This window comes from Corynebacterium jeikeium (assembly GCF_000738175.1).
Lineage (GTDB): Bacteria > Actinomycetota > Actinomycetes > Mycobacteriales > Mycobacteriaceae > Corynebacterium > Corynebacterium jeikeium_C.
In genome coordinates this window covers 1-57,671 of sequence record NZ_JFCH01000059.1, presented here as the reverse complement: position 1 = coordinate 57,671, position 57,671 = coordinate 1, and the positions used below count along the sequence as shown (strand labels likewise).

Sequence of the window (57,671 nt, the reverse complement as noted above, 5' to 3'; positions counted from 1 at the left end):
TCACACCGATTAGGCGCATCTGCCCCTCACCGGCCACCGCGCAGATTTCCTGCCCCCACGGGCCGTCCTCGACATGAACGTCCAGGCCGTCCTTCGTCATGCCCGCGACCGTTTCCTCGACAGACTCAGCCCACAAATCACCGTTTCGCGGTGCGGCGAAAGCTATCGGGGTGATGCGCCCACCGTCGATCTCCAGGTGAATCATCTGGGGGCCCTCCGGGCCCATATCCACCTTCACCTCACCGCAGTGCGGCACCGGAATAAGCATGGATCCCAGATCCAACGCCCCGGTGGCGAAATCCGAGAAGTCGAAGTCCTGGAAGTTCACCGTGTCGCCATCAAACGGGCCAAAATCGTTCTCCGACTGATCCTGCTGCGGCTGAGCCGCTTCCTCTGCCGGGTTCTTATCGTCTTTATTCTTACGCCCAAACATCCCAAAACTCCGTCTTCTGTTGGCTTCTTAAATTACTTCAAGTCCTGCTATGTGCTGCTTGCAACAGCCGTTTTAAACCCCGGTGGATCCGTAGCCGGACTCGCCTCGCGTGGTCTCGCCCAGATCTTCCACACTATCCACTTCTTCGACGTCGCAAAGGCTGACTTCCTGCACCAGCAGCTGTGCGATCCTCTCGCCGCGCGCCAATTCAATGGGCTGCTCCGGATCCAGGTTGACCAGGCATACCTTGATCTCCCCGCGGTAGTCGGCATCAATCGTCCCCGGGGCGTTGACGATGGAAAGCCCCTTCTTCAAAGCCAGGCCGCTGCGCGGGTGCACCAGCCCCACCGTTCCCACGGGCAGAGCGATAGCGATGCCTGTGCCGACCAGCTCCCGGTGCCCAGGGGCAATGGTCACGTCCTGGGACGTGTAGAGGTCGATGCCGGCATCCGTCGGGTGGGCGCGGCGCGGCAAGGGCAGCTCCTTGTCCAGGCGAACGATACGCAGCGGGGCGTCATTTCCACTTTGTCCATTTTGCTTAAGGGTCACGGTCACCAAGACTACAAGTACCCAACCGAAGTTACGATGTCCGAACCCCCACGGGCTAGAATTACTAGGCAGCACGCAAAGCGAACAGATTTATCAGGAGTTATTCAATTGGCATCGGACACTCAGCAGGAAAAGCTGCTGTATTCGGAGCACCAGCGCGTACCCCTAGTGTGGTGGCTGTTCGCCGCGGGCGTAGTCGCAATCATTGCGTGGCAGGCGCAGATGGGTCGTCCGATGTGGGCCTTTTACGTCGCCCTCGTGATCTCCGGTGCGCTGGCCGTATGGGCATTGATTTACTTCTCCCGCACAAAAGTGGAGGTCAGGGAAGATAGCTCTGGCGAACGGTGGCTGCATGTCGGGCCGGCAAAGCTGCCCGCAAGTGTGGTTAGCCGCAGCCTAGTTATTCCCCCTACCGCCAAGCGCGCCGCAATGGGCCGCCAATTGGATCCGGCCGCTTATGTCGTGCATAAAAACTGGATCCCGACGATGGCGATGCTCGTCCTGGACGATCCGGACGACCCAACCCCCTATTGGCTGATCTCCACCAAGGAACCTCAGGAGGTTCTGGAGAAGCTTGGTCGCCCGATCTACTAACGCAGGCTGCTAAGAAAGGCTGCCCAGCAGACTAAGCGCAGTCCTTGCAGATGTACTCGCCGTCGGCGACGGTTTCCGCGATGCAGCTGCGGTGCTGCACCAGGAAGCACACGCTGCAGGTGAACTCGTCGCTCTGGCGCGGGATCACGGAGCCGGACAGCTCCTCGCCGGAAAGATCCGCCATGGGTACGTCGAAGGGCTCGACGATCTCTCCATCATCCGTATCGGAAACGGACGGCTCGGCCTTCTCGGCGGCCTTCAGACCTTCCAGGGAGTCGGTCTCGATGTCGTCTTCGGAACGTCGGCGCGGCGCGTCGTAGTCGGTGGCCATAAGGGGTCCTTACTTACGTCGGTTGTGTCGATCAGATGGAGTGCAAAACAGCCAGCGGGACTGGCTGAAAAATGCCTTAATTCGTCTCACTGTTCGCGGATCCTAGAGCACATACACACCGCTTGTCACCTCCACGCGCGCTCTGGCGCCCGATTGGGGTAAAAGGCTCCCCCGCGGCTATTCCACCAGCAGTTCAGCTAGCTCCACAGCCACCCCCGGCTTCACTGCCAATACCAGCGCCTTCGCCTCCTTCGTGACGTCATAATCCGGGGCCACACTGATCGCTCCGGCACGCGCGGCAATGAGACACCCCGCCGCGTGATCCCACGGGCCCAACCCATGTTCAAAGTAGGCATCCACTTCCCCGCTGGCCACACGGCACAGATCCAAAGCCGCCGAGCCGATCCGTCGAATGTCGCGGACCTTCGGCAGTAGGCGGGTCAGCCGCTCCGCTTGGCGGCGGCGGTCCTCGGCCACGTACGAAAAGCCGGTCGCAACCAGCGCCTTGCCGAGCGCCTCACCGGGCGCCTTGCCGGTCTCAGCCCCCTGCTTCGCCGACTCCACGCGCAAGAGATCGCCACTATCGGCACTAACTGCCCCATCAGTCTTCAAGCGTCGTGCCGGCCCGCCCGCATGCGCCACAAAGGCAACCTGGGCAGTTACGTCCACCACCACGCCAGCTACTGGCTGCCCGTCTACCACTGCGGCGATGCTCACGGCGTAGGCCGGAACCCCATAGAGGAAGTTCACCGTTCCATCTATCGGATCGACGATCCATAGAATCTCCCCCGGGCCACCGGCTTCTCTGTTCAACCCGCCTTCCTCGCCGTGCACACGGGATCCCGGCACTCGAGCCAGCAACTGCTCTACGATGAGTTTCTCGCTGGCCTGATCCACCTCCGTCACGGGATCAACCTCGGAGGTCTTCGTCCCGACCACGCCGACGTGACCATGCTCGTCGGCCAGTTCGCCCCGGCGGCGTCGAATAAGAGTGGCCGCCTCAAGCCCCACGTCGAGGGCTACTGCCTCGAGGTCGGCAGGGCTGAGGGTTTTCTCTCTTGTGGACGCCCCAGCCTCGCCTGCCGTCGACACCTCGTCGAACACCCTCAGGGGTGCCTGTTCTGATTGTGCCCGCTGGAGAATCGTTGCTACGTCGCGCGACTTAGCGCTCAATTTTGCTGAACCCGTGGTTTCCATGGTCTCCACCTTGCCATTCTTGATCACTCTTCACAGCCAGCTTCCACGGGGCAGTCTGATAGACCCCGCTGCCAAGCGGAGCCCAATATTTTCAAGGTAGTGTTATGAACATGACTGAGGATAAGGCAGAACAGAACCTGAGTTTCGGCGTGGACATCGGTGGATCCGGTGTGAAAGGCGCCGTTGTAGACCTCAACACCGGCGAGCTGGTCACCGAACGTTTTAAGATCCTCACCCCGAAGCCCTCCACCCCAGACGCGGTGGCGGAGGTCGTGCGCAAGCTGATGGACATGGCCGAATGGGATGGCCCGGTGGGCGTAACGGTGCCCGCCGTGGTCAAGGATCAGAAGGCTCGCTCCGCGGCGAACATCGATAAGTCTTGGATTGATACTGATATGCAGGAGCTGTTCAAGCGCCACCTTGGCGAGCGAGAAATCACTGTTCTTAATGACGCCGACGCAGCCGGACTGGCCGAGGTCAAGTACGGCGAGGAAAGCGCGAAGGAAGGCGCAGTGCTGATGCTCACCTTCGGAACCGGCATCGGCTCGGCCATGCTGTGTGATGGCCACCTGTTCCCCAACTCCGAGCTCGGCCACCTGCCCCACGACGAGAACGGTGACGTTGAGTGGTATGCCAGCTCCGCGGCGAAGGACCGCGAGGAGTTGTCCTACAAGAAGTGGGCCGCGCGCGTGGACGAGGTTCTGCACGCCTACAGCGCTCTATTCAGTCCGAAGACCTTCATCGTCGGCGGCGGCATTTCTCGCAAGGCGGACAAGTGGGTGCCGCTGCTGACCGTCGAGGAGGAAGTCGTCCCGGCGAAGCTGCGCAACCAGGCCGGCATTATCGGTGCCGCTATGGCCGTGCAGGATGGCATCAAGCCCTAGTATCCACTAGAAAACAACCGCTGCGTACCGGGGATGGTTGCAACGCCGTGCTGATATTTGAGTTATAATGGGCGGTCGATTAGCACAGCAGGGGTTTCAACAACCCTCCTAGACCATCGGTTGCGGGTATGCCGCAACCTGGTGCACCCCAATTCCTCCTCGGAATGTGGCCTTAAAGGGCGGCCATTTCAGTGCACCATGCAATACGAGTGAAAGGGCTTCCGTGGCAGCGAACGACTCGACCACCACCGGCGAAGACAGCACCGAGGGTGTTGTGCGCAAGGTTGCAAAGAAGACGGCAGCGAAGAAAACTGCCCGAAAGGTGGCGAAGAAGTCGACAGTTGCCAAGAAGGCCACCGCGCGAAAGGCTACGGCGAAGGCTGCTGAACCTGCTTCCGAGTCGGAGGAGCAGGCGTCCACTCCCGTAAAGAAGGCGGCGAAGAAAACCGCGAAGAAGGCTGCCAAGAAGACCGCGCGCAAGGCCGCGAAAAAGACGGCTAAGAAGGCAACCAAGAAAACCGCGAAGAAGACCACGCGCAAGGTCGCTAAGAAGACGGCGAAGAATACTACCGCGAAGCGCGGCACCAAGGCGGCAAAGGCGGCTGAGGAGGTTCTCGAGGAGGACGTAGCTGCAACCGGCACCGCCGCAACCTCGGCGAAGCAGCCGGATGCTCCGGATACCGCGGAAGAGCGCGACGACTTCGACGAGGACCCGGACGCTCCGGAGGGCCTCGACGCACTCGAGGATATGGACGAGGACGATGACCTCGACGACCTGGATGACCTCGACGACCTCGAGGACGACGACGATGACCTCGACGATGATGACGAGGACGACGAAGACTCTGAGGATTCCGACGAAGAAGACGAGAAGAAGGACGGCAGCTTCGTCTGGGATGAGGACGAGTCCGCAGCGCTGCGACAGGCGCGAAAGGACGCCGAACTCACGGCCTCCGCGGACTCCGTACGCGCGTACCTGAAGCAGATCGGTAAGGTCGCCCTGCTCAACGCAGAACAAGAGGTCTCCCTGGCCAAGCGCATCGAGGCCGGCCTGTACGCCGCTTATCGCCTGCAGGAGATCAAGGAGTCGGGCGAGAAGCTCTCTCCGATGCACCGCCGCGACCTGCGCGAGATCGACCGCGACGGACGGCGCGCTAAGAACCACCTGCTGGAGGCCAACCTGCGCCTCGTGGTGTCGCTGGCTAAGCGCTACACCGGCCGCGGCATGGCATTCCTGGACCTGATCCAGGAGGGCAACCTGGGCCTGATCCGCGCAGTCGAGAAGTTCGACTACGTGAAGGGCTACAAGTTCTCCACCTACGCCACCTGGTGGATCCGTCAGGCGATCACCCGCGCCATGGCCGACCAGGCCCGCACCATCCGCATCCCGGTGCACATGGTCGAGGTCATCAACAAGCTGGGCCGCATTCAGCGCGAGCTGCTGCAGGACCTGGGTCGCGAGCCCACGCCAGAGGAGCTCGCGCGCGAGATGGACATCACCGTGGACAAGGTGCTGGAGATCCAGCAGTACGCTCGCGAGCCGATTTCCCTGGACCAGACCATCGGCGACGAGGGCGATTCCCAGCTGGGCGACTTCATCGAGGACTCGGAGGCCGTCGTGGCCGTCGACGCGGTCTCGTTCACCCTGCTGCAGGACCAGCTGCAGGATGTGCTGCACACGCTGTCGGAACGTGAAGCCGGCGTGGTGAAGCTGCGCTTCGGCCTGACCGACGGCATGCCGCGCACTTTAGACGAGATCGGCCAGGTCTACGGAGTCACCCGCGAGCGCATTCGCCAGATCGAGTCGAAGACGATGTCCAAGCTGCGCCACCCGTCGCGGTCCCAGGTGCTGCGCGACTACCTGGACTAGTCCTGAGCCAGCTCTAGACTAGCTCTGCTCTAGTCCTGGTTGTTCTTCACGCAGTCGGAGAACTCCGTGCCACGCAGATCCTCGCAACCCTCCATGCTCTTCATGGCCACCTGGGTGAAGAAGATCGCGATAGCCATGGCCAATACCCCCAGTACCAAGCCGATAATCGCGTAGCTGCGCTGCGTGCCCCGGCGGTTCGCGATGACCACCGATGCGATTCCCACCAGGATCGCCACCGCGGCCACCACGATGCCGATCAGGGGGAACATCGCCGCCGGGATCGATAGGATGCCCACGATCAGGGCGGCCAGGCTCAGGCCGCTGACCTTGCGCGGCGCGATCTTCTGGAGCTCAGCCTCCTGCGCGTTGGACTTATCCAGATCGATGTAGTCTTCTCGAGCCATCGTGCCGTTTCCTTCCCTCCGAGGTCGCTTGGCATAAAAGCTTCCGGCGATACACCGCCGATATACAACGCGGTGTATCTTACCTCACTTTCCCGGTCTCCCCCGTATCCGTTCTCACCAGTCTCTTAGGTATGCAATGCGGTCGCGCAGCTGCTGCGCGGTGCACAGCGCTGTGGACGGCCCGCCGCAGTTTCTCCGCGCATCGTTGTGGATCTGCCCATGTGGCTTGCCGGTGCGGGCGGACTTCATAGACACCAACGCATTCAATTCCTTGCGTAGAGCCGGAAGCTCCTCACTGGCCACGCGCTTATTGCGCAAGTCCGCGCCACTTCCCTCTTCGGCCGGCTTTTGCTGCTCCTGTTTGCGGCGCAGTTCCTCTTCCTTCGCCCGCGCGTCCAATTGTTCAGCTTGGCGCTGACGCAGCAGCGTGCGCATCTGTTCGGCGTCCAAAAGACCGGGTAGGCCAAGGTATGCCTGCTCCTCTTCCGATCCGCTTAGGGTCGCCGTCCCGTAGGTTGATCCGTCGTAGATGAGGCTATCGAGCTCGGCCTCGGCGCCGACGGACTCGTAGCCCTTGTCCTCCTCCGGCTCGTTCTGCTCCTGGTTGGCCTGTTGTAGGAGCTGGTCGTCCCAGCCCTCGTTTTGTCGGTGGGGCTTACCGAGCACGTGGTTGCGCTGCTGCTCCATCTTGGAGGCTAGCTCCAGGAGTACGGACACACTGGGAAGGAAGATTGACGCCGACTCCCCCGACCGCCTGGATCGCACGAAACGGCCGATGGCCTGGGCGAAGAACAGTGGTGTGGAAGAGGATGTGGCGTATACGCCCACGGCCAGGCGCGGCACGTCCACGCCCTCGGAGACCATGCGCACGGCCACCATCCACTCGTCGGTGCTGGCAGAGAACTCCTTGATGCGTTCGGAAGCCCCCGCCTCGTCGGAGAGCACCACCGTCACCGGGGTGTTGCTGATCTGCTCCAGAATCCGCGCGTAGGCGCGCGCCGTGGTCTTGTCGGTGGCGATCACCAGGCCACCCGCGTCGGGAATCGTCTCGCGCAGCTGCTGCAGGCGCGTCTGCGCGGCATTGAGCACGGCGGGGATCCAGTCGCCCTTCGGATCCAGCGCAGTACGCCATGCCCGGGCGGTCTGCTCTGCGTTCAGTGGTTCGCCCAGGCGTGCCTCGAACTCCTCCCCGGCGGAGTTGCGCCAGCGAGCCTGACCGGAATACGAAAGGAAAACCACGGGGCGGACAACGCCGTCCTTTAGCGCGTCCGCGTAGCCATAGGTGTAGTCGGCGGAGGACACAAGCGCGCCGTCCGCGCCCTCCACGGCCTCGTAGCGCACGAAGGGAATCTGGGAATCGTCAGAGCGGAAAGGCGTACCTGTCAGCGCCAGGCGGCGTTCCACGTGCTCGTAGGCCATGCGCACGCCGTCGCCCCAGCTCTTTGCGTCGCCGGCGTGGTGGATCTCGTCCAGGATCACCAGCGCCTTCTTCGCGGTGGCGACCTGGTAGTGCTTCGTAGGCTTCATACCTACCTGGGCATAGGTCACGCACACGCCGTCGTAGGCGCTGTTAAACGGCGAGGAGTTCGTGAACTCGGCGTCGAGCGCGATCCCCCGCTCCGCGGCGGACTGCGCCCACTGCACCTTCAGGTGTTCGGTGGGCACCACAATAACCAGTCGATCTACCACACGGGTATCCAGTAGCAACCGTGCAATCGTCAGGGCGAAGGTCGTTTTACCCGCGCCCGGGGTCGCCACGGCCAGGAAATCCTTCGGGCTGGCCTCGACGTACTTGTTCAGTGCCTCCTGCTGCCATAGGCGGAGGTGCTTCACTTCTTGCGCAGCCCCTTGTAGATCTGCTCGCAATCCGGGCAGACAGGCGATCCCGGCTTGGCCTGCTTGCGCACGGGGAATGTCTCGCCACACAGCGCCACGACCAGCTTGCCCATAACGGCGGATTCGACGATTTGGTCCTTCTTCACGTAGTGGAAGAACTTCGGTACATCGTCATCCGTCGTCGTATCCGTGTTGACTTCGGGGCGCTCAATCGTTGTCGTACTTGGGTTACTCACAGTTCACCATCATGCCCCTGAATCTGCTTGTTTTCCAGCTGCGTACTAGCGTTGGTTCTATGGCTGATGCACGAAAGAAGAAAACGGGAGGTGAATCCCGAGCCAAGCGAGCATCAAAGGTGGAAATTATCACGGATGCCAAGAGCTCGCGTTTGCAGGGATGGCACCACCGTCGCAGGCTTTACGCCGTGCTGCAGCTTCTGCGCATCCCTATCCTTGCCCTCGCAGCCTTGGTGATGTTGCTCACCCACAACGCTGCCCTCGCGGTATGCGTGGCTGCGGTGAGCCTGCCTCTGCCCTGGATCGCCGTACTTCTGGCCAACGAAACCGGCCAGGTGGACGAGACCACGAACAAGGTCTACAAGCCCGCCCTCGTGCGTGAGCAGCGTCGGGCCCAGCGGGCGGCCCTTGCCGGGGAGACTTCCCGCCCCATGCTGGAATCCAACTCCTCGCACCCGGAGATCATCGAGTACCACCCCGATCAATCCTCTTCTTAGCCCCGAACTAGCCCCTGATCTATCACTGAACCATCAAGGAACTTCCATGTCCGACAATCCACTGTGCACTCCCGGTAAAGCCACTGAGCATCTGGTTCGTGCCCTTGTCGACCAAGGCTACGGCTCCGAATTGATCCTCGAGGCGCTCGGCATGGAGGGCGTGGCCGCCGCCCAGTCGGGTTCACCCGCGGCCGCCAGGTGGCACCTGCTGCGGCGCGAATCTGCGGCCGCCCAGCTCGTCGCTGCTGTTTATTTACGACGCCCCCAGCACGCCGCCTTCTTCCGGGATCTCGTCGGGGCCGAGGCGACCTCCGGCTTGGTGGCGGAGCATGCGCTGATCCCCGTGGAGCAGCAATCCGCGCAAGACGCAGATGACAGTGCAGAATTGCTACGCCTGAACCTGGACATCCGGCCTGCCCATCACCCGGCCCACGGTGACACGGAGGTGCTGGTGCTGTCGGACCCGGACGCCTCCTTGGAAGACCGCGTCCCCGGCCCGGGCCACGTCCCCGGGGTCGGCAACGCTCCCCTGTCGCTGCTCAACTCCATACCCCAGCTACCTGCGAATGCGCGGGTGCTGGACCTCGGCACGGGCTCCGGCGTACTCGCGCTGATGCTGGCCGCAAACGCTGGGCCCAAGCCACCAAAAATTTTTGGCAGTGACATTCACGACCGTGCCCTCGACTTCGCCCGCGTGGCTGCGAAAGCGCAAGGACTGGAATCGCCACTGGTGAACTGGGTGCAGGGATCCTGGTTTGAACCCTTTAGTGCTGAAACCACCGCCTCTGAGTCCGCTAACACTGGCGCTTTCGACGTCATCGTCGCCAACCCTCCCTTCGTCATCGGCCCCTCCGTGAATCTGGACGCAGAAGAAGGACACGTGTACCGCGACTCCGGACTGCCACTCGACGCAGCCAGCAAGCTGGTTGTCGAACAATCCGTTCACCACCTGGCGCCGGGAGGCCACGCGCACCTGCTAATCGGCTGGGCGCTCGGCGAGGAAGGCAGCGATGCCGCCAGCTCCGCCGCTGAGCGGATCCTCGGCTGGCTGCCCGACGAGGGCGCCCGCGCCTGGGTTCTGCAGCGCGACGAGGTGGACGTTGCCACGTACGTCACCACCTGGCTGCGCGACGAAAGCATCGACCCCCGCAGCGCTGCCGGCCAGCGCCGCACCGCGGAATGGCTGGACTTCTTCGCCCGCCACCAGATCACCCGCATTGGCCTGGGCTGGATCCACATTGAAAAGTTCGAGGGCTCCAGCGAGCTGACCGTCGAGTCGCTCGACCACGCGCTGCCAGCCGGGGCATACCTCGGCCAGGAGGCCGCCCAGTGGTTCGCTCGCTGCCGATGGATCGACCAGCTGGAGATGCCCGGCCGCCCCGCCTCCACAGCAGTGGCGGAGATCCGCTACCGGTTGGGACGCGGCGTCATACTAGAAAAAACAGCGAGCGCCACCGACCAGGGGTTCGGCGAAGAGAGCGCGCGGCTAACCCGCACTGACGGCCCGGGCTGGTCGCACGAGATCGACGGGGTGCTGGCGACGATTCTGGCAGGGCTCAGCTGGGAGGGGCTGAACCTGCGCGACGTAGCCGAGTTTTATCACGCGGTGCACGGCGACGAACTGGACATCAACGCAGACGAGCTGGTGGATCAACTTGTGCCGATCGCGGTGGACCTGGTCCGGCACGGCATGATCGTGCCGGAAGACTTGCGTGAGCTGTACTAAAGCCAAACTCTAGAACCCGGCAACTGTAAACCCCAGCAAGGATTTTTGAAGGAAGGCGGAACAACGGTGAAAGCGGTAGTGAGCACAGTCAGCGGCGCAGAGGTGACCGTGGACGGCGAGGTCGTCGGATCGGTACAAGGCCCTGCTCTGCTGGCGCTCGTCGGCATCGGGGTGGGCGACATTGCCGACGAGAGCGTGACCGAGGCGGCAGTGGAGAAAATGGTGCGGAAGATCGCCGAACTGCGCTTACTGCCCGCTGCTGGCGAGCCGTGGGATAGCCCGCGCAATCACTCGGTTGAGGAAGTGGGTGGGCAGGTTCTGCTGGTCAGCCAGTTCACGCTCATGGGCGAGACCAAGAAGGGGCGGCGACCTTCCTGGGCGAACGCGGCACCGGGCGAGGCCGCGCAACCGGTGTTCGACCGCATCGCCGAACTACTGCGCCAGCGGGGAATAGTTGTAGAAACAGGCCGATTCGGAGCCATGATGAAGGTCTCCAGCGTAAACGAGGGGCCATTCACCGTGCTGGTGGAAACCTAGACCAGTCTTCCCCGGCGCCTATTACTCCAGGTGAAAACGTAGATCCGCCGCAGACTGTGCGACGACATATAGCGGTAAACCCTATTGCGGGGGTAAGCGCAGTTCCCTCCTAGGGGGTGGGTGGGGAACAATTCAACGAAGATGTCCGTTAACCCCTTAGAGCTTCGGCACAAAACGAGAAAATCTTGAAGAGCTTGAGCGCTATCGAGCCACGGGAGGCACACCAGCACTATGAAAAACTCCATGATTGATGACGAGTACAACGGCATCAACAGCGGTAGGGGCAACGGCGGTTCTGCCGACGATAGCGATAAGAAAGAAGATAAGGGTCGGCGGCGCGGAAACAACGAAAACCCGTCGGCGGACTTGGTTCGCGTTTACCTCAACGGCATCGGAAAGACCGCGCTGCTGACCGCCGAAGACGAAGTCGAACTATCGAAGCGGATCGAAGTTGGCCTGTACTCCGAGTACCTGTTGGCCAACGCCGAGAAGCTAACCCGCGCGAAAAAGCGCGACCTGAAGGTTCTCGCTCGCGAAGGCAAGGCAGCCCGCAGCCACCTGCTGGAGGCAAACCTGCGCCTGGTCGTCTCCCTGGCGAAGCGCTATACCGGCCGCGGGATGCCACTGCTGGACCTCATCCAGGAGGGCAACCTGGGTCTGATCCGCGCGATGGAAAAGTTCGACTACACCAAGGGCTTTAAGTTCTCCACCTACGCAACGTGGTGGATCCGCCAGGCCATCACCCGTGGCATGGCCGACCAGTCCCGCACCATCCGCCTCCCCGTCCACCTCGTCGAGCAGGTCAACAAGCTGTCTCGCATCAAGCGGGAGATGTACCAGCAGCTGGGGCGCGAGGCTACAAATGAGGAGCTGTCGGAGGAGTCCGGCATCGAGGAGTCCAAGATCGAGATGCTGCTGAAGCAGTCCCGCGATCCGGTGAGCCTGGACATGCCAGTCGGTAGCGACGAGGAAGCCCCGCTGGGCGACTTCATCGAGGACTCCGATGCGACCGATGCGGAGACCGCAGTGGTTGCTTCCCTGCGCCACTCCGATGTGCGCGCGGTTCTGGGCACCCTGGAGGAGCGCGAGCAGGATGTAATCAAGCTGCGCTACGGCCTGGATGACGGCATGCCCCGAACCCTGGACCAGATCGGCCGTCGCTTCGGGCTGTCCCGCGAGCGCGTGCGCCAGATCGAACGCGAGGTTATGGCGAAGCTACGCGAAGGCGACCGCGCAGACAAGCTGCGCGAGTACGCGGTCTAACCCCCGCAGTAGAACAAGTACCTGTACTTCTGCCCCGTTCCCTAAGTGGACGGGGCTATAATCGTGTGAAGTCAATAAGCAAAGAAAGGGCGTAGCGCACGTGAGGGATCTCGTCGATACCACTGAGATGTATCTCCGAACGATTTACGAGTTGGAAGAAGAGGGCATTCCACCGCTGCGCGCCCGCATTGCCGAGAGGCTCGAGCAGTCCGGACCGACAGTAAGTCAGACTGTCGCCCGCATGGAGCGCGACGAGCTTCTGACGATCGAGAAGGATCGTTCCCTGAAGCTCAGCGAACAGGGGCGCGCCCTGGCCACCGCCGTGATGCGAAAGCACCGTCTGGCAGAGCGCCTGCTCACCGACGTTATCGGCCTGCCGTGGGAGAAGGTGCACGACGAGGCCTGCCGTTGGGAGCACGTCATGGGCGACGAGGTTGAGGTGCAGCTGGTGAAGGTGCTCAGCGAGTACGCCACTTCTCCTTTCGGCAACCCGATCCCGGGCCTGGACGAGCTGATGGAAAGCATCCCGGAACCCGAGCGCGCGGAGATGCTGGAGAAAGTTAATACCCTGCAGGAAGGCGCCTCACAGCGCGCTTCCGACATCGAGCCGCCGGAGCCGATCCAGGTGAAGATCCTAAGCATCAACGAAATCATCCAGGTAGAGCACAAGCTGATGGCCAAGTTCCATGCGCTCGGCATGCGCCCGGGCAGCGTTGTGAACCTGGTGGCCACCGAGGACGGCTTGGAGTTCAGCAATGACAACGGAGCCATGGTGGTTCCGGAAGAACTCGGCCACGCCGTGAGGGTAGAGAAGGTCAGCTAATCAGTGCGGTAGCGTGGAGGATGTGAGTAGCATCGATCTTTCCTCTTCCGCCCTATCCCCCTCCTCCCACATTGTCGTCACCGGCGGTGCCGGATACGTCGGCAGCGTGTGCGCCAGCGTCCTGCTGGAGCACGGCTTCCGGGTGACGGTCGTCGACGACCTATCCACAGGCAACGGCTACGCCGTGCCGGAAAGAGCGACCTTCGTTGAGGGCGACATCCGTGACGTCATTTCCGACGTCTTCGCAGCCGGTGACGTTGCCGCCGTGATGCACTTCGCCGCCCGCTCCTTGGTTGGCGAGTCGGTGGAGAAACCGGACATCTACTGGCATCACAACGTGGGAACCAGCTTGTACCTGCTGGACCAAATGCGCGAACACGGGGTGAAGAACCTCGTATTCTCTTCCACTGCCGCTACCTACGGGGAGCCCGAGCAGGTACCAATCACCGAGGATATGCCCACCGCCCCCACCAACCCCTATGGCGCATCCAAGCTGGCGATCGACCACATGATCACCTCCTATGCCAACGCCTACGGGCTGGCTGCGACTTCCCTACGCTACTTCAACGTCGCCGGCGCGTATGGCGACATTGGAGAGAACCACAAGGTAGAGACGCACCTGATCCCGCTGGTGCTGCAGGTTGCACTCGGCCACCGGGAGCACATTTCCATTTTCGGCACCGACTACCCCACCTCTGATGGCACTGCGGTGCGCGATTACATTCACATTCGAGATCTGGCGGACGCACACCTGCTAGCCGCGGCCTCCAACGCTGCCGGCCAGCACCGTATCTTCAACCTCGGCTCCGGCGATGGTTTCAGCGTGCGCCAGGTGATCGACACTTGCCGCGAGGTTACCGGCCACCCGATTCCGGCCATTGAGTCGCCGCGCCGTGCAGGCGACCCCGCCACCCTCATCGCCTCCTCCGCAAAGGCGAAGGCTGAGCTCGGGTGGAACCCGACCCGCTCAGACCTGCAGACGATCATTTCGGATGCGTGGGCGTTTAGCGGACAACTGGGTGATAGGTTGCATTCCGCACAGCGTTAACCGCGTCCCAGTCCACGGTCTGCAGCAGGCGCTCGTACTCCCAGGCGAGATCCAGTCCGGCATATTCCCGGACTGTGACGTAGGTGCGCTCCGGAACCCAACCGGGTCCCTCTGACGCTCCCGGATCTCCCGACTCACCCTGCTTTCGCGGATCATCTGGGTCGTCTGCTGCGTCCAGATCCATCTGCACATTAGCCATAACTGTGCACGCAGCGCGCACTGCCTTAGACAGCAGCAGCTTTATCTTGCCCCTCTGGTGCGCGTCCAGCGCCGCGATCGCGATGTCCGCGGTGAACTCGTCGAGGGTGCTGAGCTGTGGTTGCATGTCGGCACCATCGGCATCCTCCACACCGCGCAGCAGGTCTTCCAGCGCTGCTTCAGGGTCGGCGGATGCGCCCTCTTCATCTAACTCCTCGGCGCTTTCCAGCAGGTCCAGCTTCGCGCACGCATCCTCGGTGTAAAGGTCCGCCTCGAGCTCCTCCAGCAGGCGGGTCAGCGTGTGGTAGGCCAGCACTCCTTCGTCGTTAGCTGACGCCACCAGTGCCAGAATCAACATCACCCGTCGACGCACCGCGCCCGTCGTCCGCCGCGCGGTACTTGCCAGCATCTCCCGCAGGATGGCGCTGTTCACGCCGAGTGACCATGCGATAACAACCGTGTGCAGGAACTCATCGCAACAGATCGCGGCGAGGCTATCGATCAGGTACTCGTCTTCACATTCCTCCTCCAGCACTCGCTGGCCTTCCGCCACTGCAGCCACTCCGACTAGCACCTGGATCAGATCGACCGTCGTGGCCTCCCCGCGATCTTGCAGCATCCAATCGGGCGTGGCGATGTTCGCCGGATCCAGCCAACGTTCCATCTCCTCCCGGTCCCCCATGCGCCGGGCACCACTGAGTGCGCTGATGTCCGCCAGCTCGTTAGTTTCCACACTGGCCACGGTGCCGGTCTCTCCGTCCAACACGTCAGCCCATGCCTCCCCTGTGGCAATCCGAGACACCTCCAATGCCGACTGGACCTCCACGCACCCGTCCTGTAACTGCTTGATGGCAGAGGCTACACAGGCACGCAGGCGGTCATCCATGTCGCCGATGGTGAGGATGATGGCCTCTGCCGCTGGGGCGTCACAAAGAATATTGATAAGACCGCGAGCCGCTTCGGTCACGGCGGCAGGGATAAGATCGCAGCGTAGGACGGGGCCAATGCGGAAGCGGCGGTGGTTCTCCGGCAGCGGGGCGGGGCCGGTAGTTCCGGTGTTGATCTGTTCGGTGGGTTCGGTGGAGGCGACGAGGCCGATGATGACCATCGAATCGACGGGTGGGAAGCCCAACAGCGACGGGATGGCCGCAATGAGCTTTCCTTTGTCGGCTCCGAGGTGGACTGAAGGCGCTGGCATCGCAGAGGTGGCGGACGTGGGAATAGACTGTGCGTTCTGTTCGTTGTGCTCTGGTGAGTTGATCATGCCACAGATACTCGCCGAGAAGGGTTTTTTCCGTGGCCAGGGCGGTCGTTGGAGCGGGTATCGCCCCAGGGGCCTGTGAATAACTCAGAACTGTGAATACAGGTTTCTGGCTGTTCGAAATACGCGCCATCCCGGCCTAAGTTATCCGAACCGCCTGATAGGCTTGGCAGACAGTGCTTGGTTGGACCAAGGTTCCGCCGGAAGGGAGAGCGAAACTATGCATCAGCACTTCGAAAACAACGGTGAAGAGCGCAATGACCGCAACGAGCGGAAAACTGCGGGACGGATGTACGAGATGGAGTACCCGGCTCCAATCCAGTTCGACCGCCCCTCCATTGCGGATGCGACCGCGGGTCTTGGCGACGCTGAGGACGGCGCCGAAGAGCTACCGATGCTGGTCGCCCTGCAGGGCTATGCCGACGCGGGTCAAGCCGTGTCCAGCGCCAGCTCCCATCTACTCGCCGCCCTGGAACACAGCCCAGTGGCCTCGTTCAAGGTAGATGAGCTGATCGATTACCGCTCCCGCCGACCCGGTGTGACCATTGATAACTCCAAGGTTGTGGATAGCGACGACGTGCGCCTGGATCTGCATCTGGTTAAGGACACCGAGGGTCGCCCGTTCCTCCTGCTCAGTGGGTTGGAGCCGGATCTGAAGTGGGGTGCGTTTAGCGATGCCGTGGTGGATCTGGCCCGGCGTGGCCAGGTAGGCATGGTTGCCTCCCTGTACTCCGCACCAATGACTGTGCCGCACACCCGGCCGCTGGTGATCTCCGCGCACGCTTCGGATTCCTCACTTATCCAGGATTTCCACACCTGGGACTCTCGGATGATCGTCCCGGGCGCTGCTGCGCTGGAAACAGAGAAGAAGCTGAACCGCCACGGGTTCGAGACGATCGGTCTGACAGCCCACGTGCCGCACTACATCGCGGCCTCGGACTACCCGGAGGCGACGCTACGCCTGCTGCAGGCGTTCGCTGACGTGGCGGACCGGGACCTGCCGTTGAAGGCGCTGGAGAAGGAATTGGAGCGGGTGCAACACCAGCTGCAGGATCAGGTGGAAGACTCCCAAGAGATCGCCACGGTCGTCAGTGCTCTCGAGCACCAATACGACGCAGAGATGGAGCGCATGCGCCGCAAGCGGGAAAATAACCTGCTAAAGCCGGGGCAAGACATTCCTACCGGTGAGGAGCTGGGCGCGGAGTTCGAGGCGTTCCTGCAGAACATGTCCGACGAAAACCGTTCTGACACAGACGAGCAAGAGGATAACTAGAAAACAGTGGGTATTGCCGCCGAACTCGCAGAGCTGCTTCCGGATCTGGACGAGGTTCCAGAATCGCTGGTCGACGACGCAATTCTGGAATCCTTCCTCGGCTGGACGCGCGACCGCGGCATAACCCTCTACCCTGCCCAAGAGGAGGCGGCTACGGCACTGGTCGCCCAGGACAACGTCATCCTGGCTACCCCCACTGGCTCCGGCAAATCCATGGTCGCCATCGCCGCGCACTTCATCGCCATGGCACGCAAGCAGCGCAGCTTCTACACCGCGCCGATCAAGGCTCTGGTGAGCGAGAAGTTCTTCGATCTGTGCCAAACCTTCGGCCCGGAGAACGTCGGGATGATGACTGGTGACGCCACAGTGAATGGCGGGGCACCGATTATCTGCGCCACCGCCGAAATCGTTGCCAACATTGCGCTGCGCGATGGTGCGAAGGCGAAGATCGACCAGGTAGTGATGGATGAGTTCCACTACTACTCGGAGCCCGACCGTGGCTGGGCTTGGCAAGTTCCGCTGCTGGAACTCCCCAAGGCGCAGTTTCTTTTGATGAGCGCCACCCTGGGCGATACGAAGTGGCTAGAGGATGACCTCACCGAACGCACGGGTCGCCAGACAACCCTGGTGACGGGTACTACCCGGCCCGTACCTTTGGACTTTCACTACGTCTACACCCCCGTCCACGAGACAGTGGAAGAGCTGATCAACGACGGCAAATCGCCGATCTACATCGTCCACTTCACCCAGCGCGAGGCCATCGAGCGTGCTCAAGCCTTGACCAGCATGAAGCTGGTGAACGACGAAGCAAAGGCCGCCATCGCCGAAGAGATCGGCGACTTCCGCTTCACCTCCGCCTTCGGCAAAACCCTTTCCCGCCTGCTGCGCAAGGGCATTGGCGTGCACCATGCGGGCCTGCTGCCGAAGTATCGGCGCCTGGTGGAGCGTCTATCCCAGAAGGGTCTGCTGAAGATCATCTGCGGCACAGACACCCTGGGCGTGGGCATCAACGTGCCGATCCGCACCGTGCTGATGATGGGGCTGACGAAGTATGACGGGGTGAAGCACCGTGTACTGAAGTCTCGGGAGTTCCACCAGATCGCCGGGCGAGCAGGACGCGCGGGCTACGACACAGAAGGCACTGTGGTGGTACAAGCCCCGGAACACGAGATCGAGAACTTCCGCCTGCGCCAGCGCGCGGGAAGTGACCCGAAGAAGATCAAGAAGCTGCGCAAGCGTTCGGCACCGGAGGGCCAGACCACCTGGAGCGAGTCGACTTACGAACGGCTTACGCACGCAGAGCCAGAGGAACTGACCAGCCAATTCCGCATGAGCAACTCTATGCTGCTGAACGTGGTCGCCCGCGAGCAGTGGACCTTCGAGGCACTCAAGCACCTGCTGCGCACCAACCACGACACGCGTTCGAAGCAGAACAAGACGATCCTGCGAACGATCGAGCTCTATCGCGGGCTTATCAACGCCGACGTGGTCGAGGAGTATGCGGCGGACACGCCCAGCGGCACGGATGCACGCCTGACCGCGGACTTAAGCCGCGACTTCGCGCTAAACCAGCCACTCTCCCCCTTCGCCCTGGCCGCCCTGGAGCTGCTGGATCCGGAGTCCGAAACCTTCGCCCTGGACGTCATCTCCACGTTTGAGGCTGTGCTGGAGGATCCCCGACAGGTGCTTATAGCCCAGCAGAAGGCGGAACGGGGCGAGGAGATCGCGGCGCTAAAGGCAGAGGGCGTCGATTACACCGAACGCATGGCCATCGTCGAAGACATCACCTGGCCCATGCCGCTGGCCGACGAGCTAGACCAGGCCTACGACACCTTCTGCGAAGGAAACCCCTGGGCTCGCGACTTTCAGATCAGCCCGAAATCTATCGTGCGCGACATGGTGGAAAAGGCCATGACTTTCTCCGACTTCGTGTCCACCTACGGCCTGGGCCGCTCCGAGGGCGTGGTCCTGCGTTACCTGACGGATGCCTACCGCACGCTGGAGCACTCGGTGCCGGAAAGCTACCGCTCCGAAGAGTTCGACGATATCCTCGTGTGGCTGGGTGAGCTGATCCGCCAGGTAGATTCCTCCCTTATCGACGAGTGGGTGCAGATGGCCGACCCGGATGCCCCGCTGACCGAGGACCAGGTCGCCGAGCACGCCTTTGGAGTGGAGGATACGAACCTGCTGTCAGCCAACCCACAGGCACTGACCCGCATGGTGCGCAACTACTTCTTCCGCCACGTGGAACTCTTCGCCTTCGAGAAAGAACGCGAGCTTGCGGAGATGGACGAATACCTGGACACGCCGCCGGACTGGCCCGCCGCGATGGACGACTACTTCGACGAGTATGCGGATGTTGGTGTGGACGCCGCCGCGCGGTCTAATAAAAACATTCTCATCAAGCGGGGCACCGGCTCCGAGGCCGGAAGCTGGTTCGTCCGTCAAATCATCGACGATCCGGAAGGCGACCATGGCTGGGCGCTGGAGGGCGTGGTGGACCTCGCCGCAACGGACGAGGCCGGTGAGATCCGCCTGTCGGAGCTCACCATCGTGCAGGGTTAGAGGAAGGTCTCCAGCACGCGGCGGCTTTCCTTCGCCACGTGGTTGAAGGACTGCGCCACGATCTCCCCCAGCGCCGCGAAATCGTCGATGCGCGTAGAGCTGGAACGGTAGGCCATGCCGATCGTGCGGCCGGCCCGTACAGCGCCGCCGGCGAATGTCGCCAGGGAAATGCCCGGGCGCTGGCACTCCACAGCCACTGCGGATAGCGGCACGAGGGTGGCGCCCAAACCGGCGGCTACCAGCTGGATTACCGTGGACAGGCTTGCGGCGCGGGTCACGGAATGGCGCGGGTCGTTGGCCATGTCCACGGTGCGGCACAGCTCCAGGATCTGGTCGCGCAGGCAGTGCCCGTCGTCCAACAGCAGCAGCTCGATGTTCTTCAGCTCGTCGACCGCCAGATCCTTCCGACCGGCCAGAGGGTGGCCCTCAGGAAGGACCAGCACGAACTCTTCGGTGTACAGGTCAACGGTGTTCAACCCACCTCCCTCGCCGGGCATGCCGAGCACGGCAACATCGATCTTGCCCTGGCGCAGTGCGTCCACCAGCAGCGGGGACTTTTCCTCCACGATCCGCGGCTCCAGCTTGGGAGCCACGTCGTTCACCGTGTGCAACACATCGGGCAGGATGTAGGGCGCGACGGTGGGGATCATGCCGATCGCCAGCGAGCCGACCAGGCCGCCGTGGGCGCCGCGGGCGTGGGTGACGAAGGTCTCCAGACTCTCCAGCGTCGCCTGTGCGAAAGGCAGCAGTCCCCGCCCCACCGGGGTCACGATGACCTTGCGAGTAGACCGTTCGATCAGCTGCACGCCAAGCCCCGCCTCCAGCGCTGCTAGTGCTTGGGACAGCGACGGCTGGGAGATGCCAAGATGTGAGGCCGCGGTGCCGAAGTGACCGTGTTCGGCGATGGTCACGAAGGTACGTAGTTGGGCAACTGTTGGTCGATACTCTCTTTGAACCACGTCCTCAACTGTACAGCAATTATTAGAAAAGCATAATTACAACCGGAAAAATAAGTACCTTTGCCCTATATCTAGCTCACCTGTAGTTCAGCGGTCCCCTCGAAGGGCGAGAGCTTGCCCAGGAAGGCCTTCCAATCTCCCTTAAGTCGCACGGTGTACTTGCCGGGCCGCACATCGCGCGTGCCCCACTCGACAGTGGTGCGGGTCTGCCCGAAAGAGTTTTCGAAGGTAATCAGAGTGTTCTCGCTGGAGTCGTCCGCGACCACCTTCCCGCTGGCGTCCTCGATCGTCATGTAACCCTCGCCGTGGCGCAAGTCGTTGTTCGGGTTCGCACCTACGAAGACCACCCGCGCCGGCGAGCCAGCCTTCACCTCCTTAGGCGCCTCCAGCACTTCGCCGAACTTCTTGCCCGGCGGCGGCGCATCCATCCAGTTGTCGCTGCCCGGCACGTTCGGGATCAGCCCCGTCAGGTCACCTGCGGGCTGTCCGACCTCCACCGGCTTGCCCTCTTTGAGCGCCCGCGCCATCTCATCGAGCACGTCCTGGAACGCGGGCAGCTGGTACTGGCCGAAGATCGTCGCGCCACCCTCGTAATTCTGCGCCTCATACTCTTCGGGCGTTGTGATGTAGTGGCCGTAGGCGTTGGTGTATCCCTGCACCACGATCGCGTTCTCCGGCACACCCAGCGCAGCAGCGACCGTGCGCTTCATGCGCAAGCCACAGGTGACCGTCGGCTCGAACCCAAGACTCACCAGCACAAACGAGCCCAGGCGGTGGATCGTGAACGGGTGGACCTGCTGAATCATGCCGTCGATGTAGCCCATCGGCAGCAGCCCCTCCTTCGGGCCGTGGATATCCTTGATCTCTTGAGGCGAAAGGAAGTTGTTGAGGTCGCGCACCCACGGGTTACCGCCGCGCTCACCCTCGTTGAAGCCCAGGATAGGCACACCGCCGCCGTCTTCCTGCGAGGAGGCAGCGAAAGCCGCACCCAGAATCGCCGGCCCCAGCTTGTGCTCCTTCTTGTCCGGGGTAAAGCGCGGGCTGGCCACCAGCTGCGGGCAGTTCACCCATCGCATGCGCCCGTCGATACCGCCTGCCGACCAGTCCTTGCCTAGGTCATTGGTCGCCGCCATCATCCGCTCGCCGAGGATCTGCGCAGATTCACGCTCATCTGCTCCCGGTCCAGAGTTGGGCGTCAATCCCATATTCGGCGTGATGTCACCCGGCGTCATGTTGGCGAAGGCAGCGACAAACGGCGCATCCTCAGGGTGGCGGTGCACCACTCCGTGAGCTTCCTCCGTGGCCCAGGCTGCGTAGCCCTTGTTGTCGCCTGCGATGTGCTTGTACTCCGCGCCGAAGCTCGTCGGGTGCAGCGAGTACCAATTGATCAGGCCTACCTGCTTGCCGCCGCGCGAAACATGGAGGGTCACACTGCGGGTATCCACCCCATTGGGAAGAGCCTTCTTGTCCTCTTCGGGGTTACGGTCCCACGAGGTCTTTGACCTATTGACGCCCGCATCAGCAACCTTTGTCTCAGCAACCGTAACGTCTGAAGGCTGGATGTCCGCGTGCGCGCGTTCAATGGCGGTAACGATGCCCGCTACCGTGGCCTCGAAGGTCTTTGGACGGAAGCCACCGTGGGTGATGTCGACCATCAAATGCTGCGACGTACCACCGGGAGCCACGTGAGTGTGGGTGGCCGTGAGTAGGACGTTGGACTGGTTGTACAGATCCCCGAACTTCTCCTTGAGTCGGCGGAGCACCTCCAGGTGGATGGACTGGAACATCAGTCCAACGTCGCAGGTGACGTGGACGAGACGGGAGTTGTCGCGGTTGGCGTCAACAAAAATAAATGCGCGGGCGTACTGGCGGCGCTGGATACCAACGGTCTTCTGTTCGTCCACGGCGTAGCCGAACATGCCTGCACCCCATGGCTCGCCGGTCATGTCCGCGAGGCCACGGCCGACGTGGAAGCCTCCCCCACTGCCGCCACCAGCTTCCTGCGCACTTGCTCCGGGCGCACCGGCGGAGGCCCAGAGTACGGTGCCGGATACCGCAGCCATTCCACGGAAGAAATTGCGGCGGCTGAGCTGGGACTTCAGCGGACTCTGCAGATGGTTCGGGGTGGTGTTCTGGCCGTGTTCACACATAAGGTCTCTCGTTTCTCAAAACTACTTACATCATTAGATTGTTTTGACTGACGAAAGACTAGACCGAATCTGTGGGGTGGTGGGATAGTTTGGATATATTGAGCAAATATTTATAGTGCTCTAATCTTGTTTGGGGGTAGAAAGCACACAGGGGTGCAGGTTCCCCCTGTGGGGGCACGTTGCTAGAATCGGCCTGTTCAGCCCCACAAACATGGGGAAATTCTGGCGAGCGAGACGGGTGATTCACACATGACGGAAGCGCACGGGTCGGCCTCCCCCACCAACGAAGGCCGCGCCCAGGGCAAGTCGCAGGGGCGCAGGCACTCCCGGCGACGCTCAAACAAGCGCCGCCGCCCGCAATTCATCCGCACCATTCCGCCGATTACCTACCCCGACCTGCCGGTCTCCGAGCGGCGGGAGGACATCAAGAAGGCCATCGAGGACAACCAGGTGGTCATCATCGCCGGTGAGACCGGCTCGGGTAAGACCACCCAGATCCCCAAGATGTGTCTGGAACTCGGCCGGGGACGCACCAAGATAATTGGCCACACCCAGCCACGCCGCATCGCGGCTCGCAGCGTGGCCGAACGCATCGCGGAGGAGCTCGACCAGCAGATCAGCGACGATACTTCCCTGGTCGGCTACAAAATCCGCTTCGACGATACGATCTCCAAGCACACCGCCGTGAAGCTCATGACCGATGGTGTACTGCTCAACGAGATCCAGCGTGATCGCCTGCTGCGCGACTACGACACGATCATTGTCGACGAGGCCCACGAGCGCAGCCTCAACATCGACTTCCTACTCGGCTACCTCAAGCAGCTGCTGCCGAAGCGGCCGGACTTGAAGGTCATCATCACCTCCGCGACGATCGACCCCGAGAGTTTCGCAAAGCACTTTGCGGACGCCTCCGGCTCCCCCGCCCCCATCATCGAGGTCTCGGGGCGAACCTACCCGGTAGAGATTCGCTATCGCCCGCTGGTGACGGAGCGCGAGAACCCGAAAACCGGCGAAGTCATCGAGGTGGAGACCGACCCCCTGGACGGGCTCGTTGCGGCCTGTAAGGAGCTGATGCGCGCCGGCGAGGGCGACATCCTGTGCTTCTTCTCCGGCGAACGCGAGATCCGCGATGCCGCCGAGGCGCTGGAGGGCGAGTTCGCCGGTGCCGGTGGCGCACGCAAGGTAGACGTGTTACCGCTGTTCGGGCGCCTTTCAAACGCCGAGCAGCACCGCGTGTTCCGCACCGGGCCGCGCCGCCGCATCGTGCTGGCCACCAACATCGCGGAAACCTCGCTGACGGTTCCAGGCATCCACTACGTAGTGGACACTGGTTATGCCCGCATCTCCCGCTATTCCAACCGCACCAAAGTCCAACGCCTGCCGGTAGAGCCCATTAGCCAGGCCAGCGCCAAACAGCGCTCCGGCCGCTCCGGTCGTATCGCGGACGGCATCGCCATCCGCCTGTACTCCGAGGAGGACTTCGAGGCACGCCCGGAGTTCACCGACCCGGAGATTCTGCGCACCCACCTGTCCAGCGTGATCCTGTCCATGGCCGCACTTGGCTTGGGCGATATTGAACGCTTCCCGTTCCTCCAGGCACCCGACAACAAGTCCATCCGCGACGGTGTGGCTCTACTGCAGGAACTCGGAGCGTTGGCGTCAACAAAGGACGCAACGCTTACCCCCATCGGCCGCGACATGGCGCGCATCCCCACCGATCCGCGGCTCGCGCGAATGCTGGCGGCCGGGCATGCGAACAACATCATCGAGCCCATCGCGGTCATCGTGTCCGCCCTGTCCATCCAGGACGTGCGCGAACGCCCCTTGGAAAAGCAGCAGCAGGCCGACGAAATGCACGCGCGTTTCAAGGCGAATTCCGACTTTGTGAGCCTGCTGAAGCTCTGGAACTACCTGCAAGAACAGCGCCAAGAGCTGTCCGCGAACAAGTTCCGCAAGCTGTGCCTGCGGGAGTTTATTCACTACGTGCGCGTCCGCGAATGGATGGATTTGGTGCGCCAGATGCTTTCCGTCGTGCAGGACCTGAGCTGGAAGATCCCGAACATCCGCCACGTGAGGGAGCTCGTTTTCGAGCCGGAGGCGATCGACGAGGATCTGGTTCACCAGTCCATCCTCACTGGCCTTCTGACCCACGTGGGAATGCGCGAAGGCAACTCCAAGCAGTTCACCGGCACCCGCGGCTCGCACTTTGTGGTGCACCCGTCCTCGCACGTGTCCAAGAAGCCGCCGCAGTGGCTTATGGCCGCTGAGCTGGTGGAAACCTCGCAGGTGTTCGCCCGCACCGTGGGACCCATCGACCCGAGCTGGATCGAGACGATCGCCCCGCACATGGTGAAGTACAACTATTCGGAGCCGGTGTGGTCGTCTTCCCGCGGCGCGGCAATGGTGCACGAAAAGGTGCTGCTTCTGGGGCTGCCGATCGTCGCCGACCGGATGGTCAATGCGTCGAAGGTGGACCGGGCATTGGCGCGCGAATTGTTCATCCGGCACGCGCTCGTGGAGGGAGATTGGAGAACCCGTCACCACTTCTTCGCGCACAACCAGAAGCTTCTTTCCGAGGCGACCGAGTTGGAGGATAAGGCTCGCCGCCGCGATATTGTTGTCGACGACCAAACGCTCTTTGATTTTTATGACGCCCGCTTACCAGAAAAGATCGTTTCCTCCAGGCACTTTGATTCCTGGTGGAAGAAGGCTCGCCATAAAGACCCACACCAGCTGGACTTCACACTAGACGCGTTGATCGACTCGGAGGAAGCCGCGAAGGCCGCCGATGAGTTCCCCGACGTCTGGCGGCAGGGCAGCCTGGAGTTCGAACTCAGCTATGTCTTCTTGCCGGGCGACCCGGACGACGGCATGACCATGCGCGTGCCGATCCCCCTACTGGCGAACGTCTCCGAGCCGGAGACGCGATGGCTGGTTGCCGGTATGCGGGAGGAGCTGGCGATCGCCCTGATCCGTTCCCTTCCCAAGCCTTTACGCACGAGTGTGGTACCCGCCAGCAACTTCGCCAACGCAGCCTTGCAGCGAATGGTTCCCTTTGACGGGGAGTTTGGATTCGCGCTGGCCGAAGCGCTGCGCGAGCTCGGCGGCCAGGGGACCTCCGCACAGGACTTCGACTGGTCCCGCGTCCCCGGGCACTTGCGCATGCAGTTCGCCGCCATCGACCGCCGGGGAAATGTCATCGAGAAGTCGCGCGACCTGCAGTACTTGCAGAACAAGCTGGCCGGGCAGGTCACGTCTGCCATTGCGCAGGCCGCCGCGCGTTCCAAGACCGCCGCTCCGAGCGATGCGGCGCAGCACACACCGTCGCGCCGGAAGGGCTCGAAGAAGCAGGCCGGAACCTCCACCGGTGTGCTGGCCACCGCGGATGCATGGACCGCGGACGGCATCGGCGTGCTGCCGGAGACGGTGGAAACGGTGGTGGATGGCCAGACCCTCAACACCTACCCTGCGATCGTTATCTCCAAGGGCGGCGCAGAGGGGGCAGCCAAGGACAGGGTGACCTTGAAGGCCTTCCCCACCAAGCAGGCGGCGGACGGGCAGCAGTTCACGACGGTGTTGAACATGATGGTCGCAGCCTGCACAGTATCCCCGAAGCAGATGATCAAGGGGCTGCCGCTGCGCCAGCGGGTGGCTATGGAAAACATTCCCGGGGGCGTGGACTGCCTGGTGAACGACGTTGTGGCGCTGGCATGTCGCGACATGCTGATGAAGTTGGGGCCGGTGATCCGCGATCCGGAGAAATGCGATGAGGTCGTGTCGGTTGCACGTTCCCAGGGGCCGGGCCGGGTGCGACAATACGTGGTTGCCCTGGCTCCTGCGGTGCTGGCGGTAGCCGATATGTCTGCGGAGCTTCAGGGTTGGTCGGGCGAGGCGATCGACGATATGCGTGCACAGCTGGACTTCTTCTTAGGTAAGCACGCAATCGCCCGCAATGGCATCGAGCACATGCGCCATGTTCCGCGGTATGTAGAGGCGATGCGTGCACGCCTGGAGCTCATGAAAACAGATCCGGACAAGGAGGAGGATCTGGACGATGAGGTCCAGGAGGCCTTCGAGTTGCTGGAGAAGACAAAGAAGCGCCTGCCGACTGCACGGGCTGCCTCACCGCAGATTAAGGAGGTGCGCTGGATGATCGAGGAGCTGCGCGTCAGCCTTTTCGCCCAGAATCTCGGTACGGCCCATTCGGTTTCCCTGCAGCGCATCCGCAAGAAGCTGGAGAAGATTCGCTAGTTATCCTCGCCGCTAGTTTTCTTCGTCGCTGGGTTCCAGTTGAGGCTCGGCTAGGGCGTGGCGGTGCGCCCGCAGGGATTCGATCTCCTGCTCGAAGTCCTCGGCGCAGTTGAAGGACTTATATACCGAGGCAAAGCGCAGATATGCAACCTCGTCTAGGGTGCGTAACGGGTCGAGGATCGCCAAGCCGATCTGGTTAGCGGGGACTTGTGACCCATGCGCCACGCGCACTGCCTGTTCCACCTCGTGAGCCAGGCGCTTTAGGGCATCGTCAGAGACGTCGCGCCCTTGGCATGCCCGCCGAACGCCCTTGATGACCTTTTCCCTGCTGAACTCCTCGGTAACCCCGTTTCGCTTGACCACCAACAGGACAGATCGCTCGATGGTCGTGAAACGAGTCTGACACTCGCTGCACTCACGGCGGCGGCGAATGGATACGCCCATTTCGATGGAGCGCGAGTCGACTACGCGGGATGATTCAGAACTGCAAGAGGGGCACAACACGCCCCCAAGCTTAGCCCTTCAGCGCATTAGGACAGAAGCTGCAAAAGCTACAGGCCTGCCCACCGGCTTTAAGGGATCAATATGGGTGCGAGGCCGACTAGTGCGGACATTGCCCCCAAGGACACCATGGTTGCACCCGGAGAGTGAACCACGCGATCCACACGCGCCCGAATCGAAGCGATATGGCTAGGACGTTCCTCGAACACCCTTTCGTTAGTACCGGATATACGGGCCGCCCGATCCTTGGATATCGAACGGGCTACCGGCGCAGAAGAGTAACCATAGGTGTTCGATTTGCGACCTTCGTCCACCCGATCCCAATCCGGCTTAAGAACCCGCGGCTGGCGCAGGGGTGCAACCCGGTCGTGGCGGGTCACCCGGGCGCGCGTTGCGGAAGGACGGATCGTTGCCGACTGGCGGGACGTTGCAGGATGTGCAATTGAGGTGGTCATATCTTTACTCCTTAGTGTGTTGGCAGTGCACTGGCACCACCTTTGAGGTAGTGCACAAAGCTTCCTTCGCTGTGGTTCACAGTGAACCATCCGCGCCAGACAGGTTGTGACTAATTATTAGAACACTAGATCAGGTGTTCTAATTCCACTCACGTTCAGAAATTTAGCACGCTTGTTCGAACACGTCTAGCGGAACTTCATATTTTTCGAACACACACACTAGAAATTCTCTTTCTATCGGGTAAAGTCAGTGGAGACAGCTAAAGCGAACAGCTAATGCCCAGTACCGAATCAACACCGAATACCGAATGAGGTAGATCCCGTGAGCACCGACGATTCCACCGATAGCCCCACACCGCGCCCGCGACTTGGGCGTCCGCCGAAGTCGGAAGCAGACAAGCGTGCGGAGAAACAGGCCCAGAAGGACGGCCAGAAGCCTGCCTTGAGTACCCGTCAGCGCCGCATTCTGGAGGTCATTAAGGATTCAACGGTTATCCGTGGCTATCCACCGAGCATCCGAGAGATTGCGGATGCTGTGGGGCTGCATTCCACGTCTTCGGTCTCCTACCACCTCACCCAGCTCGAGAAGCGCGGCTATCTTCGCCGTGATGGCAAGCGCCCCCGCGCCGTCGACGTGCGGGCGTTCGACGGTGGCCAGCTAGGCAGCGAGGGCACGAAGAACACCACCAACAAGCCCAAGGCCAACGCTTCGGCTCCGGAGCCGACTCCCGACGGCGAGATCATGCCGGAGGCAACCTACGTTCCGGTCGTCGGCCAGATCGCGGCCGGCGCCCCGATTCTCGCGGAGCAGAACGTTGAAGCTCACTTCCCCCTCCCCCAGGAACTGGTGGGCAATGGCGAGCTCTTCCTCCTCCAGGTCGTGGGCGAATCGATGCACGACGCGGGCATTTTCAACGGCGACTGGGTAGTAGTTCGCTCGCAGTCTGTCGCCGAGTTCGGCGACTTCGTGGCGGCAATGATCGACGGCGAGGCCACGGTCAAGGAGTTCCAAAAGGATTCCGACGGCCTCTGGCTGATCCCCCATAATCCGCTGTTCGAGCCCATTCCCGCCGAGGAAGCGACGATCCTGGGCAAGGTCGCCGCGGTCCTGCGCAAGATCTAGGTTCCCCCCATTGGTTCTGACGCCGCCGTTTCCCGCCCGCAAGCAACTAAAGTGACGCCTATGGAATCAGCAGAACGGCGCCGTCAGATACTCTCCCTCACCGCCATTCACGGCAGAGTAACTGTGAATGAACTGGCGGAGAAGTTCGGCGTCACCGCAGAAACAATTCGCCGCGACCTGGCGATCCTCGACGACGGCGGCGAGCTCTTCCGCGTCCACGGCGGCGCCGTACCCGTACAGAACTTCCGTACCGACTTCACCACCCTCGCAACCAGGTCAAAGGCCGCTCTCGGGGCCAAGCGCGCCATCGCCCGGGCAGCGGTGAAACTGCTGCCGCCCTCTGGCACCATCTTCATCGACGCGGGCACCACCACCGGCGTATTCGCCGAAGCAATCGCGGAAGCCAACGCAACGAACGACCCGAAACTCATGGCGCCGAAGTTGAACATCGTCACGAACTCGTTGTTCATCGCCACTACCCTGGCGGAATCCTCGCGCTGCGATGTCCAGCTGATCGGCGGGCACGTCCGGGCGGCTTCCCAGGCTGTCGTCGGCGACCTAGCCACCCGAGCGCTCGGCGTACTACATGCGGACGTGTCCTTCATCGGCACCAACGCGCTCACAATTGACCACGGCCTATCCACTCCAGATGCTCAAGAGGGGGCCATCAAGCGCGCCATGGTCGCCAATTCCGACTCGGTAGTCGCCCTGTGTGATTCCACCAAGTTCGGCCTCGACTACCTCGTGAGCTTCGCCAGCATCGATGACATCGCTGCCATCGTCACCGACCGCGGCGCCCCCGAGCCCTACGTCAACGAACTAAGAAACTTAGGCATCGACGTCACCTTTGCCGACTGGTTACTCAGTTACGACAAACTCCTCCAGCTCCGCCGCAACCACCTTCGGTAGACGCACATCCAGGCGAGTTCCATCCGCGTCGTAGTCCTCCGCAATCACTGTTCCCAGCTCGTGAACCTTCGCCACCAGATCGCCGCGGTCAAACGGAACGTGCAGGGTCACGTGAGAATCCAGCGAGTTGAGGAACAACTCCAGCTGGGCCTCCAATTCCGGAATGCCCTCCCCCGTCTTCGCGGACACGTACACGGCATCCGGTATGCGGTGGCGCAGCTCCGCCAGCACTAGCGGGTCGGCGGTATCGATCTTGTTGATCACCAGAATCTCCGGTGGCGCTTCCTGCCCGGATTCCTCCACGATGCCACCGATCACGGTATTTACCGCCTTGATCTGCTCTAGCGGGAACGGGTCGGAGCCATCCACAACGTGCAGCACCACATCGGCGGCCAGGACTTCCTCCAGAGTGGAACGGAAGGCCTCCACCAGCTGCGTAGGCAGGTGCCGGACGAAGCCCACCGTGTCGCTGAACACCACCGTGCGACCGTCCGCCAGGCTCGCGCGGCGCGTTGTCGGATCCAGGGTGGCGAACAAGGCGTCCTCAACGAGCACACCCGCTCCCGTCAGCGCGTTAATTAGGGAGGATTTGCCCGCGTTCGTGTAGCCCGCAATCACGATCTGGGGAATAGCCGAGGCATCACGCCGTTCACGCTTGACCTCGCGAGAGGTCTTCATCGCCGCGATCTCCTTACGCAGCTTCGCCATGTCGGAGCGCAGGCGGCGGCGATCCGCCTCGATCTTCGTCTCGCCAGGTCCGCGCAGACCCACGCCGCCGTTGGACCCCGCGCGACCGCCGGCCTGTCGGGACAGCGCACTACCCCAACCGCGCACGCGCGTGATGAGGTACTCCATCTGCGCGAGCGAGACCTGCGCCTTGCCCTCCTTGGACTTCGCGTGCTGGGCGAAGATATCCAGAATCAGCATGGTTCGGTCGATCACCTTGACATCCAGTGCCTTCTCCAGTGCGATCATCTGGCCCGGGCTCAGCTCACCGTCGCAGACCACCGTATCTGCCCCGGTTTCTTGCACCACGGACTTCAGCTCCTCGACCTTGCCGCGGCCGATGTAGGTGCCGGAATCCGGTTTGTCGCGCCGCTGGTAGAGCATCTCTGCCACCTCGGAGCCTGCGGTTTCGGCTAGGGCTCGCAGTTCCTCCAGGCTCGCCTCCACCTGCGCGATCGTCCCGGTGGTCCACACGCCGACCAGCACGACCTTCTCCAGCCTCAGCTTGCGGTACTCAACGTCGTAGCCGTCGGACTGCTCGTCTGTGTAGGTATTTACTCCGCGGGACAGCCGTCGGAGGCTCGAGCGCTCCTCCAGATCGAGTTCGCCGACCGTGGGCGCCGCGTGCGAATCATAAAGGTGTGTAGTGTGTTCGGTTTTATCCGTCTTTTCCGTCATTACGCTCTATTTTTACCTGTCAGGGGCGGTAAATAGGAAATTTGGTGCAGCGGACTAGAGTGGTGGGCATGATTCCTGAACTCCGCAGCATTGGTATGGATTTCCCCAAGTGGCAGCAGGCTCTCGAGGCAGCCTATAGCTCCGGCAACCTGGGCGTGTCGGGTGAGGTCCGTGGCGGCCAGGTTCTGCAGTTCGACGATCCCTCGGGCGCCCGCATGGTTGTGCTCGCCGTCGAGCCCTTCGGCTCCTTCGCCAGCTACACCGGCGGAGTGCCCGCCACGGCGCATCTGTCGATGCTGAACGACATCATCGGCGTGCTCGATGTAGTGGACGACAGCCCGATGCTGCAGATCTCCGGCCAGCAGGCACCGACGATTGCCTCCCTCACCGCCACCATCGCTCAAGGCCCTTTGCTTGTGGACGCCCCCTCGTTGGAGTACCACCAGTTCCACGTTGGGGCTCTGGCCAACTCCGTGCACGTATATGGGGACTCCACTGAGTTCGCCAAGGACGGCGGCCTGAAGGTCGGCGTGGTCAATTCGAGCGGTTTGCAGGATATCAACTCTCCTGCCACTGCCCCGCATGCCACCGCGGAGATCGCAGTGGAGGCCTCCGGCTGGTCCCGCAAGGTCAACGCTCTAACGGGGCAGAAGTTCTGGACCGCGAGCGTGACCTCTCCCTTCGAGTTCACGGTAGTTCTACCCGAGGATGCGGTCGACGAGGAGCTCGCACAGTCCGATGCTCCGTTGATCGTGGCCGGTACCGTGCAGTTCACTGCTAGCACCGTGGATTCCGCTGGCTGCGGCGGCGCCTGCGGCTCCGGCAGCTGCGGCTGCGGGGGTCACTAAAGCACAGTCTTTCCCCAGGACACGATCGCCGAGGGGCCGCGGAGTACCGAGCCGTCCTCGGAGATCTCCACCTGCACGGCTCCCCCTGGAACGTGCACGGTGACGGTGCCTGTGGCCAATTCGGCGTCAGCAAGGGCAGAAACAGCGGCGGCGACAGTGCCGGTGCCGCAAGAGCGAGTCTCCCCCACGCCGCGCTCGTGGACGCGCATGTGCACCGCACCCGCATCGTCCAGGGGTGTGAGTACCTCCAGGTTGACCCCTGCCGGGAAGAACTCCGGGTCGAACTGCACCTGCTGATCGATCGGCAGCTTCTGCAGCTCCAGCGCCGTGAGGTTGGGTACCACCGCGGCTAGGTGCGGGTTGCCCATATCCACGCCTAGCCCCGCGACCTTCATGTCGCCCACCTGTGCGGTAGATACACCCAACACTTCCGGGGTGCCCATCTCCACGCTCACGATCGCGTGTTCCTGGTTTTCTCCACTCAGTTCGTGCACTTTCACCAGCTTGCGGCCCGCCCGGGTGCCAATGCCGAACTGTTCGCCAACGGTAACTTTCCCTTGTCGGCACAGCACGTGGGCGAAGGCGCGCACGCCGTTGCCGCACATCTCAGCCAGGGAGCCGTCGGCGTTGCGGTAGTCCATGAACCATTCGTCACCGTGCACGCCCGCAGGAAGTTCGGTCAGCACGCCCGCGCTCACCAGGGCGTCACCGGTGGCGATGCGAATCACCCCGTCGCCGCCGATCCCGGCCCGCCGGTCTGCGAGGTGTCGCACGCGATCCTCAGTGAGGTTCACCTGGGTCGCCTCGTCCATCAGGATAACGAAGTCGTTCTCCGTGCCGTGAGCCTTAATGAAATCGATCATGCTGAGCACTCCCTCTATTTACTGCTGGCTGCCAATCCCTAGCGCTTCCGTTGCCGCGCGGGCCGGGTCGGGTGAGTTGGCGTCAATCCAAATAATGCGCTTATCCCTGCGGAACCAGGAACGCTGCCGTCGAGCATAGCGACGGGTGCCGGTGATGGTGCGATCCACAGCTTCCTCAAAGGTGAGTTCGCCCGCGAAATAATCCAGCACCTGCGCATACCCGATCGCCTGGCCGGCGGTAGACTCGCGGACCAGGCCATCGGCAACCAGAGCCCGCACCTCCTCGACTAGGCCTTGGTCGAACATCTGGCGCACGCGGAGCTCGATGCGGGGGTTAAGCCACTCGGCGGGCGCGTTAAGCCCCAGCAGGCGCATATTCCAGCGGGGCGTAGAGTTCTTCGGTGGTTGCGAAGCCGCAAAAGGCTTACCGGTCAGCTCTATGACTTCGAGGGCGCGAACGGTACGGCGCGGGTCGTTGTCCTCAATGATGCGAGCAGCCTCGGGGTCGATCGTCGCCAGGTACTGATGCATGGCGGCCACCCCGCGGGTGTCGAGCTCGCGCTGCCACTTCTCGCGCACCACCGGATCCGTGGGCGGAAAGTCCCACTCGTCGACCAATGCCTGGATGTACATCATGGAACCGCCGACGATGATGGGCGTTTTGCCCCTGGAAAAAACTTTCTCCACCGTCTCGATCGCCCCCGCGCGGTACTCCGCGACACTCGCGGGCTTGGTCACCGGCCAAATATCCAGCTGATGGTGCGGGATCCCCTGCCGCTGATCCGGCGGAACCTTCGCCGTGCCGATATCCATGCCGCGGTACAGCTGCATGGAATCGATGTTCACCACCTCCCCGTCCAGCCGCTTGGCCAGCTCCAGGGAGATCGCCGTCTTGCCAGAGGCGGTAGGGCCAACGACTGCGATCGGGCGGATCTCAGTGGAAGAACTCATAGAAACCCAGTCTAGCGGTGCGGCTGGTGTAATAATTACTGCATTGCCCTATACAAGGCGTATAAGGCGATTGGCATGTTTTGGTTTTAGGTAGGAGTACCCGCAATGACTGATCCCACGAATCCTCGTCCGGTCCCGAAGCCCGGCCCGAAGCCGGGGCCCAAGCCCGGGCTGAAGGGAGTGCAGCCCGGGGGTGTCAGCATCCCCAAGAACGACCCCGCGAAGTTCGGCCGCGTGGATGCGGACGGCGTGGCATGGTTGAAGACCGCCGACGACGAGCGTCAGATCGGCGAGTTCAAGGCCGGTACTCCGGAAGAGGGGCTGAAGCACTTCGGCGCCCGCTACGACGACCTCAGCACTGAGGTGCAAATGCTCGAGGCGCGTCTGAAGAGCCACCCGGAGCAGGCTCAGACCATCCGTCACGACGCGAAGATCCTGCAGGATTCCCTTTCCACTGCAGCCGTCATCGGCGACATCGCCGCCTTGGATGCCCGCCTCGAAAAAATTACGCAACGCACCCAGACTGCCGAGAAGCAGGTCGCGGAGGCCAAGCAGGAGCGTCGCGATTCCGCACTGGCACAGAAGGAAGAGCTGCTGGGCGAGGTCGAAAGCATCGCCGCCGCCGACCCGTCCACGCTGAACTGGAAGCGCTCCGGCGAGCGCATCCGCGCGATCGTCGAGCAGTGGCGCGGCATCAAGGGGGTGGAGCGTTCCACCGACGACGAGCTGTGGAAGCGCTTCTCCAAGGCACGCTCCGAGTTCAACCGCAAGCGCCAGGCGCACTTCGACGAGCTGGACCGCAACCGCGAGCGAGCGCGGCTGAAGAAGGAAGAGCTGATCGAGCAGGCCGAGGCACTGCAGGATTCCACCGAGTGGGGGCCAACCAGCGCTAAATACCGCGACCTGATGAGCCAGTGGAAGGCTGCCGGCCGCGCACCGCGCAACGTGGATGACCAGCTGTGGGAGCGGTTCCGCAAGGCACAGGACGTGTTCTTCGCCGCCCGCAAGGCGGATTCCGCCGAGCGGGACAAGGAGTTCGAGGCCAACGCGGACGCCAAGCAGGCCCTCATCGACGAGTACTCCCCCAAGGTAGATCCACAAGCGCACGGAGTGGACAAGGCACGCAAGGTTCTGCACGAGCTGCAGGAAAAGTGGGAGCAGATCGGCTTCGTCCCGCGCGGTCGTGTGCGCGAATTCGAGGACAAGATCAAGGCCATCGAAGCCCGCGTGGAGGAGGCTGCGGATGCCGAGTGGCGCCGCACCGACCCGGAGGCGCAGGCGCGCGTGGCCCAGTTCCAGGCGAAGGTGGATCAGTTCAACCGCGAGGCCGAGGCCGCGGAGAAGGCGGGCAAGTCCGCGAAGGCGGAGAAGCTACGCGGCCAGGCGGCGCAGTGGCAGGAGTGGACGGACGCCGCCGCTGCCGCCGTGGAGGGCTAGTCCTCCTCGTTCTCCTGCTCGGTCTCGCTCTCCTGCTTCTCGAGCTCGGCCTTGCGCTCGCGGCGGGCCTTCGCTCGGGCGCGGCGGTCATCCACGATCTCCGCATCCTTGCGATCCTCGATGCCCGTGCGCAAGCGCTGCTGTGCCAGACGGGATTCTTCGTCGCGGTGTGCCTCCTCGCGCCGCGCCGCAGCCAGCGCTCGCTGCAGGGGATTCTTTTGGAACACCACCGCGGACAGTGCATAGAAAAGTACCGTTAGCCCCACCAGGCTGAACATCAGCGGGATGGCCGGACCGTCGCCCGACTCCGTCGGCGGCTGGGTCTGGCGCACCCAGATCGCAAACACGTTGTACCACCAGGCCACACCTGCAAAGGCCCAGTTCACCCACGCCACGATCCACGATTTCGAAACCAATGTTCCGATGGACAATAGAATCGCTGTCAGGCGCAGCCAGGAAAAGATGGTCTCTGGCTTAGCCGTCGCGCCGCTCTGCGCCACCTGGGTGTTAAACAGCACGTCGTAGCCGCGCACGTCGCCGGCGTGCGGCAAGAAGATCATGACGAGGGGAACCAGGAAGCCGAATACGATCAGCGGCACGTAGCGCCCCAGCACCACCCGCCCGGCAATCCTGCGCTCAGCGCCACTGAGGTCGTCCCGGTACTGCGCCAGCGCGTCTTCGGCGACTTCCTGTTCGGAGCTCTTGGCGCTCTTGTTATCACTACTCACAGCCGCATCCTCCCGTGCTGCATCCGTCCGCCGCGGTCGCCTCGGGCTTCTTTATGCTCGGCATTCCTAGTCCGACGCCCACAGGCGCCGTAGTCGGGGTCTCCCCCAACTCTGTCATGTCCCCCGCCCGGGTGCGCGTGTGGCTCGCGACTCCGCCGTCGGCGATAAGGAAGTGCGGCGCGGCGTCAGTAATAACAACCTCCACTACGTCACCTGCCCGGATGTCGCCTTCGGGCGTGAAGTGCACGAGGCGACCGTCTCGGGAGCGGCCGGAGCGGCGGTGGGTGCGGTCGTTCTTACGCCCGTCGGCCTGCACCAGTAGTTCCTGCGTGGTGCCGATGAGCTTGCGGTTTTCCTCTTCGCTGATGCGCTCCTGCAGTGCGAGGAGACGCTCGTAGCGGTCCTGCACGACGGCCTTGGGCACCTGGTTTTCCATCTCCGCAGCCGGAGTTCCGGGGCGCGGCGAGTATTGGAACGTGAAGGCGCTGGCGAAGCGGGCCTTCTCCACTACGTCCATCGTCGCCTGGAAGTCCTCCTCAGTCTCGCCGGGGAAACCGACGATGATGTCGGTGGTGATCGCCGCGTGCGGGATGCGCTCGCGCACCTTGTCGAGGATCGCCAGGAACTTCTTGGAGCGGTAGGAGCGCTTCATGTCCTTCAGCACCTTGTCCGACCCGGACTGCAGCGGCATGTGCAGCTGCGGGCACACGGCAGGGGTTTCCGCCATCGCGTCGATCACGTCGTCGGTGAACTCGGCCGGGTGGGGGCTGGTGAAGCGGAGGCGCTCCAGGCCTTCGATTTCCCCGCAGGCGCGCAGCAGCTTGGAGAATGCGGTGCGGTCGCGCTCGAGGGTTTCGTCGGCGAAGTTCACGCCGTAGGCGTTAACGTTCTGTCCGAGCAGCGTGACTTCACTAACGCCTTGGTCTACCAGCGCCTTGACCTCAGCCAGGATCTCACCGGGACGGCGGTCCTGCTCCTTGCCGCGCAGCGAGGGCACGATGCAGAAGGTGCAGGTGTTGTTGCAGCCAACGGAGACGGAAACCCAGCCGGCGTAGGCGGATTCGCGCTTGGCGGGAAGTACGGAGGGGAATTCCTCGAGTGCGTCGAAGATCTCCACCTCTGCCTTGTGGTTGTGCGCCGAGCGCTCCAGCAGCGTGGGCAGCGAGCCTAAGTTGTGGGTGCCGAAGACCACGTCAACCCATGGGGCCTTGTCCACCACGGTCTGCTTGTCCTTCTGCGCCATGCACCCGCCCACGGCGATCTGCATGCCGGGGTGCTCGTCCTTGATGGCCTTCATCTGACCCAGGGTTCCGTAGAGGCGCTTGTCCGCGTTCTCGCGGACGGCGCAGGTGTTGAACACCACGACGTCCGGCGTGGCGCCCTCGTGTGCGGGCACATACCCGGAGTCTTCCAGCAGGCCGGACAGTCGCTCGGAATCGTGGACGTTCATCTGGCAGCCGAAGGTGCGCACTTCGTAGGTGCGACCGGCGCCAGAGTTCTCGCTCGTTTGCGTCTGAATCGTCTGTGTCACGTGGATTACCCTACCCCTTTGCCTGCCGCGTTTAGAAAAGTGAGGCCTTCGTTAGTGACGCCCGCTACAGCTCCTCTATTCGCGCGTCCAGCGCGCGGCGAGCGTATGTAAGCGTCACACCTTGCGGAAATCCGCGGCGGGCGGCAACTCCCACTACGCGGCGCAGTGCCTTGTCGTATTCCTTGCGGTCGGCCGGGCGGGTCTTCACACTAGCTGCCTTCTTAGTTACGAGTTCTTCCAGGATCTGCTCCTGGGATTCCTCGTCCACCTGTGCCAGCGCGTCGTCGATCAGCGCCGGGGCGATGCCCTTGCGCTGCAGCTCTCGGCGCAGAACGGCGACGGATTTCTTCTGGTTCTTCTCCCGCTGCCGCACCCATTCTTGGGCGAACTGAGCATCGTCCAGCATCCCGCTTGACGTGCAGCGGTCAATGACCTCCTCCACGCCCTCGGGCTCGAACTCCGCATCGAGCAGCCTTTGGCGCAGCTCCGCCGTGGAACGTGCTCGGTGGTTAATCAACCGCACCGCCTTGGCCTTGATCGGCGCGAGTCTTTCCTCCTCCTCCGCATCCAGGAACAACTCGCCCTCGCCGGGCGAGTAGTTGGCGATCGCCTGCCGCAGCGCTTCTACCTTCTGGTCGCGCTCGCTATGCCTAATCGGCATCGTCAGTTGGCATCGTCATCGTCGAAGTTCGGGCTCAGCTCAATGGGCTTGTCCTCATCCGCCTGCTCCCCAGCAGCTTCCCCAGCTGGCTCGTCCTTCGTCTTAGCGTACGGGCCGATCTTCAGCTCGCGGGCAATGCGATCTTCCAGCTCCGCGGATAGATCCGGGTTGTTCTTCAGGAACTCGCGGGCCTTCTCCTTACCCTGGCCCAGCTGGTCGCCGTCGTAGGTGAACCAGGAACCGGACTTCTTAATCAGGCCGGTCTCCACGCCCAGGTCAATGATGGAGCCCTCCCGCGAAATGCCTTCGCCGTAGAGGATATCGAACTCCGCGATCTTGAACGGCGGCGAAACCTTGTTCTTCACGATCTTCAGACGGGTTCGGTTGCCCACTACGTCCTGGCCATCCTTCAGCGCCTGGATGCGGCGAATATCGCAGCGCACGGAAGCGTAGAACTTCAGCGCCTTACCACCAGTGGTGGTCTCCGGAGAACCGAACATCACGCCGATTTTCTCGCGCAGCTGGTTAATGAAGATCGCGGTCGTGCCCGTCTGGTACAGCGCACCGGTCATCTTACGCAGAGCCTGGCTCATCAGACGGGCCTGCAGGCCAACGTGCGAATCGCCCATTTCTCCATCGATCTCCGCCTTGGGCGTCAGCGCCGCCACGGAGTCCACAACGATGATGTCGATAGCGCCCGAGCGGATCAGCATGTCCGCGATCTCCAGCGCCTGCTCGCCCGTGTCCGGCTGGGAAACCAGCAGCGCGTCTGTATCCACGCCCAGCGCGCGGGCGTACTCCGGGTCCAGCGCGTGCTCCGCGTCCACGAAAGCCGCGATGCCACCGGCACGTTGCGCTTCTGCGATTGCATGCAACGCCACGGTGGTCTTACCGGAGGACTCCGGCCCGTAGATTTCCACCACGCGACCGCGCGGGAAACCACCAATGCCCAGCGCCGCGTTGATTGCGATGTTGCCGGAAGAAATTGCCTGGATTGGTGGGCGGGTATCGTCGCCCAGGCGCATGATCGCGCCCTTGCCGAAGTCCTTCTCGATCTGCGCCATCGCAAGCTCCAGCGCCTTCGACCGATCCTTCCCCGCCGCGGCGGTCTGCTTCTTCTTCGGTGGCATAGAGTTGCTGCTCCTTACATCTGCTGTGACGTCCGGTGTTTTCAGTTCCGGTGTGTTCAGTATCGTCATCTTCTTCGCACCCCCGATGTCCTTAGACCGGTAGCGCTCCGAAAAGGTTCATTGATAGTTGTACTCGACCGCGCGGACAACCATCGTTTCCGACACACACTCTACACGAACCTTTGTTCGATTGTTTAACTGACCACCCCACCGGGTCAGACTGAGGGCGTCAATAAAGAAAAGCCTAGATATCCTCACCCAGGCGGCGGTCTTCGGGCACATCGAAGTCGTCGCACAGCGCCAGCCACACATCGCGGGGATCATACCCCTGTTCGATTAGCGCGGCGGGCGTATCCCCCAGCGAGCTCAGCACGTGAGTATCCGCAATGAAAGCCCGGAAGCTATCGCCGAATTCTCCCAAAGTCAGCCGATCAAACTCTGTTCTGCGCATGGTCTACCAATCTACACCCCCGCCCAAGAACCCCGCCTTGAACAGTGTTCAAGTTCTGAGATATCTGGGTTATTATCATATTTATGTCACACTCAGAAACTACAAAATTCAAGGCGGTAGACCTCGCATACATCGCCGTGTTCGCCGCCCTCATCATCGTGCTCGGCGGCGTGCAGTTGCCCATCGGCGCAGCCGGCGTACCCATCGTCTTACAGAACATGGGCATCGTCCTGGCCTCCCTCATCCTCGGCTTCTGGCGCGGCGGCCTGGCCACCACCCTATTCATCGCGGTGGGCTTCGTTGGCGTACCGAACATGGCCGGATGGAAGCCCGCCGCCGCAGCCGTCGCAGGCCCCACCGTCGGCTACATCGTCGGCTACGTCATCGCCGCTTTCGTCATCGGCCTTATTGCTCAGTACGCCCCGCGCAGCACCAATGCGCGCGCCGCCGTGTTCTTCCTCGCCGGCATCGTCGGCGTGATCATCCAATACCTCTGTGGTTCGATCGGCCTGATGGTGCGCCTCGGCTACGACTTCAGCACCGCCCTGGCGGCCAACACCCCATTCATCCCCGGCGACCTCATCAAGGTCACGCTCGCCGTCGCCATCGCCCTGGCCGTCACAAAGGCGGTGCCAGACCTGCTGCCGACCAAGCGCAAGGCCTAAAGCATGCCCCGCATCGAGTTCGAGAACGTGAACGTCACCTTCGATACCGCTACCGGCCAGCGCACCGTCCTTCGAGACATTAACCTCTCCCTCGACGAACGCCGCATCGGCATCATCGGCGCCAACGGCTCCGGCAAATCCACCCTGGTGCGTCTCATCAACGGACTGGCTGAGCCCACCAGTGGGCAGGTGCGCGTCGCGGGGCTCAATGTGGCCAAACGCGGTCGCGAGGTGCGGCGCAAGGTGGGGTTCGTCTTTAGTGACGCCGACAACCAGATCATCATGCCCACGGTCGCCGAGGACGTCGCGTTCTCCTTGCGCGCAACCACCAAAAGCGGCCGCGAAAGGGAGGCAAAGGCCGCCGACATGCTGCGCACCATGGGGCTGGAGCACCTCGCGGACGCCTCCCCCCATTTTCTTTCCGGTGGCGAAAAACAACTGCTGGCGCTGGCCTCGGTGCTGGTCGTGGAGCCAGAGCTGGTGATCGCCGACGAGCCCACTACCCTGCTGGATCTCGGCAACCGCCGGATGATCGCTCGCAGGCTGGCCGACCTCCCGCAGCAACTGATCGTGGTTACGCACGACCTAGAGTTGCTGGAAGAAATGGATCGCGTTCTGTGGATCGCCGACGGCGAAGTACGGGGGGATGGCCCAGCCGAACACGTCATCTCCGACTACGTAGCGAGCTTCGGCGGGTAGGTAAGCAATGGCAAAGTCCCTCCACATCAATGTCCCGCTGTCGGTGTATCACCCAGGACAGTCGATTCTGCACCGCGCCCGGCCGGGGCTAAAAATTTTTTTGCTCTTCTTGTTCCTGGTCGGCAGCGCCATCTGGGCGACCTTTCCGTGGCAGGCAGGGGTGGTAGCCGCCTTCACCATCGCGTGCTATTTGGTGGCGCGCATCCCCGTGGGCTTGGCGCTGCGCCAGCTGCTCGCGCCCGCCGTACTACTACTGGCCTTCGCCGCGCTGCTGTGGTGGCAACGGGACTTCCCTACAGCGCTGACCTACTTCGGGGTGATCCTCTCCGCGGTGGCCATGGCAACTCTGCTGACCCTAACGACCACTATCGGACAGCTCATGGACGCTGTCGAGGCCGGCCTGCGGCCCCTGGGCAAAATCGGCCTGCCGGTGGAAACTATCAGCCTGCTGGTGGCACTGACCATCCGCCTGATTCCGCTGACGGCACTGACGGTCAACGAAGTGCTTGACGCAAGAAAAGCACGGGGCGCATCGCGCTCCGTGCTTGCCTTCGGCGTGCCGGTGATTGTTCGCAGCCTATTGCGGGCCCGCCGCCTCGGCGAGGCGCTGAAGTCCCGCGGGGTCGGTAACTAGCCGGAAAAACTAGCTTTCGCCACGCAGCTGGCGCATGCGCTCGGCCACTGCATCCTGGCTGACGTTGCCCGCCTGCGGCTGGGCCTGCTCGATGGCTTCCTGCTGCTGTGCGCCACCCAACTGGTTGTTCGCACCACCCTGCATCTCCGCACGGATCTGCTCCAGGCGGGAGTGCCCGGCCATCTGGATGCCGGCCTGCTCAACCTCCGCCATGCGACCCTGCACAGAGTTCTGTGCCAGCTCGGCCTGGCCCAGGGCGTTGGCGTAGCGGCGTTCGATCTTCTCGCGCACCTGATCCAGGTTCGGGGAGCCATTGGAGGTAACGGCGTTCATGGACTGCAGGGAATCGGCAACCTTCTCCTGCATCTTCGCCTGCTCCAGCTGACTCAGCAGCTTGGTCCGCTCCGCGGCCTTCTGCTGCAGCTGCATGGAGTTGCGCTCCACGGCCTGCTTGGCCTGCGCGGCCTGCTGCAGAGCCTGGTCGTGCAGGCTCTTCATGTCCTCCACCGACTGCTCCGCCGTCACCAGCTGTGCAGCAAAGGCCTCGGCGGCATTTTCATACTCCATGGCCTTCTGCTGGTCGCCCTGTGCGCGAGCCTTGTCGGCGAGGTTCAGCGCCTGCTTGGTGTTGGCCTGCAGCTTCTCTACCTCTTCGAGCTGGCGGTTCAGCTTCATCTCCAGCTGACGCTGGTTACCGATAACAGCCGCTGCCTGCTGGGATAGTGCCTGGTGCTGCTTCTGCGCCTCTGCGATGGCCTGTTCGATCTGAATCTTCGGATCAGCGTTTTCTTCGATCTTGTTGTCGAAGAGCGCCATCAGGTACTTCCACGCCTTCACGAACGGATTGGCCATGAGCTATTGCTCCTTCATTGAGAGGTAAAAACGGGCTAAAAATATTTCTTTTGCGCGGATAATACTACCAAGAATCCGTCGCACACCCCTGCACTTAGGCTCGTTCGACGGCCCCCGCCGCCATGTTCGCAGCCAGCTCGGCAGCCGCCGCATCCAGAGCCATCATCGACGCAGCTTCCAGGATCACCGAAGCCACCGAAACGGCCATCGCATGGCACACGCTGGCCAGCAGCTCAGAGGAAACTTCCTTGCGGCCACGCTCCAGCTCGGACAGGTAGCCCGGGCTGACATTTGCCAGCGAGGCCAGCTGCCGCAACGTAAAACCGTTATTGGTGCGGTATTCCTTCAGGGTCGCCCCCAGCGCCTCCCGCAGCAGCGGTTCGTCCGCGGGCATCCGCTCGGCCGGACGCTCCACCGCAACCGTATCCATGACCATAGTATTGTGACTCATCAATCATCCCAACGTCTCGGGCGGCGCATTTGTTCCCGCCAGTTTACGCGCTAGCCATTTCCAGCGCGCGGTTTACGCTGAACTGGCGAATTTTCGCACGCAACTGCGCCGCATCCAGCCCTGCGAACTCTCCTTCGTTAACCAGCCGCACATACTCTGCGTACAGGTTTTCCACTCGCGCCCCCCGCGCACTGTCGTAGACGGCTATGAAGACCTCTCCCACCGGGTGCCCATCCTGCGGGTCGGGCCCGGCCACGCCCGTCAGCGCCACGCCAACATCTGCTCCGCAACGCCGCGCCGCCCCCTTTGCCAACTCCGCCGCGGTCTCCGCCGCCACCGGTCCGTGCGCGCGCAGGGTTTCCTCGCTCACTCCCGCCAGGTCGTGCTTGAGTTCTGTTGCATAGACAATGACGCCACCGCGTAGGACCGCCGAAGCCCCAGGCACCTCTGCAATCGTGGCCGAGCACAGACCTGCGGTTAGGGATTCTGCCGTCGCGATGGTCAGCCCCCGCCGGGTGAACTCCCGGACCAGGTGTTCGGCGGCAGGGTTCACCGTCATTTAAGCGTTTTCCTTGCGCGAGTCCAGAATGTACTGCACGCCGGTGACAACGGTCTGCACCACGGCCACACCCATCACGATCACAGCGATGGTCTGCACGACCCCGCCGAACGGCAGGATGTAGAGGAACACCGCCAGGGTCTGCAGAACCGTCTTCAGCTTTCCGCCCTTGGAGGCCGGAACGACGTTGCCCTTGCGCGCCAACACCATGCGCCAAACGGTAATGCCCAGCTCGCGTACTACGACAATCGCGGTGACCCACCACGGCAGCTCGCCCAAAATGTTCAGACTGACGAAAGCGGAGATCATCAGTGCCTTATCCGCGATCGGGTCGGCCAGCTTGCCGAAGTCGGTGATGACCTCGTAGCGCCGAGCCAGGTAACCGTCCAGCTGATCGGTGAACATCAACAGGCTAAAGGCAAGCAGCGCCCACCAGCGGTGAGCCAAATCTGGTTCGGCCCCCGGCACTTCCCAGTCCCCGGAGGTCAGAATCAGCCAGAGGAACACCGGGATCAGAGCAATGCGAATGCACGTGAGTACATTCGGCAAGCTCACGCTGTGGACGAAGGTGCCGAACGAAGATCGCGGTGCTGAAGTGTTCACAAGTACCTATCCTACCGTGGAGCTCTTTTCGTTTTCGGCCTGCTTCTTCTTGCCGACCGTCATGCTCAGGACCGTGGTAACCACCAGCACGCCGACGATGACGATAAGCGACAGCTCCACGGAAACCTCAGGAACGGCAACTCCCTCGCCGCCGTTGATAAACGGCAGGTTGTTCTCGTGCAGCGCATGCAGGATCAGCTTGGTACCGATGAAGGCCAGGATGATGAAAAGGCCGTAGCCGAGGTACACCAGGCGTTCCAGCAGGCCGTCCAGCAGGAAGTACAGCTGTCGCAAGCCCATCAGAGCCAGAGCGTTAGTCGTGAACACGATGTACGGTTCGCTGGTAATGCCGTAGATGGCAGGGATGGAGTCGAGGGCGAACAACACGTCCACGAAGCCGATGGCCACCAGGGCGATGAAAAGTGGCGTCAAAACCCTCTTGCCGTTTTCCTTAAACCACAGACGGTCCGACTCGTAGTGATCCGAGACATGGATAAACTTCCGGGTCATCTTGATGACCATCATGTCCTGCGGGTCCTTCTCTTCCTCGCCAGAGACCTCGTCCCACAGCAGCTTCGCCGCGGTCCACAGCAGGAACAGGCCGAACAGGTAGAAGACGTCAGACCACGCCTCGATGATCGCCGCACCCAGGGCGATGAAGATACCGCGCAGGATCAGTGCCAGCGCAATGCCGATGAGCAGGACCTTCTGCTGGTACTTGCGGGGGATCTTAAAGGAGCTCAGGATAAGCGCGAAGATAAAGAGGTTATCCATGCTCAAGGCCTTCTCGGTGATGTAACCGGCGAAGAACTCCAGGCCGTGCTGGTGCGGGTTACCCGGCTCACCCCAGGTCAGCCAGAGGAAACCGCCGAAGAGGCAGGCGAGAGCCACGTAGAACAGGCTCCACAGCGCCGACTCCTTGATGCTCGGCTCGTGGGGTGTTTTGACGTGGCTGTAGAAATCGAAGACAAAGAATCCGGCGACCACCAGGATGGTGATGGTCCACGTTAAGGCATTTACTTCCATGGAAAACCTCCGGTCGATAAAAACTCATCACTAAATAGACCGGAGGTCTCCCCCGCCCGTTCCATGAAAGTTGCGGGCCGACATGACCGGGAGGTTCGCGGCTTCACCGCAACCTGCCGTGCTGACGATCAATGTCGAGGGCACCAAGCAAGCTTGGCGTTAGGGTACTCCCCTCCAACTGCCGACTACTCTACACCCGCCAGAGGCCGGCTGCGCCATAGGGGCTACACGGCTCCGCTCGGCGGGTTGGCCGCGACCACGCGCGTCCCGTCATCGCCGGAATCATCGCCGTCGTGAACGCCTTCGGCCCCCTCGGCATCTGCCTCTATGACTTCCTTGGGTGCGTCCTCGGGGTTCGCGCCCTTGATCATCCAAAGCATCGTGTCGAGCTCCTCGGGCTTCACCAGCACCTCACGTGCCTTCGACCCCTCGGACGGCCCGACCACTCCGCGGGTCTCCATCAGATCCATCAGGCGCCCGGCCTTGGCGAAGCCGATGCGCAGCTTGCGCTGCAGCATGGAGGTAGAGCCGAACTGGCTGGTGACCACCAACTCCACTGCCTGCAGTAGATCCTCCAGGTCGTTGCCGATGTCCGGGTCGATGTCCTTCTTCGCCTCGGCGGCCTTGTCCTCGGTGACACCCTCGGTGTAGTCGGGCTCGGCCTGGTCCTTGGCGGCTTCCACGACGGCGTTGATCTCCTCGTCCGTCACGAAGGCGCCCTGAATGCGCTGCGGCTTGCCCGCACCCTGCGGGATGAACAGACCATCGCCCATGCCGATCAGCTTCTCCGCGCCGCCCTGGTCCAGGATCACGCGGGAGTCGGTCGAGGAGCTGGTGGCGAAGGCAAGACGGGAAGGAACGTTCGTCTTGATCAGGCCGGTGACCACGTCCACCGACGGGCGCTGCGTTGCCAGCACCAGGTGGATACCGGCGGCGCGCGCCTTCTGGGTGATGCGCACAATCGAGTCCTCGATCTCGCGCGGGGCGGTCATCATCAGGTCGGCCAGCTCGTCGACCACGCACACGATGTACGGGTACGGGCGGTACTCGCGCTCCGAGCCCAGTGGGGTTGTGATCTCGCCGGACTTAACCTTGCGGTTGAAGTCCTTGATGTGGCGTACGCGGCTGGCCTTCATGTCCATGTAGCGCTGCTCCATCTCCTCTACTAGCCAGGTCAGGGCGGCGGCCGCCTTCTTCGGCTGGGTGATGATGGGCGTAATCAGGTGCGGGATGCCCTCGTAGGGGGTCAGCTCCACCATCTTCGGATCCACCAGGATCAGGCGTACCTCGTCCGGCGTGGCGCGGGTCAGCAGCGATACCAGCATGGAGTTCACGAAGGCAGACTTACCGGAGCCAGTGGAACCCGCCACCAGCAGGTGCGGCATCTTCTGAATCGAGTGGGCCACGAAGTCGCCCTCGATGTCCTTGCCCAGGCCGATGACCATCGGGTCGGCATCACCGCGCACCTTAGGTGCCTCCAGCACGTCGCCGAGACGCACCATCTCGCGGTCGGTGTTGGGCACCTCGATGCCAACTGCGGACTTGCCCGGAATTGGCGTCAACAGGCGCACGTTGTCGGTGGCCACCGCGTACGCCAGGTTGGACTGGAGGTTCGTGATCTTGGAGACTTTCACGCCTGGTCCGAGCTCGACCTCGTAGCGGGTCACTGTCGGTCCGCGGCTAAAGCCCGTGACCTGCGCGTCGACTTTGAACTCCTCGAACACATCGGTGATCGCCTCGATCATCCGGTCGTTCGTTTCGCTGCGGGTCTTCGGCGCATCGCCGTTGAGCAGCAGGTCCGTCGACGGCAGCGCGTAGTCGCTGTCTTCCTTCTTCGTTGTGGCTTTCTCTGCGACCTCATCTGTGACGCCCTCAGCCACATCCTCTTCCAGCTCCGACTTCGGCGTAGAAGCTGGAACCGCGGCAGCGTCGATACCCGAGCGGGCGATGATGGCCTGTCGCACCGAGTCACGGGAGTCGGCTACGGGGTCCCGCTTGGGCTCCGGCTTGGACTTTACCTGGGGCTCCGGGTCGTCGTCTTCCAGCAGCTCTGCGACGTCCTCCACCTGTGGTGCAGGCTTCGGCTGGGTGCGCTTCGGCTGTGTGCGCTTCGGCTGTGTGCGCTTGCGTCGCTGCGGTGTGCGGGAGGCCGCAGTGTCGAGCACCAGGGTCTCATTGGAGTCAGCCGCGTCGTCTACGCCGCTCCCCTGCTCCTCCACCGGGTAGTTGTCCATCGGCGTCCGGCGGGCGGCGCGGGTGATCTGACGATCGACGTGGCCATACTGATCGTCCTCGTCAACGTCGTTGGATTGGTTTTCGTAGTCGGCGTAATCATCGTTACCGCGACCATCGCGCCAACTGCCCACTCCCAGGAAGTCCGCTGCGAGGGTGTAAATCTGCTTCACCGTCAGCCCTGTGAGCTGCAGCGCGCCGTACACAATGGCCAGCAACAGTAGAGGAACGGCCAGGTAAGCACTAAAGCCAACGGCCATCGGCGTACCGATAGCCTGGCCGACCAGACCACCCGCGCTCGCCTTCCCGGCGCTGTCGGTGGGCTGACCCGCGAAGATGTGAATGAGTCCCAGCATCGGCAGCACCACCAGCGCAGAGCCGATCCACAGGCGGGCGGTAGAACGCTGGGTGCGCTCGATGCCAACCATCAGCACCCAGGCGGCGAAGGCCATGGCGATCGGGACTACGTATCCGCCCGCGCCGATGATCCAGGTGAGAATTCCCGCAATGCCGTTGCCCACGGCACCGCCCACTCCAAACCACAAGGTTCCGGCCAGGATCAAAGCCACCGCGAACACGCCAATGGCGGCGCCGTCATAGGAACCGCCGATACGCATAGGCTCGGTGCCTTCGCGGGCATCCTGAGCACTGAAGTCGGCGTCAAAACCGTCGTCCTCGGTGTCCGGCGTCCAGCCGTCGTTAGCGCGCGCACCGCGGCCAGAGTCAAGCTTCTTTGCTTGACCATTGCGCGATTTCCGCTGTTTCTCCCGTTTGGAGATCACCTGGGTTTCCGCCTCCTCTAGCAAATCTGCATCGTCATAAGAATCAAAGTCACCTGTGTCACGGCGGGTCGCCAGGCGGCGAGTCAAGCCACCGATGCCCCGTGCCGCTCCGCTAAACGCAGCCCCCAACGAGTGGCCGACCACGCCGAAGGCGCTGCCGGTCCTCTCGAAGTCCTCGCCCCCGGCATAGCCAGAATAACCGGCACCGACCGGCGCGGCGGTTCGAGTATCTTCGAACCCACCACGACGGCTGGAGCTCGGTCGGTTGGCGTGTGCGCCCCTTCCGCGGGGCGCAGAGCTGCGAGAACGACTAGTGACAGACATGGCCACCACTCTAGTCGCACCGATCACAGTAGTCACATGAGCAACACGCGTTTTGTTCTAAAAAAATGCTCAGATTCGGCGGAAGAATATTTAGAAGACGTGTCGCTTAATGCGCGCGGTCGTGTCCTCATCCGCAGGGTTCAGAACAACGTCCACGGCACCGTCGCGGCCATACAGCCACAGCAACAGCTCCCCGGCTCCACCGCTTACCCGTACCTCGTCGGTGCTGTCGGCGCCCGCACGAACCACCGTCGGCGCAGAGGCGTCGGTACGCTCCAGAACCACGTGAATGGTCGAGGAGCGCAGGAAGAACTTCGCCATCTTCCCCACCGCCTTCCACAGATCATCTCGGGCGGACTGCGGAAGGTCGCGGGGAACGTACTCCCCTCCTCCACGGCGCAGATCCTCGTGGTGAACGAAGTTCTCGGCTAGATTGGCGTATTTGTCCGCCAGGCGCAACGGATTCCACGTCGGCGGACCGTTGCGGTACATCTCCACCAGCTCAGCATACGGCTTGGACTCGTAGTCGTGGCTGACGGAATCCAGGCGGTTAGCCAGCCCCTTGAAGAACATGCCAGCGGCGGCATCCGGACGGTACTCGCGGATAACGAGGTGGACCACCAAATCGCGAGCAGTCCAGCCCGCGCACAACGTAGGTGCGTCAGGACTGGACTGCTGTAGAAGGTTCGCCAGGGCTTCGCGTTCCGCTTGGGAGGTGTGCATGTTGTGTTCCATGCCACCCCAGCGTAGCGAAACCTTAGGCTAGACGGATTCGCGCGACTCTTCTTCCTCGAGTTCCTCGACAATCTCGGAGCTCATCGGCACGACGGTCGGCACGATCATCGGCTTGCGGTTCCACTTGTCGGAGATCAGCTTGCCCACCTTGCGGCGGATAGCCTGCGCCATGCGGTAGGGATCGTTCTCGCCCTCGCCGGCCAGGTCGATCATGACGTTGTCGACCTTCTCCTGGATCTCCTTGAGCATGTCGCGGGCGTCGTCGGAGAAGCCCTTGGCCTGCACGCTCGGGGCCTCCAGCGGACGGCCGGTGCGGTTGTCGATGACGGTGGTGATGGAAACCAGGCCGCCCTCGGACATCGCGGTGCGGTCCTCCAGGACTCCGCTGTCGATGTCGCCCATACGGGTGCCGTCGACGTACAGGTTACCGACGGTGATCTGGCCGACCACCTTCGCGTGACCATTGTGCAGGTCGACAACCACGCCGTTCTGCGCCAGCGGAATGTTGTTCGGGTTCACACCGGTGCTGATCGCCAGCTCCTTGTTGGCGCGCAGGTGGCGCCACTCGCCGTGCACCGGCATCGCGTTGCGCGGGCGGGCGGCGTTGTATAGGAACAGCAGTTCGCCGGAGTAGCCGTGGCCGGAGGTGTGTACCTTCGCGTCACGGCCCGTGATCACGGTCGCGCCTATCTGGGACAGCATGTTGATCACGCCGAACACTGCTTCCTCGTTACCCGGAACCAGGGAGGAGGACAGGATGATCAGGTCACCGTCGCGGACGGTGATCTGACGGTGCTCGCGGCGGGCCATGCGCGACAGTGCCGCCATCGGCTCGCCCTGTGTACCGGTGGTAATCAGCACGACCTTGTGCGGAGCCATCTTGGAGGCCTCGTCCATAGAGACGATCGTGCCGCGCGGGACGTTCAGGTAGCCCATGCGCTCGGCGATCTCCATATTGCGGATCATGGAACGGCCGTTGAAGGCAACCTTGCGGTTGGCCGCCACGGCGGCGTCCACAGCCGACTGCACGCGGGAGACGTTCGATGCGAAGGAGGCGATGATGACGCGCTGCTTAGCGCCACGCACCAGACGCTTCAGCGTCGGCGCGATATCAGCCTCAGAGCCGGAGACGCCCGGGGTGGTCGCATTGGTGGAGTCACACAGGAACAGGTCCACGCCCTCGTCGCCGAAACGAGACAGCGCCGGCAGATCCGTCGGGCGGCCGTCCAGCGGGGTCTGATCCAGCTTAATATCGCCGGTGTGCACCAGCAGGCCAGCCCCGGTCTTCAGGGCGATGCCCAGGCAGTCCGGGATGGAGTGGTTCACGGCGAAAAAGCGCAGATCGAACGGACCGCGGCTTTCGTGCGAGTTCTCGTCCACCTCGATCAGCTTCGGGCGCTGACGGTGCTCCTGAGTCTTCGCAGCGATCAGCGCGCAGGTAAAGCGGGAGGCGATGATCGGAATATCCGCGCGCTGCTTCAGCAGCCACGGAATGGCACCGATGTGGTCCTCGTGGCCGTGGGTGATGACCAGCGCTTCCACGCGGTCCCACTTATCGTCCAGGTAGCTGAAGTCCGGCAGGATCAGATCCACGCCCGGCTCACCAGAGCTTGGGAACAGCACACCACAGTCGATGATCAGCAGGCGGCCTTCGTACTCGAAGACCGTCATGTTGCGGCCGATCTCTGAGATACCGCCCAGCGCGACGATGCGCAGGCTGCCCTTCGGCTGCTTTGGCGGCTTCGGCAGGCGCTGCGTCAGGTCCGCGCCCTGCATGGTCTTCAGCGCGCCCTTACGGCGGTCGCCACCGCGACCCCGGCCGCGCCCCTTGCCACCACCGTTATTCCGGTTGCCGCCGTTGTTGCTGCTATTGCCGCCGTTGCCGCGGCCGCGACCCCGGGAGCGACGGTTACGGTTGCGGTTGCCGCCACCGTTGTTGTTCTTGTTGCCGCCCTTGTCGGCAGAGCCGTTGTTGTCGTTGCCGTCGGAGTTGTTGTTGGCATTGTGGTTGGCGTTGTTCTTAGCGACGCCACCATCGTTGAAAACCGTCGCAGCCTCAGCGTTGGAGACAGCGGTGTTATCCGATTGTGCTTCCGCTTCAGCGCTCGGCGGAGCGGCCTTCCGAGTAACCTTGCGGCCTCGGGAACGTTGTTCAGTCATATTTTCCCTATACCCCTGCTGCCTGCAGGTCTTGAGCCAGCTGATCCATCTCAGCGGCTGTTGGTTCGATAATGGGAAGACGCGGTGCACCCACGTCCTTCCCCTTTAGCTTCAGTGCTGCCTTCGCGAATGTCACGCCCCCGAGGCGGGCCTGTGCCTTCTGTAGCGGCTGCAGTTGCACTGCGATGCTACGGGCGGTGGCAATGTCGCCTGCGTCGAACGCATCCCTCATCTGCTTGAGCTGTCGCGTTGCTACGTGGCCAATCACAGAGATGAAGCCGGTGGCACCTGCGACCAACCAGGGCAGGTTCAGCGGGTCATCGCCCGAGTACCAAGCCAGGTCGGTGTTCTCAATCAGCTCCATGCCTGCGGCCAAATCACCCTTTGCATCCTTGACGGCGGCGATCTGTGGATGATCGGCCAGTCGGTGCAGGGTCTCCGGCTCCACCGGCACGACGGAACGAGAGGGAATGTCGTAGACGCACACTGGAATATCCACTGCGTCCGCAACGGTCTTAAAGTGCTGGTAGATACCCTCTTGGCTGGGACGGGAGTAGTAAGGAGTCACAACCAGCAGAGAGTCAGCCCCCGCCTCTTGCGATGCGCGAGACATTTCTACGGTGACAGCTGTGTCATAAGACCCGCTTCCGGCGATCAGCTTTACGCGGTCGCCGAGCTCGGATCGTACTGCTCTGAGCAGGTCAAGCTTCTCGGTCGCACCTGTGGTGGGTGATTCTCCGGTAGTTCCGGCCAAGACCAAAGAATCGCAGCCCTCATCCACGAAGTGGCCAGCAAGTGCCACGCCCGCGTCCAAGTCGATGGAGCCGTCCTTCTTGAAGGGGGTCACCATCGCAAGAGAGATAGTTCCGAAGTGCGCGGATCCCCTTGTTGCTGCGTTACCTGTACTCATGACTTCCCAGACTACCTTCCTTCACGAGAAACTCACGTATTTGGGTGTTAATTTCGGCGGGTTGTAATGGACACCCCTAAGATCCGCCATCCTTAAGATTCACCGACGTACGGGCTCGTCGCCATCTCCCCGCCGTCGTGCAACTGCGTGATCGAGAAGTCCTCGAACACGTTCGGCGCTACTTCCTGCAGTTTACGCAAGCACGCGACAGCGATCCGGCGGATCTCCGGATCCGCATGCTCGGCGGCACGCATGGCGATAAAATGCCGCCAGCTGCGGAAGTTGCCGCTCATGACGAAACGGGTTTCGATGCAGTTCGGCAACACCGCTCGGGCCGCCTGCCGTGCCTGCTTCGTGCGCAACACGGCGTTTGGCTCCTCGGCGAAGTCCTCGCCCAGCCCATCCAGGATCTCCCGGTAGGCGTCGTATGCCACATCCGCTGCCTGCAAGAATAGCTTCTTCAAGTCCTCATTGCCGGCTACCGCTTCGGGCACTACGACCCGCGCCTCGTCGGCAGGTACGTAGCGCTGCGAAAGCTGGCTGAAGCTAAAATGCCGGTGGCGCATGATCTCGTGACCGCACGAGCGAGAAACTCCGCGCAGGTACATCGAGGCACTGGCGTGCTCGAGCAGCGTGGTGTGGCCGACGTCCATGATGTGGCGGACGTACGCCGCATTCGTCGCAGTGTGCGGGTTGGGCTTGTCCCACGTTTCGTAGCAAGCCCTGCCTGCGAACTCGACCAAAGCGGCACTATCATCCACGTCAGTTTGCCAGTTCAGGTCTGGCGCTGAGTCAAAGGCGGTGTGACCCACGAGGTCGATCTGTAGGGGTGCAACAGTAGCCATGAACTAGGCCTTAGCACCGCCGTTGACATCGCCGTCCAGTCCCAGGAACTTCTCCAAACCGATGGTCAGGCCCGGGTTCTCACCGATCTTCTCGACGCCGATCATGATTCCCGGCACGAAGGACTCACGGTCGTAGGAATCCTGCTTCAGGGTCAATGTCTGTCCCTTGGTGCCGAAGATGACCTGCTCGTGGGCAACCATGCCGGTCATGCGTACGGCGTGCACCGGTACTCCCTGCACGTCAGCGCCACGCGCCCCGTCCAGGGACTGCGTGGTGGCGTCGGGCTGCTCGGCCAGCCCCGCGGCCTTACGAGCGCGCGCGATGCCTTCCGCGGTGTGCACCGCAGTACCCGAAGGCGCGTCCACCTTGTTCGGGTGGTGCAGCTCCACGACCTCGGCGGACTCGAAGAAGGGCGCCGCGATCTCCGCAAACTTCATGGTCAGCACGGCGGAGATGGCGAAGTTCGGGGCGACGAGCACCCCAGTCTCCGGGGATTCCTGCAGCCAACCGCGAACGGTTTCAAAGCGCTCTTCCGTCCAGCCGGTGGTACCGACGACGGCGTGGATGCCGTTGTTAATGCAAAACTCCAGGTTGCCCATCACGGCATCCGGAACGGTGAAGTCCACCACGACCTCAGCCTTGTTATCCACCAGCGCCTGCAGGTCATCGCCGTGGTCGATGGCGGCCACCAGCTCGTGGTTCGCGTCCGCCTCAACGGCGGCGACAACGGCGCTGCCCACGCGCCCGCGGGCACCCAAAACACCAATGCGAGTCATAGATCAATCGCTCCTTAATAGCTAGCGGCTAGTTCTCTTCGACCAGGACCAAGGAGATCTTGCCGCGGTTATCGATGTCCGCGATCTCCACCTCGAGCTTGTCACCCACCGAGACCTCGTCCTCAACGCGCTCGATGCGGCGGTCGCCACCCAGGTTGGAGATGTGGATCAGGCCGTCGCGCCCCGGCAGCAGGGAGACGAATGCACCGAAAGCGGTGGTCTTCACTACTGTGCCCAGGAAGCGGTCGCCCACCTTCGGCTGCTGCGGGTTCGCGATGGCGTTGATCTTCTCCTCCGCCTCGCGCGCGGCCTCGCCGCCGACGGCGGAGATGAACACCGTGCCATCGTCCTCGATGGTGATGTTCGCGCCGGTCTCCTCCGTGATCTGGTTGATGGTCTTACCCTTCGGGCCGATGACCTCACCGATCTTGTTCTGCGGAATGTTGATGCTGGTGATCTGCGGAGCCAGGTCGCTCATGTCATCCGGAGAGTCAATGGCCTCGCCCATCAGCTGCAGGATCTCCAGGCGCGCGGTGCGCGCCTGCTGCAGAGCCTCGGCCAGCACGTCGGACGGAATACCGTCGAGCTTGGTATCCAGCTGCAGAGCCGTCACGAAGTCGGGAGTACCCGCGACCTTGAAGTCCATGTCGCCGAAGGCATCCTCGGCGCCCAGGATGTCGGTCAGGGTGACGTACTTGTCCTTGCCGGCCTTGCCAACCTTGCCGGTCACCAGACCCATTGCAATGCCCGCCACCGGCGCCTTCAGTGGCACGCCGGCGTTGTACAGGCTCAAGGTCGAAGCGCACACGGAGCCCATGGAGGTCGAGCCGTTGGAGCCCAGAGCCTCCGAGACCTGGCGGATGGTGTACGGGAAGTCATCGCGGCTGGGGATCACGGGCGTCAATGCGCGCTCCGCCAGTGCACCGTGGCCGATCTCGCGGCGCTTCGGGGAGCCCACGCGACCGGTCTCGCCGGTGGAGTACGGCGGGAAGTTGTAGTGGTGGATGTAACGCTTCGTGGTCTCCGGCCCCAGAGAGTCGATCTGCTGTTCCATCTTCAGCATGTCCAGCGTGGTCACGCCCAGGATCTGGGTCTCGCCGCGCTCGAACAGGGCCGAGCCGTGTGCACGCGGCAGCAGCTGGACGACGATGCCCAGGTCGCGGATCGTGGTGCTGTCGCGGCCATCGATGCGGAAGCCATCCTCCAGGATGCGGCGACGCACCACGGTCTTGGTGACCTCGTTGTGGGCCGCGCGGATCTCCGCCTCGCGCTCTGGGAACTCCGGCAGCAGGTCGTCAACGCTGGCCTGCATGTTCGCGGCCAGTGCCTCGTCGCGCTCCTGCTTGTCGGCGATGGCCATGATGTCTTCCAGCGCATCCTGTGCTTCCGCCTGGACAGAGGCGAAAACGTCCTCGCCGTAGGGCGGGAACAGCTCGAATTCGCGCGTCTCGGCGTCCACAGCCTTGGCCAGAGCGTCCTGCGCCTCACAGAGCGTGGCGATAAACGGCTTAGCGGCCTCGATACCCTGCGCCACAACCTCTTCGGTCGGCGCCGGTGCACCCTCGGCAATGCGCTCGACGACGGTGTCGGTAGCGCCGGCCTCGACCATCATGACGGCAACGTTCGGCTCGCCGCTGCCCGCGCCCTTCCCACGACCGCGACCACGGCCGCGAGCGGGCTTCACCGGCTCGGTCACGCGACCGGCCACGACCAGCTCGAAAATGGCCTTTTCTTCCTGCTCGCGCGTCGGGAAAGCAACCCACTGGCCCTCCGGGTGGTCGGAATCCACGACGAGCGCCATGCGCACGCCACCCACCGGACCGGAAACCGGCAGGCCGGACAGCTGGGTGGAGGCGGAAGCGCCGTTGATGGCCAGCACGTCGTAGCGGTCCTTCGGATCCATCGACAGCACGGTCACGATGACCTGCACCTCGTTACGCAGACCGCGCACGAAGGTGGGGCGCAGCGGGCGATCGATCAGGCGGGCGGCCAGAATCGCATCCGTGCCCGGACGACCTTCGCGGCGGAAGAAGCTGCCCGGGATGCGGCCGACGGAGTACATGCGCTCTTCCACGTCCACGGTCAGCGGGAAGAAGTCGATGCCCTCGCGCGGCTGGCGGGAGGCGGCGGTGGTGGACAGCAGCATCGTGTCCTCGTCCAGGTAGGCCGTCACTGCCCCATCGGCCTGGCGGGCCAGCAGCCCGGTTTCAAAGCGGATGCTGCGGGTGCCGAAGTCGCCGTTATCAATGGTGGCCTCTACTTCCCACACACCGGCATCCGGGTCAACGAGCTCTGCTTGGATGTTCTGCTTCTTCGTACTCATAATGGAGTTTCGCAATCGCCTTTCTGCGTTACCTTGCGTTGCACTCCACGGCGGTTGCCTGTTCGTCTGGTCTTCGGTGCCGACGCCACCGACGTGGAATTTTCTTGAACTATTCGATTGGCTTTTAGGTTTTAACCGGCATCAAGACTAGCACGAAATAGCACAAACGCCCGCCACCTCGTCTTTTGAACTAGCCCCCGAAAGTTGGACTGGTTTAATTCTAGGCGGTGAGGGGTTCAAGGGTCTGATTCCGATATTGCATCGGGGTCAGGCCCTTTAGTCGTTGTTGGATGCGTTCGGTGTTGTACCACCTGATGTACTCGTCGATCGCTTGATTGAACTCTGCGACCGTGTCGAAGACTTCACCGTGGTACATCTCTGTCTTCAAGTGTCCAAAGAAGTTTTCCATGACCGCGTTGTCGTAGCAGTTGGCTTTACGCGACATCGACTGCACACCACCGTTGTCGCCGATCAGGTCACGCCAGGAGGCATGCTGGTACTGGAAACCTTGATCTGTGTGCATCATCCACCCGGGTTCAGGCGCACACGCCGCGATCGCCTTGGACAAAGAATCGGTGGTCAACGCTGTCGACGGCGATGTAGCCACGCTGTGAGCGACGATGGAGCGGTCGAACAAGTCCATCACCGGTGACAAATACACCTTGCGGCCTGCAACCCTGAACTCGGTGACGTCGCTGACAAAAACGGTATTTGGCTGATCCGGAGTGAACTTGCGGTCGAGTGTGTTGTCAGCGATGTGGCTGATCGCCCCGCTGTAGGAAACATAGGGCCTGCGTTGGCGAATCTTGGCTCGAAGACCCATCTGGCACATGAGTTTGTAGACGAGTTTGTGGTTGACCACCCAGCCCTGGTTACGCAGGTCCAGCAGCACCCGCCGGTAGCCATAGCGATGCTTGTTACGTTCGAAGCACTCCCGGATCGCGTCTTTGAGCACTGCGTACTTATCCGGTTCGTTGAGTCGTTTCTGGTGGTAAAAGAACGTCGACCGTGGGATACCAGCGGCCTCTAGGAGGTACTCCAAGCGGTGGTGCGACTTGAGGATGACAATCGCCTGGACTTTCAGGCGTGTCCCTGGTTCCTCAAGTCCCGCAATTTTTTTAAGTACGCGTTTTCCGCTTCCAACCGTGCGATCTGACGGCGCAGCTTGTCTTCTTCTGTAAGCCGCTTCGGTGCAGCCGAGCCTTTGGGTCTGCCCT

The 57,671-nt window shown here is 62.5% G+C and carries 50 protein-coding genes and 1 pseudogene (1 of these 51 running past the window's edge); 19 read left to right on the top strand and 32 right to left on the bottom strand.

All coding sequences use genetic code 11. The annotated features are described in order from the left end of the window. Positions 1-433, bottom strand: the 5' portion of a protein-coding gene (locus JQ46_RS09790; protein ID WP_034987825.1) for a DUF3710 domain-containing protein. It extends 260 nt beyond the left edge of the window; only the first 433 of its 693 coding nucleotides appear in the window; the start codon lies at positions 431-433; its stop codon lies off the left edge, out of view. A 72-nt stretch (positions 434-505) separates the two neighbouring features. After that, positions 506-982, bottom strand: coding sequence for a dUTP diphosphatase (gene dut, locus JQ46_RS09785; RefSeq protein ID WP_051876333.1), 477 nt, complete (start codon positions 980-982; stop codon positions 506-508). A 108-nt stretch (positions 983-1,090) separates the two neighbouring features. Here dut and JQ46_RS09780 point away from each other — a divergent pair, with 108 nt between their 5' ends. Then, positions 1,091-1,576, top strand: coding sequence for a DUF3093 domain-containing protein (locus tag JQ46_RS09780; RefSeq protein ID WP_034987822.1), 486 nt, complete (start codon positions 1,091-1,093; stop codon positions 1,574-1,576). A 31-nt stretch (positions 1,577-1,607) separates the two neighbouring features. Here the strand turns inward: JQ46_RS09780 and JQ46_RS09775 are convergent, their stop codons facing one another. Then, entirely contained in the window at positions 1,608-1,907 is a 300-nt protein-coding gene (locus JQ46_RS09775; RefSeq protein WP_005295036.1) for a DUF4193 domain-containing protein, read from the bottom strand. A gap of 177 nt (positions 1,908-2,084) precedes the next feature. Continuing rightward, positions 2,085-3,131 (bottom strand): inositol monophosphatase family protein, encoded by a 1,047-nt coding sequence (locus JQ46_RS09770; RefSeq protein WP_034987819.1) that lies wholly within the window; start codon positions 3,129-3,131, stop codon positions 2,085-2,087. Between the two features lie 77 nt (positions 3,132-3,208). On the opposite strand from JQ46_RS09770, the gene ppgK reads away from it, so the two are divergent. Next, the gene (ppgK, locus tag JQ46_RS09765; protein WP_080719534.1) at positions 3,209-3,988 is read left to right on the top strand and encodes a polyphosphate--glucose phosphotransferase; all 780 of its coding nucleotides are present in this window, start codon (positions 3,209-3,211) and stop codon (positions 3,986-3,988) included. 223 nt (positions 3,989-4,211) lie between these two features. Continuing rightward, positions 4,212-5,858: an RNA polymerase sigma factor gene (locus tag JQ46_RS09760; protein WP_034987815.1), complete on the top strand. Its 1,647-nt coding sequence runs from the start codon at positions 4,212-4,214 to the stop codon at positions 5,856-5,858. 29 nt (positions 5,859-5,887) lie between these two features. Here the strand turns inward: JQ46_RS09760 and JQ46_RS09755 are convergent, their stop codons facing one another. From JQ46_RS09755 to JQ46_RS09745, 3 genes are all read right to left on the bottom strand, one after another. Further along, positions 5,888-6,262: a DUF308 domain-containing protein gene (locus JQ46_RS09755; protein ID WP_034987813.1), complete on the bottom strand. Its 375-nt coding sequence runs from the start codon at positions 6,260-6,262 to the stop codon at positions 5,888-5,890. Between the two features lie 114 nt (positions 6,263-6,376). Then, a complete protein-coding gene (locus JQ46_RS09750; protein WP_034987810.1) occupies positions 6,377-8,095 on the bottom strand; it encodes a DEAD/DEAH box helicase in 1,719 nt (572 codons plus the stop codon). Then, entirely contained in the window at positions 8,092-8,334 is a 243-nt protein-coding gene (locus JQ46_RS09745; RefSeq protein ID WP_005295046.1) for a DUF3039 domain-containing protein, read from the bottom strand. Before JQ46_RS09745 ends, JQ46_RS09750 begins: the two co-directional genes overlap by 4 nt. Before the next feature lie 59 nt (positions 8,335-8,393). Here JQ46_RS09745 and JQ46_RS09740 point away from each other — a divergent pair, with 59 nt between their 5' ends. The 6 genes from JQ46_RS09740 to galE all read left to right on the top strand — a co-directional run bounded on the left by JQ46_RS09740 (position 8,394) and on the right by galE (position 14,228). Continuing rightward, the gene (locus JQ46_RS09740; protein ID WP_237744799.1) at positions 8,394-8,831 is read left to right on the top strand and encodes a DUF3099 domain-containing protein; all 438 of its coding nucleotides are present in this window, start codon (positions 8,394-8,396) and stop codon (positions 8,829-8,831) included. 46 nt (positions 8,832-8,877) lie between these two features. Then, positions 8,878-10,557, top strand: coding sequence for a N5-glutamine methyltransferase family protein (locus tag JQ46_RS09735; RefSeq protein ID WP_192817265.1), 1,680 nt, complete (start codon positions 8,878-8,880; stop codon positions 10,555-10,557). A 66-nt stretch (positions 10,558-10,623) separates the two neighbouring features. Then, positions 10,624-11,094 (top strand): D-aminoacyl-tRNA deacylase, encoded by a 471-nt coding sequence (dtd, locus tag JQ46_RS09730; protein ID WP_034987805.1) that lies wholly within the window; start codon positions 10,624-10,626, stop codon positions 11,092-11,094. A 231-nt stretch (positions 11,095-11,325) separates the two neighbouring features. Further along, positions 11,326-12,357: a sigma-70 family RNA polymerase sigma factor gene (locus JQ46_RS09725; protein ID WP_034987801.1), complete on the top strand. Its 1,032-nt coding sequence runs from the start codon at positions 11,326-11,328 to the stop codon at positions 12,355-12,357. Between the two features lie 100 nt (positions 12,358-12,457). Then, positions 12,458-13,180, top strand: a complete 723-nt coding sequence (locus tag JQ46_RS09720; protein ID WP_034987798.1) for a metal-dependent transcriptional regulator — start codon at positions 12,458-12,460, stop codon at positions 13,178-13,180. 13 nt (positions 13,181-13,193) lie between these two features. Next, positions 13,194-14,228 (top strand): UDP-glucose 4-epimerase GalE, encoded by a 1,035-nt coding sequence (galE, locus tag JQ46_RS09715; RefSeq protein ID WP_192817264.1) that lies wholly within the window; start codon positions 13,194-13,196, stop codon positions 14,226-14,228. Here galE and JQ46_RS09710 read toward each other — a convergent pair. Beyond that, positions 14,185-15,690 (bottom strand): DUF4192 domain-containing protein, encoded by a 1,506-nt coding sequence (locus JQ46_RS09710; RefSeq protein WP_237744798.1) that lies wholly within the window; start codon positions 15,688-15,690, stop codon positions 14,185-14,187. The two genes, galE and JQ46_RS09710, sit on opposite strands and share 44 nt — an antisense overlap. Positions 15,691-15,907: 217 nt before the next feature. Here JQ46_RS09710 and JQ46_RS09705 point away from each other — a divergent pair, with 217 nt between their 5' ends. Further along, complete coding sequence (locus tag JQ46_RS09705; RefSeq protein ID WP_034987795.1) at positions 15,908-16,960, top strand: PAC2 family protein; 1,053 nt, start codon at positions 15,908-15,910, stop codon at positions 16,958-16,960. 6 nt (positions 16,961-16,966) lie between these two features. Next, positions 16,967-19,525, top strand: a complete 2,559-nt coding sequence (locus JQ46_RS09700) for a DEAD/DEAH box helicase (protein WP_034987792.1) — start codon at positions 16,967-16,969, stop codon at positions 19,523-19,525. Here the strand turns inward: JQ46_RS09700 and JQ46_RS09695 are convergent. Then, positions 19,522-20,484, bottom strand: a complete 963-nt coding sequence (locus JQ46_RS09695) for a hydrogen peroxide-inducible genes activator (RefSeq protein ID WP_034987790.1) — start codon at positions 20,482-20,484, stop codon at positions 19,522-19,524. The two genes, JQ46_RS09700 and JQ46_RS09695, sit on opposite strands and share 4 nt — an antisense overlap. A gap of 71 nt (positions 20,485-20,555) precedes the next feature. Next, positions 20,556-22,634: a neutral/alkaline non-lysosomal ceramidase N-terminal domain-containing protein gene (locus JQ46_RS09690; protein ID WP_051876322.1), complete on the bottom strand. Its 2,079-nt coding sequence runs from the start codon at positions 22,632-22,634 to the stop codon at positions 20,556-20,558. 249 nt (positions 22,635-22,883) lie between these two features. Between JQ46_RS09690 and hrpA the strand changes: the two genes are divergently transcribed. Beyond that, the gene (gene hrpA, locus JQ46_RS09685) at positions 22,884-26,885 is read left to right on the top strand and encodes an ATP-dependent RNA helicase HrpA (RefSeq protein ID WP_034987787.1); all 4,002 of its coding nucleotides are present in this window, start codon (positions 22,884-22,886) and stop codon (positions 26,883-26,885) included. A 12-nt stretch (positions 26,886-26,897) separates the two neighbouring features. On the opposite strand, the gene nrdR is transcribed toward hrpA, so the two are convergent. After that, positions 26,898-27,389, bottom strand: coding sequence for a transcriptional regulator NrdR (gene nrdR / locus JQ46_RS09680; protein ID WP_034987784.1), 492 nt, complete (start codon positions 27,387-27,389; stop codon positions 26,898-26,900). 774 nt (positions 27,390-28,163) lie between these two features. On the opposite strand from nrdR, the gene lexA reads away from it, so the two are divergent. Then, positions 28,164-28,964 (top strand): transcriptional repressor LexA, encoded by an 801-nt coding sequence (gene lexA / locus JQ46_RS09675; RefSeq protein WP_034987781.1) that lies wholly within the window; start codon positions 28,164-28,166, stop codon positions 28,962-28,964. Positions 28,965-29,024: 60 nt separating this feature from the next. Continuing rightward, positions 29,025-29,873, top strand: coding sequence for a DeoR/GlpR family DNA-binding transcription regulator (locus JQ46_RS09670; RefSeq protein WP_051876321.1), 849 nt, complete (start codon positions 29,025-29,027; stop codon positions 29,871-29,873). Here the strand turns inward: JQ46_RS09670 and hflX are convergent. Then, positions 29,823-31,277 (bottom strand): GTPase HflX, encoded by a 1,455-nt coding sequence (gene hflX / locus JQ46_RS09665; RefSeq protein WP_034987778.1) that lies wholly within the window; start codon positions 31,275-31,277, stop codon positions 29,823-29,825. The two genes, JQ46_RS09670 and hflX, sit on opposite strands and share 51 nt — an antisense overlap. Positions 31,278-31,345: 68 nt before the next feature. On the opposite strand from hflX, the gene JQ46_RS09660 reads away from it, so the two are divergent. After that, the gene (locus tag JQ46_RS09660; RefSeq protein WP_034988009.1) at positions 31,346-32,125 is read left to right on the top strand and encodes a hypothetical protein; all 780 of its coding nucleotides are present in this window, start codon (positions 31,346-31,348) and stop codon (positions 32,123-32,125) included. Here JQ46_RS09660 and dapF read toward each other — a convergent pair. Together dapF and miaA are read right to left on the bottom strand one after the other, a co-directional pair. Then, entirely contained in the window at positions 32,122-32,988 is an 867-nt protein-coding gene (dapF, locus tag JQ46_RS09655) for a diaminopimelate epimerase (RefSeq protein WP_034987776.1), read from the bottom strand. The two genes, JQ46_RS09660 and dapF, sit on opposite strands and share 4 nt — an antisense overlap. Before the next feature lie 18 nt (positions 32,989-33,006). Then, a complete protein-coding gene (miaA, locus tag JQ46_RS09650; protein ID WP_034987771.1) occupies positions 33,007-33,939 on the bottom strand; it encodes a tRNA (adenosine(37)-N6)-dimethylallyltransferase MiaA in 933 nt (310 codons plus the stop codon). A gap of 105 nt (positions 33,940-34,044) precedes the next feature. On the opposite strand from miaA, the gene JQ46_RS09645 reads away from it, so the two are divergent. Then, positions 34,045-35,376, top strand: coding sequence for a DUF349 domain-containing protein (locus JQ46_RS09645; RefSeq protein WP_034987766.1), 1,332 nt, complete (start codon positions 34,045-34,047; stop codon positions 35,374-35,376). Here JQ46_RS09645 and JQ46_RS09640 read toward each other — a convergent pair. The 5 genes from JQ46_RS09640 to JQ46_RS09620 form a co-directional block, all read right to left on the bottom strand. Further along, the gene (locus tag JQ46_RS09640) at positions 35,373-36,104 is read right to left on the bottom strand and encodes a hypothetical protein (RefSeq protein ID WP_034987762.1); all 732 of its coding nucleotides are present in this window, start codon (positions 36,102-36,104) and stop codon (positions 35,373-35,375) included. The genes JQ46_RS09645 and JQ46_RS09640 overlap by 4 nt on opposite strands. Beyond that, positions 36,097-37,635, bottom strand: a complete 1,539-nt coding sequence (gene miaB / locus JQ46_RS09635) for a tRNA (N6-isopentenyl adenosine(37)-C2)-methylthiotransferase MiaB (protein ID WP_034987758.1) — start codon at positions 37,633-37,635, stop codon at positions 36,097-36,099. Before miaB ends, JQ46_RS09640 begins: the two co-directional genes overlap by 8 nt. Before the next feature lie 64 nt (positions 37,636-37,699). Then, positions 37,700-38,296 carry a recombination regulator RecX gene (gene recX / locus JQ46_RS09630; protein ID WP_034987752.1) on the bottom strand — a complete coding sequence of 199 codons (597 nt, stop codon included), beginning with the start codon at positions 38,294-38,296 and terminating at the stop codon, positions 37,700-37,702. Between the two features lie 2 nt (positions 38,297-38,298). Then, complete coding sequence (recA, locus tag JQ46_RS09625) at positions 38,299-39,426, bottom strand: recombinase RecA (protein WP_034987747.1); 1,128 nt, start codon at positions 39,424-39,426, stop codon at positions 38,299-38,301. 244 nt (positions 39,427-39,670) lie between these two features. After that, positions 39,671-39,877: a DUF3046 domain-containing protein gene (locus JQ46_RS09620; protein ID WP_034987743.1), complete on the bottom strand. Its 207-nt coding sequence runs from the start codon at positions 39,875-39,877 to the stop codon at positions 39,671-39,673. 83 nt (positions 39,878-39,960) lie between these two features. On the opposite strand from JQ46_RS09620, the gene JQ46_RS09615 reads away from it, so the two are divergent. From JQ46_RS09615 to JQ46_RS09605, 3 genes are read left to right on the top strand one after another with little or no spacing between them, the layout of a single operon-like run. Beyond that, positions 39,961-40,542: a biotin transporter BioY gene (locus JQ46_RS09615; RefSeq protein WP_237744797.1), complete on the top strand. Its 582-nt coding sequence runs from the start codon at positions 39,961-39,963 to the stop codon at positions 40,540-40,542. A 3-nt stretch (positions 40,543-40,545) separates the two neighbouring features. Beyond that, positions 40,546-41,241 carry an energy-coupling factor ABC transporter ATP-binding protein gene (locus JQ46_RS09610; RefSeq protein WP_034987735.1) on the top strand — a complete coding sequence of 232 codons (696 nt, stop codon included), beginning with the start codon at positions 40,546-40,548 and terminating at the stop codon, positions 41,239-41,241. A gap of 7 nt (positions 41,242-41,248) precedes the next feature. Beyond that, the gene (locus JQ46_RS09605; protein WP_034987732.1) at positions 41,249-41,875 is read left to right on the top strand and encodes an energy-coupling factor transporter transmembrane component T family protein; all 627 of its coding nucleotides are present in this window, start codon (positions 41,249-41,251) and stop codon (positions 41,873-41,875) included. Positions 41,876-41,884: 9 nt separating this feature from the next. On the opposite strand, the gene JQ46_RS09600 is transcribed toward JQ46_RS09605, so the two are convergent. From JQ46_RS09600 to JQ46_RS09540, 13 genes and pseudogenes are all read right to left on the bottom strand, one after another. Beyond that, the gene (locus tag JQ46_RS09600) at positions 41,885-42,727 is read right to left on the bottom strand and encodes a PspA/IM30 family protein (protein WP_034987728.1); all 843 of its coding nucleotides are present in this window, start codon (positions 42,725-42,727) and stop codon (positions 41,885-41,887) included. Positions 42,728-42,821: 94 nt separating this feature from the next. Continuing rightward, on the bottom strand, positions 42,822-43,163 hold the full coding sequence (locus tag JQ46_RS09595) for a helix-turn-helix domain-containing protein (RefSeq protein WP_034987723.1): 342 nt from the start codon (positions 43,161-43,163) through the stop codon (positions 42,822-42,824). 58 nt (positions 43,164-43,221) lie between these two features. Further along, positions 43,222-43,737, bottom strand: coding sequence for a CinA family protein (locus tag JQ46_RS09590; protein WP_034987719.1), 516 nt, complete (start codon positions 43,735-43,737; stop codon positions 43,222-43,224). Continuing rightward, entirely contained in the window at positions 43,738-44,340 is a 603-nt protein-coding gene (gene pgsA / locus JQ46_RS09585; protein ID WP_034987717.1) for a CDP-diacylglycerol--glycerol-3-phosphate 3-phosphatidyltransferase, read from the bottom strand. A gap of 6 nt (positions 44,341-44,346) precedes the next feature. After that, on the bottom strand, positions 44,347-45,366 hold the full coding sequence (locus tag JQ46_RS09580) for a TerC family protein (RefSeq protein ID WP_034987712.1): 1,020 nt from the start codon (positions 45,364-45,366) through the stop codon (positions 44,347-44,349). A 224-nt stretch (positions 45,367-45,590) separates the two neighbouring features. After that, the gene (locus JQ46_RS09575; protein WP_034987710.1) at positions 45,591-48,704 is read right to left on the bottom strand and encodes a DNA translocase FtsK; all 3,114 of its coding nucleotides are present in this window, start codon (positions 48,702-48,704) and stop codon (positions 45,591-45,593) included. 90 nt (positions 48,705-48,794) lie between these two features. After that, complete coding sequence (locus JQ46_RS09570) at positions 48,795-49,439, bottom strand: TIGR03085 family metal-binding protein (protein WP_034987708.1); 645 nt, start codon at positions 49,437-49,439, stop codon at positions 48,795-48,797. 27 nt (positions 49,440-49,466) lie between these two features. Continuing rightward, positions 49,467-51,599: a ribonuclease J gene (locus JQ46_RS09565; protein WP_034987705.1), complete on the bottom strand. Its 2,133-nt coding sequence runs from the start codon at positions 51,597-51,599 to the stop codon at positions 49,467-49,469. A 7-nt stretch (positions 51,600-51,606) separates the two neighbouring features. Next, positions 51,607-52,509: a 4-hydroxy-tetrahydrodipicolinate synthase gene (dapA, locus tag JQ46_RS09560; protein ID WP_034987702.1), complete on the bottom strand. Its 903-nt coding sequence runs from the start codon at positions 52,507-52,509 to the stop codon at positions 51,607-51,609. 92 nt (positions 52,510-52,601) lie between these two features. Beyond that, on the bottom strand, positions 52,602-53,354 hold the full coding sequence (thyX, locus tag JQ46_RS09555; RefSeq protein ID WP_034987699.1) for an FAD-dependent thymidylate synthase: 753 nt from the start codon (positions 53,352-53,354) through the stop codon (positions 52,602-52,604). 3 nt (positions 53,355-53,357) lie between these two features. Further along, the gene (gene dapB, locus JQ46_RS09550; RefSeq protein ID WP_034987696.1) at positions 53,358-54,131 is read right to left on the bottom strand and encodes a 4-hydroxy-tetrahydrodipicolinate reductase; all 774 of its coding nucleotides are present in this window, start codon (positions 54,129-54,131) and stop codon (positions 53,358-53,360) included. A gap of 28 nt (positions 54,132-54,159) precedes the next feature. Beyond that, a complete protein-coding gene (locus JQ46_RS09545; protein ID WP_034987693.1) occupies positions 54,160-56,454 on the bottom strand; it encodes a polyribonucleotide nucleotidyltransferase in 2,295 nt (764 codons plus the stop codon). 220 nt (positions 56,455-56,674) lie between these two features. Further along, a pseudogene (locus JQ46_RS09540) lies at positions 56,675-57,671 on the bottom strand (IS3 family transposase); the annotation flags it as partial.

Bases quoted from the DNA above. Each gene is read 5' to 3' on its own strand.
- JQ46_RS09570 (WP_034987708.1), bottom strand. From the start codon at position 49,439: ATGGAACACAACATGCACACCTCCCAAGCGGAACGCGAAGCCCTGGCG.
- miaA (WP_034987771.1), bottom strand. From the start codon at position 33,939: ATGAGTTCTTCCACTGAGATCCGCCCGATCGCAGTCGTTGGCCCTACC.
- JQ46_RS09660 (WP_034988009.1), top strand. From the start codon at position 31,346: ATGATTCCTGAACTCCGCAGCATTGGTATGGATTTCCCCAAGTGGCAG.
- JQ46_RS09775 (WP_005295036.1), bottom strand. From the start codon at position 1,907: ATGGCCACCGACTACGACGCGCCGCGCCGACGTTCCGAAGACGACATC.
- dapA (WP_034987702.1), bottom strand. From the start codon at position 52,509: ATGAGTACAGGTAACGCAGCAACAAGGGGATCCGCGCACTTCGGAACT.
- JQ46_RS09670 (WP_051876321.1), top strand. From the start codon at position 29,025: ATGGAATCAGCAGAACGGCGCCGTCAGATACTCTCCCTCACCGCCATT.
- JQ46_RS09710 (WP_237744798.1), bottom strand. From the start codon at position 15,690: ATGATCAACTCACCAGAGCACAACGAACAGAACGCACAGTCTATTCCC.
- JQ46_RS09615 (WP_237744797.1), top strand. From the start codon at position 39,961: ATGTCACACTCAGAAACTACAAAATTCAAGGCGGTAGACCTCGCATAC.
- thyX (WP_034987699.1), bottom strand. From the start codon at position 53,354: ATGGCTACTGTTGCACCCCTACAGATCGACCTCGTGGGTCACACCGCC.
- JQ46_RS09610 (WP_034987735.1), top strand. From the start codon at position 40,546: ATGCCCCGCATCGAGTTCGAGAACGTGAACGTCACCTTCGATACCGCT.
- JQ46_RS09755 (WP_034987813.1), bottom strand. From the start codon at position 6,262: ATGGCTCGAGAAGACTACATCGATCTGGATAAGTCCAACGCGCAGGAG.
- JQ46_RS09545 (WP_034987693.1), bottom strand. From the start codon at position 56,454: ATGAGTACGAAGAAGCAGAACATCCAAGCAGAGCTCGTTGACCCGGAT.
- dapF (WP_034987776.1), bottom strand. From the start codon at position 32,988: ATGATCGATTTCATTAAGGCTCACGGCACGGAGAACGACTTCGTTATC.
- JQ46_RS09690 (WP_051876322.1), bottom strand. From the start codon at position 22,634: ATGTGTGAACACGGCCAGAACACCACCCCGAACCATCTGCAGAGTCCG.
- hflX (WP_034987778.1), bottom strand. From the start codon at position 31,277: ATGACGGAAAAGACGGATAAAACCGAACACACTACACACCTTTATGAT.
- recX (WP_034987752.1), bottom strand. From the start codon at position 38,296: ATGCCGATTAGGCATAGCGAGCGCGACCAGAAGGTAGAAGCGCTGCGG.
- JQ46_RS09725 (WP_034987801.1), top strand. From the start codon at position 11,326: ATGAAAAACTCCATGATTGATGACGAGTACAACGGCATCAACAGCGGT.
- JQ46_RS09645 (WP_034987766.1), top strand. From the start codon at position 34,045: ATGACTGATCCCACGAATCCTCGTCCGGTCCCGAAGCCCGGCCCGAAG.
- JQ46_RS09605 (WP_034987732.1), top strand. From the start codon at position 41,249: ATGGCAAAGTCCCTCCACATCAATGTCCCGCTGTCGGTGTATCACCCA.
- hrpA (WP_034987787.1), top strand. From the start codon at position 22,884: ATGACGGAAGCGCACGGGTCGGCCTCCCCCACCAACGAAGGCCGCGCC.
- JQ46_RS09595 (WP_034987723.1), bottom strand. From the start codon at position 43,163: ATGGTCATGGATACGGTTGCGGTGGAGCGTCCGGCCGAGCGGATGCCC.
- JQ46_RS09740 (WP_237744799.1), top strand. From the start codon at position 8,394: ATGGCTGATGCACGAAAGAAGAAAACGGGAGGTGAATCCCGAGCCAAG.
- JQ46_RS09620 (WP_034987743.1), bottom strand. From the start codon at position 39,877: ATGCGCAGAACAGAGTTTGATCGGCTGACTTTGGGAGAATTCGGCGAT.
- JQ46_RS09575 (WP_034987710.1), bottom strand. From the start codon at position 48,704: ATGTCTGTCACTAGTCGTTCTCGCAGCTCTGCGCCCCGCGGAAGGGGC.
- JQ46_RS09735 (WP_192817265.1), top strand. From the start codon at position 8,878: ATGTCCGACAATCCACTGTGCACTCCCGGTAAAGCCACTGAGCATCTG.
- ppgK (WP_080719534.1), top strand. From the start codon at position 3,209: ATGAACATGACTGAGGATAAGGCAGAACAGAACCTGAGTTTCGGCGTG.
- dapB (WP_034987696.1), bottom strand. From the start codon at position 54,131: ATGACTCGCATTGGTGTTTTGGGTGCCCGCGGGCGCGTGGGCAGCGCC.
- JQ46_RS09590 (WP_034987719.1), bottom strand. From the start codon at position 43,737: ATGACGGTGAACCCTGCCGCCGAACACCTGGTCCGGGAGTTCACCCGG.
- JQ46_RS09705 (WP_034987795.1), top strand. From the start codon at position 15,908: ATGCATCAGCACTTCGAAAACAACGGTGAAGAGCGCAATGACCGCAAC.
- JQ46_RS09565 (WP_034987705.1), bottom strand. From the start codon at position 51,599: ATGACTGAACAACGTTCCCGAGGCCGCAAGGTTACTCGGAAGGCCGCT.
- recA (WP_034987747.1), bottom strand. From the start codon at position 39,426: ATGCCACCGAAGAAGAAGCAGACCGCCGCGGCGGGGAAGGATCGGTCG.
- JQ46_RS09580 (WP_034987712.1), bottom strand. From the start codon at position 45,366: ATGGAAGTAAATGCCTTAACGTGGACCATCACCATCCTGGTGGTCGCC.
- JQ46_RS09600 (WP_034987728.1), bottom strand. From the start codon at position 42,727: ATGGCCAATCCGTTCGTGAAGGCGTGGAAGTACCTGATGGCGCTCTTC.